Source organism: Streptomyces sp. NRRL S-340 (assembly GCF_000720185.1).
Taxonomy (GTDB): Bacteria; Actinomycetota; Actinomycetes; order Streptomycetales; family Streptomycetaceae; genus Streptomyces.
The window spans coordinates 56,447-105,413 of the sequence record NZ_JOIY01000029.1 but is presented as its reverse complement, the minus strand read 5'-3'; the positions used below and the strand labels follow the sequence as shown (position 1 = coordinate 105,413).

The following is a 48,967-nucleotide window of genomic DNA, read 5'->3' as shown; positions in this document are numbered from 1 at the left end:
CCGGACACTGCCGGTGGGGCCGCCGGAGACGGTGACCCACTCCTCGTCCACCGCCGGCTTGGCGATCTCACCCGACTGCACGTCGTCCACGGCCTTGCGGCCCTCCGCCGGAGGCAGGTCGAAGAGATAGGGCGGGTTGGCGGTCGCCTCCGCGAACGCGGCCGCCGCGGGTTCCAGTACGGGCTGCACGGGCTCTGCGGCCTGCGGGACGTCGGACATGTGCTTCTCCTGGCTTGCTCGTGTTTCCGGTACGTGTTTCCGGTACGCCGTGAGCCACGTTAGGAACACGGGGAGCAGGAGGGTTGCCGAAGCGTGCACGGCCACTGTCCCGACAGCGCACGCACACCGCGCGGACGGCGCGCACCGCCGGGACCAGCCCGCTTTCCCCTCCCGATTGACTTCCTGCATATAGATTGCAATAGCATGCAGTAGGCGTTAAGTGGGCCGGGGAGAACGGGGAAGGACGGGGATGGACTCACCGATCGTGCTGGGCATCGAGTCGTCCTGCGACGAGACCGGCGCGGGCCTCGTCCGGGACGGCCGGCTGCTGGGCCACGCGGTGGCGTCGAGCATGGACGAGCACGCCCGCTACGGCGGTGTCGTCCCGGAGATCGCCGCCCGCGCCCACGTCCACGCCCTGCGACCGGTGATCCGGCGGGCACTGGAGCAGGCGGGGCTGGGCCTCGCCGACCTCGGTGCCGTCGCCGTCACCACCGGCCCCGGCCTCTCCGGCGCCCTTCAGGTCGGCCTCGCGGGCGCGAAGAGCCTCGCCTACGCGCTGGGCCTGCCGCTGTACGGCGTTCACCATCTGGCCGGGCACGTCGCCGCGGACACCCTCGCACACGGCCCGCTGCCCGATCCCTGCGTGGTGCTGATCGTCTCCGGGGGCCACACCTCGCTCCTGCTCGTCCGTGACCTGGCCCGCGACCCGATCAGGCATCTGGGCGACACCCTCGACGACGCCGCGGGCGAGTGCTTCGACAAGGTCGCGCGGGTTCTCGGGCTGCCGTATCCGGGCGGTCCGGCCATCGACCGGGCAGCGCGCGCGGGGGATCCGCGCGCTGTCCCCCTTCCCCGCCCGCTGCCCGGCTCGTACGACTTCTCCTTCTCGGGGCTGAAGTCGGCGGCGGCCCGCTGGGCCGAAGGGCACGCCGGGCGCGAACTGCCCGTGCACGACGGGGCCGCCTCGCTCCAGGAGGCGGTGGCCGACGTCCTGACACGCAAGGCGGTGACGGCGTGCACCGAGCACGGTGTGGGCACGCTGGTCGTGGTCGGCGGGGTCGCCGCGAACTCGCGGGTGCGGTCGCTGGCCGAGGAACGCTGCCGGGCCGCCGGTGTCACGCTGCGGGTGCCGCCGCCGAAGCTGTGCACCGACAACGGCGCGATGATCGCCGCCGTCGGTGACCTCCTCGTACGGGCGGGAGCCCGGCCGGCGCCGCTGGACGTGTCGGCCGACCCGTCCGCCCCGCTGGAGCACGCGGCCCTGCACCCGGTGGCGCCGGCCCGCGCCCGCGCCGCTCGCCCTCTGTGACCGCGGGTCGCCTCGGCGGGCCGCCGGGGCCCGCCGCCCCTTCCCCGGCCTCAGTCCCGTGCCACCACGCGCAGCGTACGGACCGAGGGGTCGGCCGCGTCCGGGATCAGGACGCCGTGTTCGGCCCCGCTGCGCAGGTAGTCCAGCACCTCGTCGGTGATGACCTCACCCGGGGCCACGACCGGCACGCCCGGCGGGTACGGGCTGATCGTCTCCGCGGAGACGCGTCCCGCGGCACGCTCGGCGGGGACGTGCTCCACCGGGGCGAAGAACGCCTCACGCGGCAGCAGCGCCTGCTCCAGTTCGAGGGCCGAGGGGGCGGGCAGGCGGACCGGCGGCTGCTTCTCGATGGACTCGGCGCCCCGGGTGAGCGCGCTCAGGGCGTCCAGCAGCACCTTCTCGGTCTCGTCGTCGTCGGCGTGCGTGATCGAGGCGCTGATCCGGCAGCTGTCGGAACCGCCGACGTCCACCTGGCAGTTGGCGCGCAGCCACTCGGCGGCCTGCATGCCGGTGATGCCGAGTTCCCGTACGTCGATGACGAGCTTGAGCGGGTCCAGGTCGGCCGCACAGCCTTCCTTGACGACCTCCCGGCCCATCGGCCGCAGGCCGGGCAGGTCACCGACCGCCGCCCGGACGCGTTCCGCACGGTGCTGCGCGGCCTCCAGGAGAGCATGCCCCTGTTCGACCATCTGGCGGCGCCAGCCGTCCAGGGTGGCATAGACCAGGGACGAGGCACTGGTGGTGCCCAGCAGGTCCTCGCGCTGCTTGAGCGCCTCCGGCGACACCCGGTCGCCCTGGAGGTGGAAGACGGAACTCTGCTCGATCGCACCGCCCATCTTGTGGACGCTGGTGACCACCAGGTCGGCCTCGGCGTCCATGCCCCAGGACGGCAGCTCGGGGTGGAACGGCAGATGGGCTCCCCACGCCTCGTCCACGATCAGCGGGACGCCGAACTCGTGGCACACCCGGGCCACGCCCGCGATGTCCGCGCAGGTCCCCCACTCGGTGGGCGTGATCAGCAACATGCCCTTGGCGTCCGGGTGTTCCTCAAGGCGGCGGCGCACGTCGTCGGGCTCCGGCGGGTGCGCGAGGTGCCGTTCCGTGTCGAACTTCGGGTGCACCCAGATCGGTTCGACCCCGTTGACGACGACGGCCGCGATCACGGACTTGTGCGCGTTGCGGGACAGCAGCAGCTTCTCCCCCGGTCCGGCCACCGCCAGCATGGCGGTCTTCACGGACAGGGAGCTGCCGCACGTGGAGAAGAACGTCTGTTCGGCGCCGACCGCGTCGGCCATCAGGTCCTGCGCCTGGCTGAGCACGCCCTGGGACTGACGGCGGTCGTCGAGACCGTTGAGCGACAGGACGTCGGAGCGGAACACGTCGATCCCGACGATCTCCGCCACCCGCGGGTCCACTCCGCGCCCCTGCTTGTGCCCCGGTGGGCCGAAGACCACGTCTCCACGGCGCCGGAACTCCTCCAGCGCCTCCAGCACGGGCACCCGCGAGTGATCCATCGTTCCTCCCAGCCGGTTGCGGTTCGCGCTCCCGCGTCGCCGTGCGGTCGCCTCCGCGTCCACCGACGTACGGGAGACACCGAGTCCGACGTACGGAGAAACACCGAGTCCGCCGCCGTGCGGGAACACCGATCGTGTTGCACCGCTGCCGCGATCGAAACCCACGGGTGGACCGAAACCCACGGGTGTCGCCGCGCCGGAAGGTGGCACCCGTTCCCCGCCACGCGGTGCGGGTGTGCAGGCCCGCCGGTGGCACGCGCGGGCGCGGACGGCGGGGCCACGCCCGCGGTGACGTCCGCTGACCCCGCACGAGGAGGCCAGGTGGCACGTACGTCCGACCATGCCGGCGTCGACGCCCGCGACGGGCTCGGCGTCGTCCACGACGGGTCCGGTGCCGCGCACGACGGGTCCCACGCCGTCCACGACCGGCTGCGCGCGGCGGTCGCCGAGCGGGCGGAGCTTTTGTGGGAGACCGCCCGCGCGCTGCACGCCGACCCGGAGAACGCCTTCGCCGAGCACCGGGCCGCGGCCCTGCTCACGGCCCGGCTGGAGGAGGCCGGTTTCGCGGTGGAGCGCGGCACGGCGGGGCTGCCCACCGCGTTCACGGCCCGTTCCGGTCAGGGGCGCCCGGCCGTGGCCCTGCTGCTGGAGTACGACGCCCTGCCCGGCCTCGGTCACGCCTGCGGGCACAACCTCATCGCCGCCGCCGGACTGGGAGCGGCACTCGCGGTCGACGCGGTGCTCGGCGGTTCGGCGGGCTGCGTGATGGCGGTGGGCACCCCGGCCGAGGAGGGCGGCGGCGGCAAGGCCACCGAGACGGAGGCCGGGGTGTTCGACGGTGTCGACGCCGCGCTGATGTTCCACCCCGGCGTGCACAGCTGGTCGCGGGCGCCGCTGACGGCGCAGGTGCAGTACCGGGTGGCCTTCCACGGGCGCGCGGCGCACCCCACCGGCAACCCGACCGAGGGCGTCGACGCGCTCGCCGCCCTGATCGAGCTGTTCAACGTCCTGGCCGGGCTGGGCCGGCGTCTGCCGCCGGCCTCCCACGTCCAGGGCATCATCACGCACGGGGGCACGGCCACCAACATCGTGCCGGAGTACGCGGAGGGCCGGTTCGGCCTGCGCGCGGCCACGACCGGCGCGCTGGAGGAACTGACCGGCCGGCTGCGCGACTGCGCCGAGGGGGTCGCGCTGGCCACGGGGACCAGGGCGGAGACGGTGCGTGCCACGCCCCGCTACGAGCACTTCCGGGACAGCGGTGTCCTGTCCGACCGGTTCGCCGGGCACCTGGCCGGTGCCGGCATCACGCTGACCCCGCCGGTGCCGGGGGTCCAACTGGGCTCGTCGGACATCGGCAACGTGAGCACGCGGGTGCCCGCCATCCACCCGTTCGTCGCGATCATGGACGACGGGTCCGACCACACCCCCGAGTTCGCCGCGGCCGCCGCCTCCCCGCGCGCCCGTGACGTGCTCGTCGCCGTCACCGGCGCACTGGCCTGCACCGCTGCGGACGTGCTGCTGAGCGCGGACCTGCGCGAGGAGGCGTGGGAACGGCACAGGCGGGGCGAGGACTGAGGACGCGTCGCCCGCGACGGCGGGCAGCCCGTCGCGGGCGACGCGACAGGGTGTGGCCCATCACGGGCGGAACGGCGGGGGGCAGCCCTTCGTCTCGGGCGACACGGGAGTGGGCGGCCGGCGGCGCGCGCGGCGGACGGTGCGGGGCGGGGCAGCGCGCCGCGGGCGACGGGCGGCTGACTGCGGGAGGCCGGCGCCGGGTCACCGCGCGGCCGGCGGGCGGCGGTCCGCGCCGGTCACCAGGCCCGCGCCGCCGGCAGTCACCTCAGCGCGGATCCGAACCGGCGGCCGCGTCGAGCAGCAGGCGCGCCGCCACCGCCGCCCCGTCGGTGCGGATGGTGCCGGCCACGGCGCCGGCCCGTGTCCGGGTGGCGGGCGTCAGGGCCGTGCCGAGCGCGGCGGCCAGGGAGGCGGCGGTGGGCGTCCGGCTGTAGTGGGCCGCGCCGATGCCCAGTTCGGCCACCCGCTCCGCCCAGTACGGCTGGTCCGCGATCCGCGGGACCACCACCTGCGGCGCCCCGGCGCGGGCCGCGGCCGTCGTGGTGCCGGCGCCGCCGTGGTGCACGGCGGCGGCCACCCGGCGGAACAGCGCCTGCTGGTTGACCTCGCCGACGACGAAGCAGTCGCCGCCGTCGTCGACCGGGGCGAGGCCGGCCCATCCCCGGGCGAGGACCAGGCGGCGGCCGTGCGCGCGGCTCGCCTCGACGGCCACCCGGGCGATGTCCTCGGGGGCGTGCGCGGCCATGCTGCCGAAGCCCACGTACACCGGCGGTTCACCGGCGTCCAGGAACCGCTCCAGCTCTGCCGGCAGCGGGCGTTCGTCGGGCAGCAACCATGCGCCGGTCTGCTCCAGGGCGAGGTCCGTCATGCCCTGCGACGGGCACAGCACCGGGTCCGCCGCCAGCCACGGCCGGTCGCCGAAGACGTGGTCGCGGACGTTGTCCACCGGCGGCAGGCCGATCGCGGCCCGGCCCTCTCCGAGCGCCCGGCCGTACAGCGCGTCCACCCGCTGGGCGTCCTGCTCCCACAGTTTCCGGTGGTCGGTCTCCTCCGGCGAGGACGGCGTGCCCGGCCGCGAGCCGGGACGGAAGTGCGGCGAGGGCAGCCCGAAGACGTGGAAGCACGCGTACACGTAGGGGATGCCGCGCTTCTCGGCCACGTCCCGCGCGCCGGCCGGCATCAGCCCGGCCGCCAGCAGCGCGTCGCATTCCCGCGCCGCAGCGGCGAGCGTGCGGAACCGCGCGGCGACCAGCTCGGGGGCGAGCCGGAAGGCGTCCTGCGCCGTCGGCGGCCTGGGTCCCGAGACCACCGAGCGCACCGCCGGGCCGAGCGGCACCAGCGGCACGCCCGTACGCGCAAGCAGCGCCGCGAACTCCTCGTCGGGCGGCGCGCACACCGTCACACCCGCGCCGAGTCCGTTCAGTTCCTTCGCCAGTCCCGCCAGTGGTTCGACATCTCCGCGTGACCCCCATGACGTCAGCAATACCCGCACTCGGCGACTCCCGTTTCCGCAGGTTCCGGCTCTCGGCCGCCGATTGTGCGGTACGGACGGGGCCTTGCCGCAAGCCCCCCGGTGCGCTATAAGTTGAGAGTGGCAAGGAGTGGTTTCCTCCTTGCCCTCAGTTTTTTCCGCCGTCGGCCGGCCCTCCGCCGCGCCGGGAGCCCCGCACCGGCCGAGCGGCCGCCCGCCCCGCACCCGACGCGCCGCCGGTCTCACGGCGTGCGGCGCCGGGACGGTGTGAAGGCGTACAGGTCGAGGATGCCGGGCCGGGGAGCCACCCCGGGGCCGCCGGCACGCACCCACGCGACGATGTCCTCCGTGGCGTCGGAGTCGTTGACGAGCCCGAGCCAGACCGGTCGTCCTCCGGCGGCCCGGCCCGCGGCCGACGGCTGGACGACGACCACGTTGGCCTGGTCGCACACGTCGAGGCAGTCGGAGATCCGCACCGGCACCGTCTCCCGCAGCCGCGCGGTCTGCGCGGCGTGATCGACGCCGGTCACCTTGGGACTGCCGCAGCAGCAGTCCCGGCACACGACGACGCGGCACCCCGCCGCACCGCCCCGCGCCCCGGCACCGGCCGATGTGTCCCGCGTCGACGGCTCGGGCACGTCGCACCACTCCCCTCCCGGGGAGATCCGCCCCGGTGTTCGTCGAGGGGGCGACCGCGTGAGTCCTGGCACCCGGGGCCTCGCTCGCCCCGCCTTCCCGCCCGCCGGGGCAGCGGCCTGCCGGAACTCGCCCACCGGTCACAGCGGCGGGACCTCGCCGGATGCACACCGGCTACCTCTCACCGCCGTCGCCCGATGTCGCCGGTCATCATCCCATCAGGCGTTTGAGTGTTCAATCCAGAACTGTTACGTTCGGGGCCTCCCGGGACACAGGCACAGCTCGCGCACTGGACGCCGGCCAGGGCACAGCGGGGTGAAGATGGACAAGAGAACGTTCGGCCGGCTGCTGCGCGAGGCGCGGCAGCGGTCCCTGCTGACGCTGGAAGGTCTCGCCGAGGCCTCCGGGGTGAGCGTCCGGGCCATCAGCGACATCGAGCGCGGCCACAGCCTGCCCCGGCAGTCGACGCTGAACGAACTGATGGACGCGCTCGAACTGGACGAGGACGGGCGGCGCCGGCTGCGCCAGGCGGTCAGCCGCCGCACGGAGCCCGTCGCCGTCCCGAGGCAGCTTCCTCCCGACCTCGGGGTGTTCCGCAGTCGTGAGGCGGCACTGACGGCGGCCCACGGCATCACCGACCGCGTCACGGCGCGGGGCGGGCACGTCCTCGTCTGCGCCGTGGGCGGCATGGCCGGTGTGGGCAAGACGGCGCTCGCGGTGCACTGGGCGCATCAGGTCGCCGACCGCTTCCCGGACGGTCAGCTCTATGTGGACCTGCGCGGGTTCGAGGCGGCACGGCAGCCCGTGGACCCCGGGGAGGCGCTGGGCGGATTCCTGCGCGCGCTCGGGGTCCCCAGCGGTGACATCCCCTCCGGCACCGGGCAGCGCAGTGCTCTGTTCCGGGAGAAGACCGCGTCGCGGAAGCTGATCGCCGTCCTGGACAACGCCAGGGACGCCGAGCAGGTCAGGCCGCTGCTGCCCGCGTCGTCGGGCTGCCTGACCATCGTCACCTCCCGCAATCAGCTGTCCGGGCTGGTCGCCGGCGAGGGGGCCGGCGTGATCACCCTGGACGTGTGGACGCCGCAGGAGGCACTTGCGGCGCTCGCGGCCAGGATCGGACCCGAACGGTGCCGGGCGGAGCCGGAGGCCGCGGCCGAGCTGGTCGAGCTGTGCGGGTTCCTGCCGCTCGCCGTCGCCGTGGTCGGCGCCCAGCTCAGCGCGGTGCCCCGGATGGGGCTGCGGCGGGCGGCGCGCGAGCTGCGGGAGGCCAGGCCGCGCCTGGACGCCTTCACCGCCGACGACCGGCGGGCCGACGTCCGCGCCGTCTTCTCCTGGTCCTACCAGGCGCTCACGCCCGGGGCGGCCCGGTTCTTCCGTCACCTGTCCCTGCACCCCGGGCCGTCGGTGACCGCCGCCGCCGCTGCCTCGCTCGCCGCCGTGGAGGTGCCGGTGGCCCGGCGGCACCTGCGGGAGCTGACCGCGGCCAGCCTGCTCTCCCGCGACTCCGAGGGGCGTTACGTCCTGCACGACCTGGTACGGGCCTACGGCGGCGAACTGGCCGACGAGCAGCAGGACGACCGCCTCGGCGCCCAGGCGCGCCTGCTCGACTACCTCCGCCACCACGCCCACACCGCCAACCGCCACGTGTCGCAACTGGAGCCCGAGCCGGCGTACCCGCCGGCGGAGGGCGTCGCGCACGTCGCGATCACCAGCCGTGAGGACGCGCTGGACTGGTACCAGCAGGAGGAACCGGCCGCGGGACCCGCCGTACGGTTCCTGGAGGACCCGCGGCTGCTGCGGCTGCGCGGCGACTGCGCGCGCGAGTGGATCGGCTACAACGTGATCGCGGGGCGCTGGGCCGAGGAGATCCCCGCCGCGCGGGTCGGGCTGGAGGCCGGTCTCGCGCTCGGCGACCCGGTCGCCACCGTGCGCAGCCGCTCGAACCTGACGCGGGCGCTGCTGGAGACCGGGCACACCGCGGAGGTCGACGAGTCGATCGAGGTGATCCTCGGCGAACTGGATGGGCTGCCCGCCGGGTTCCGGGCGCGCGTCGAGTGCGAGATCGGGTTCTTCCGCATCCGGCAGGGCCGGTTCGCCGAGGCCCTGGAGCATCCTCGCAGAGCGCTGGAGCTGTACCGCGCGGCCGGGCGGAGGGACGGGGTCGCGAGCACGCTCAGCAATGTCGGCTGGGTGCTGGCCCACACCGGTGCCTACGAGGAGGCCATCGCCACCTGCGAGCAGGCGCTCCCGCTGCTGCGGGAGACCGGGAACCTCCTGTTCGAGGCCGGCGCGTGGGACGCGATCGGCTTCGCCCAGCAGGGGCTGGGCCGTCTCGACGCGGCGATCGAGGGGTACGAGAGGGCGCTCGCGCTGTTCGCGGACCTCCACGACGACTACAACCGGGCCGACGTCCTGGACCACCTCGCCTCGGCCCAGCTGGAGCGCGGGCAGCACGAGCAGGCGCGGGCCAACTGGATCCGCGCGGCGGAGCTGTTGAGCGCCCTGCGGGTGCGCCGCGCCGCGGACATGCGGGCCAAGGCCGAGACTCTGGCGCTGCCGAAGGTCCGTCCGGCCCGCTGACGCGCGGGCGCACGGCCGGTCGCACCGCCTTCCCCACACCGGCGCACGGCCGGTCGCACCGCCTTCCCCACACCGGCGCACAGCCGGCCGCACCACCTTCCCCACACCGGCGCACAGCCGGTCGCGCCGTCCTTCCGACGCGGGTGGCGGCCGCCTGCTGCGCCCACCTGCCCGCCCCCCCTCGGCCTCTTCTCCTGACGGGCCCTCACTCAGCCCAACCTGCGCATTTGACAGCTCACTTGACTTGATATGACACACGCTGTTGAATCTCTCACATCGACAAGTCGGCTCGGAGGGCGGGACAGGCGATGGGGGACGACAGCACAGTCGGCATCATCCTGGCCGGCGGGCGGGGCGAGCGGGCGAAGCCCATCACCCTGCAGTCCGCCGACTACATCCGCAGCAAGGCGCTCATTCCGTTCGCCGGCAGGCCGCTCATCGAATGGATCGTCGAGGCCTGCCGTGACCAGGGCATACGCCGTTTCCACGTAGTGGCGCAGGGGGTGGAGAACCGCAGCCAGATCAAACTCGTGCTCGGCCACGGCGAGCGCTACGGAGTGGAGATCGACTACTCACGGGCCCGCTTCGACCCGTACAACGTGGGATCCGGCGCGGCCACCCTGCACAACCTGGAGCAGTGGAACCTGACGGGCACCGCACTGGTCCTGCCCGTGGACTCGCTGTTCGAGTTCTCGCTGGACAGGCTGCTCGCCGCCCAGCGCGACACCGGCGCGGTGGTCACCGTGGCCGCCGTCTCCCGTACCCCCGAGGAGATCGCCGGAAAGTACGGCGTCATGCGCACCACCGCGGCGGGCCTGGTGTGCGGCTTCCTGGAGAAGCCCCGACTGCCCGTCATCGAGCGGGAGTTCCCCGAGATCACGCAGCCGCAGGGGCCGCGCACCCTGGCCACCAACGCCGGGATGTACCTGATCGACTGCGCCCGGCTCCGGCTCGCCGCGCGCACCCCCGAACTCATCCGCCTCGCCCAGCAGCGCCTCGACTGGGGCAACGACCTGCTCCCCCGCCTCGTCGGCCTCGGTCACCCGGTGGCCGTCGAACCCATCGCACGCCTGGGCGACCTCGGCAACATCCACGACTACCTGGGCACGCTCGGCGACGCGCTCAGCGGCCTGTACCCGCAGATGGATCGGGCCCTCGGCACCCCGCTCAGCGCGGACCCGCGGTACTGGATCCACGAGAGCAGCCTGCGCGCCAAGGACCACATCACCGGGACCACCCTCGCCCAGAAGATCGCCGAGGGCAGCGTCGTCATCGGTCCGGGCGTCCGCATCGGCCGGCACGTGGAGATCGGCGCGGGCGTGCGGCTGCGTGCCACGGACGTCGGGGACGGCGTCGACCTGCACGAGGGCGCCCAGGTGGAGGGCAGTGTGCTCGGCGACTCCGCCGTCATCGGAGCGTACGCGCACATCAGCGACTCCTACGTGGGCCCGATGGTGCAGGTGCGCTCCGACGCCCGCGCCCCGGTACGGCTCGAAGCGCTCTCGGCCGTCGGCGACGGCGCCCAGCTGTGGTCGGGGACACGGCTCTCGGGCGTCAGCGTCTATCCGCGGCTGCGGGTGCCGGCCGTCTCCGGAGTGCCCAGCGGCACCCAGCTCACCAGCTCGGACGACATCCTGCAGTGGGTGTGACCCGCCCCCTGCACCCCTTGAGGAGAGGTTCCAGTGAACACTGCCATCGCCGTGATCGGCGGCACGGGCCGGGTCGGACGGATCGTCACCCGCAAGCTCCTCGACCGCGGTGAGTCCGTCCGCGTCATCGGTCGCAGCACACAGCGCGCCCGCCGCCATCTGCCGCCCCGCGCGCAGTTCTTCCTCGGCGACGTCCGCGACCCCGAGTCCCTGTCCGCCCCGCTGGACGGCTGCTCCGCCGTCGTCTACACCGTGGAACCCGGCACCGACCCCGCGGGCCCCGACAGTCCGCGAAGCACCCTGCACGCGGGGGTGCTCAACACCCTGGACGCGCTCCAGCGCCACAACGCTCTCGGACGCGCGCAGTTCGTCCTCGTCAGCCAGCGGCACGTGACCCGTCCCGAACATCCGATGAACGCCTACGGGCGCATGCTCGACTGGCGGCTGGCCGGTGAGAACGCCGTCCGCGCCTCCGGCCTCGACTACACGATCATCCGCCCGGGCTGGCTGACCGACCGCACCGAACTGGCCGACGACGGCCGCGTCCACCTGGAGCAGGGCGACCGCAGGGACGGTTACGTCGCCCTCCAGGACGTGGCCGAGGCCTGCGTCCAGGCCCTGTACTGCCCGTCCGCCAAGGGACTGACCTTCGAGATGCGCAACGGCGCGGGCAGCCCTCCCGGCGACTGGGAGGACCTGTTCGCGGGGCTCAGCGCGGACGAGTCCGTCCCGCTGCACGCCCCGGCCTGAACACCCCGGCCCGGACACCTCGGCCCCTCGTCACCACGGCACGTGCACGCCCCCCTTTGACGCGAAACCGGAGACCACCATGACCGAGACGCCGCAGATCTCGGCGGGACGCCCCCAGCCTCTGGGTTCCACCGTCGTCGACGGCGGAGTCAACTTCTCCGTCTTCTCGGAGCACGCCACCCGTGTCGACCTGCTGCTCTTCGACAAGTGCGATGACCCGCGGCCCTCGCGGACCATCCACCTCCACCCCGACAAGCACCGCAGCTTCCACTTCTGGCACTGCCACGTCGCCGGCATCGGTGCCGGACAGGTCTACGCGTACCGGATGGACGGACCGCGCGACCCCAAGCGGTCGGGCACCCGCTTCGACCACCGCAAGGTGCTGCTCGACCCGTACGCCCGCGCCAACATCAACTCCCGCTGGAACCGCACGCTGGCGATCGGGCTGCAGGACAACGTCGAGACGTGCATGCGCAGCCTCGTCGTCGACCTCGACGACTACGACTGGGAGGGCGACCAGCCGCTGCGCACGCCGATGGAGGACACGGTCATCTACGAGATGCACGTGCGCGGTCTGACGGCGTCGCCCACGTCGCGGGCGGCGAGCCCGGGGACGTTCTCCGCGGTGATCGAGAAGATCCCGCACCTCAAGCGGCTCGGCGTCACCGCCGTCGAACTGCTGCCCGTCTTCGACTTCGACGAGACGCACGTCCTGCGCAACGGCCCGGACGGGACCCCGCTGCACAACTACTGGGGCTACGACCCGTACGGATTCTTCGCGCCGCACACCGGCTACTGCACCTCGCCCCATCTGAACACGCACATCGCGGAGTTCAGGGACATGGTCAAGGCGCTGCACCGGGCCGGCATCGAGGTGATCCTCGACGTCGTCTTCAACCACACCAGCGAGGGCAACGAGTTCGGCCCGACCATCAGCTTCCGCGGCCAGGCCAACGAGGCGTACTACCACCTGTGGCCGCAGGACCGCAGCCACTACATGGACTTCACCGGCTGCGGCAACGCGGTCAACGCCAACCACCCCTTCGTCGCCAAGTTCATCGTCGAGTCCCTGGAGTACTGGGTCACCGAGCACCACGTCGACGGCTTCCGCTTCGACCTGGCCTCCGAGCTGTCGCGCGGCGACCAGGGCTACGAGATGCCGGTGCCGCCGGTCCTGTGGGCGATCGAGCTGTCCAAGGTGCTCGCCGAGACGAAGATCATCGCCGAACCGTGGGACGGGGGCGGCCTCTACCAGGTGGGCCGCTTCCCCGGCAAGCGCTGGGCTCAGTGGAACGGGCCGTTCCGAGACGACGTGAGGCGCTTCGTGCGCGGGGACGCCGGAGTGGTCGGTGACCTCGCCAAGCGGCTCGGCGGCTCCGAGGACCTCTTCGGCCCGCAGAAGGAACTGCCGACCAACAGCATCAACTTCATCACCTGTCACGACGGCTTCACCCTCAACGACCTGGTGAGCTACGACCACAAGCACAACTACGCCAACGGCGAGGCCGACACCGACGGGGCGGCCGAGAACTTCAGCTGGAACTGCGGGGCCGAGGGCCCCAGCGACGACCCGGAGGTGGAGCGCCTGCGCGTCCGGCAGATCAAGAACCTGCTGTCGGTGCTGATGCTCAGCAGGGGCGTGCCGATGCTGCTGGCGGGTGACGAGTTCCGCAACAGCCAGAACGGCAACAACAACGCGTACTGCCAGGACAACCCGACGTCCTGGCTGGACTGGGACCAGGCCGACAAGGAGGAGGAGACCTTCGAGTTCGTCCGGCGCCTGATCGGGCTGCGGCGCCGCTTCCGCACCTTCCGCGCACCCCACTTCTACACCGGGCACCTCAACTCACGGCAGCTGCCGGACGTCACCTGGCACGGCACGCGCCTGGAGCAGCCCGGCTGGGAGGACACCAACGCACGCGTCCTGGCCTGCACGCTCGGCGGGTTCGACGGCGATCCCGACCTCCACCTGATCCTCAACATGTACCACTTGGGCCTCGACTTCGAGCTGCCGCACATCCGCGGCCACCGCTGGCACCGCATCCTGGACACCGCCCAGGCGGGCCCGCGCGACCTCCTTCCGGCCGGCCAAGAGGAGCCGCACGACGACCACACCTTCCACGCCCACGGCCGCAGCGTCGTGCTGCTGGCGGCCCTGTCTGACGCGAAGGACAACCCCCGATGAGTGGATCCGCAGCACGTCGCCGCACGTTCTCCGACACGCTCGCCGGTTACGTCACCTACTTCAGCCCCACCGGTCGCCGCTTCGGTCTGCGCACCTCGGACGACCGTGAGTTCACCGTTCACCTGCCCCGCAACGTCGCCTCGCGCATCGTGCGCAACCTCGGCGACGACTACCGCGACACCACCGACGCCACCGTGGACATGCTCGCCGAGGGCCGCTACCTGTTCGCGTACGGCATCTGCTACGAGTGGGAGGACGGCGAGCGGTTCGAGGCGAAGGAGATCACCTTCCCCGAGGAGCACCGCGGCGCCTACGTCTTCGAGCACCCCTCCTGGTGGGTCCAGCAGGCCACCGCCGTCGCCGACTTCTACCTGCGCGGTCACTTCCCCGACGGCAAGTACGACTGGCGCAACTTCCGCACGCACCTGACCCTGCACGGCACGCACCTGCCGGACTTCGACGGCACGGACGTGCGCCAGGAGACCGACACCATCTCCCGGCTCGTCTACGGTCTGGCCACCGCCTACCTGCTGACCGGCGAGGACCGCTTCCTGGACGCGGCCGAGTCGGGCACGGAGTACCTGCGCGAGCACATGCGGGTCACCGACGAGCAGGACGGGTTCGTCTACTGGTACCACGGCATCGACGTCACCCCGACCGGCCAGCGCAAGGTGTACGCCTCGGAGTTCGGCGACGACGTCGACGCCATCCCGATGTACGAGCAGATCTACGCGCTCGCCGGCCCCACCCAGACGTACCGGATCACCGGTGACCCGCGGATCCTGGAGGACATCGACCGCACGGTGACCCTGTTCGAGCGGTTCTTCAGGGACCCGGAGCACGGCGGGTTCTTCTCGCACATCGACCCGATCACGCTCGACCCGCACGCCGACTCGCTCGGCCCCAACCGGTCGCGCAAGAACTGGAACTCGGTCGGCGACCACGCCCCCGCGTACCTGATCAACGCCTACCTGGCCACCGGACGCCAGGACTTCGCGGCGCTCCTGGAGGAGACCGCGGACACCATCGTCGAGCGCTTCCCCGACGAACCGGACAGCCCGTTCGTGCAGGAGCGGTTCCACGCCGACTGGTCGCCCGACCGCACCTGGGGCTGGCAGCAGGACCGGGCCGTCGTCGGCCACAACCTGAAGATCGCCTGGAACCTGACCCGTATCAAGTCCCTGATCGACAAGGACGGCTACGGGGCGCTCGCCGAACGCATCGGCGAGATCATGCCGGCCGTGGGCAGCGACCAGCTGCGCGGCGGCTGGTACGACGTGGTGGAGCGCAAGGCCGACCCGGACAGCGGCATGCACCGCATGGTGTGGCACGACCGCAAGGCCTGGTGGCAGCAGGAACAGGCGATCCTCGCCTACCTGATCCTCGCCGGCACCACCAACGACCCCGAGCACCTGCGCCTGGCCCGCGAGGCGGCCTCGTTCCACAACGCGTTCTTCCTCGACTACGACGACGGCGGCGTGTACTTCAACGTGCAGGCCAACGGCATCCCGTACCTGCTCGGCACCGAACGGCTCAAGGGCAGCCACTCCATGGCCGGCTACCACTCCCTGGAGCTGTGCTACCTGGCCGCCGCCTACACCGGCCTGCTCATCAGCAACGACACCCTCACCCTGCACTTCCGTCCGCGTCCGGACGACCTGCCCGACCGCGTGCTGCGCGTCGCGCCCGATCTGCTGCCCGCCGGTTCGGTGGAGCTGACCGGGGTGTGGGTGGACGGCGCCCCGTACCACAACTTCGACGCCAAGGAGCTGACCGTCCGGCTGCCCCACGGCGACGCCCCGGTGCGGGTGCGTGTCGAGCTGGAGGCCGCGCAGATGCGGCTGCGGATGCGCACCGAGTTCGACGGCGACACCGCGCACGTGCGCTGCGCCGGCGTCATCGACACCGCGGAGCTGGAGAAGTTCCGGCGGATCCTGGCCGAGGTGATGGCGGCCGAGCCGCAGCGCGTGGAGTTCCACCTGTGCGAGGTCACCGCGATGAGCCGGCCCGCCATCAACGAACTCCTCTTCCAGCGCACCAAGGCCGGGCTCGACGCCGACTTCGTCATCGTCGGCTGCGCCCTGCCCGACGTCGCCGACGCCCTGCTCGCCACCGATGCCTTCCTCCTCGAGGGCGGGGACGCGTGCGCCCATGACTGAATCCCTGTTCCAGCCGAATGTTCCGCACCGTCCTGGGAGCACTGTGTCCTCTCCGACTCCCCTCTCCGCGTCCCTGCCCCTGTCCTTCCAGGCCTACTGCGGCGACCTGTTCCGTGAACTGGCCCGCTCCGACCAGCGGCGCTGGGGAGAGGTCTATCTGCGGGGCCTGCTGTCGGTGCCGGGCCGCAAGACGCCCACCCGGATCTCCGAGCACGTGCTCGGACGGCCCGCCGTGCAGCAGCTCCAGCAGTTCGTGCACCAGAGCCCGTGGGAGTGCGGGCCGGTGCGGCGGCAGACGGCACTGCGTCTCGCCGGCACCTTCCCGGTCGAGGCCTGGTCGGTGGACGAGGTCGTCTTCGTGAAGAACGGCGACCGTTCGGTGGGTGTGGCCCGCCAGTACGTGCCGTCCCAGGAGCGCACCGTCAACTGCCAGCTCGCCTGCGCGGTCTCCCTGGTGGGCGCCGGAGGGGGCCTGCCGGTGAACTGGCGGCTGCTGCTCCCGCCCCACTGGGACCGGGACGAGGAGTTACGGCGAGCCGCGCACCTGCCCGCGCACGAGCAGTCGCGGCCCCGCTGGCACTACGTCCTGGAGGCGGTCGACGAGATGACGGAGGAGTGGCTGCTCGATCCGCGTCCCGTGCTCGCGGACTGGCGCCACGAGTCCGAGACCGATCCGCTGCTGTGCGGTCTGGAGGCACGGGGCCTCGGTTACCTCGTGCAGGTGTCGCCGCGCACCGCCGTCACCATGCCGCGGCCGCACTCGGCGCTGCCCGCGGTGCGCGGCACGGTCGCCGACCTCGCCGCGCACGTGGCCCGGCGCACCGAGCGCACGCCGGTCAGCTGGCAGGACCCGGTGACCGAGCGCAGGCACCGCTCGCAGTACCTGTCCACGCCCGCGCTGCTGTGCGCGCGGCCGGCGGCCGGCCGGGCCGCGACCGCGCACCGGCCGACCCCGCGGCACCTGGTCGCGGACTGGCCGTTCGGGCGGCCCGAGCCGCGCGCCTACTGGCTGACGAACCTGCCGGCCCGGCGGCTCGCCGAGGCGCTGCCGCTGGCCCAGCTGCGGTCCCTGGCCGGTGCCGGGCTGCAGCGGCTGCACGAGGACTTCGGACTCGGTGACTTCGAGGGCCGCTCCTTCCGCGGCTGGCACCACCACGTCACGCTCGCCTCGGCCGCGCTCGGCTTCGCCGCGCTGCGGGCGGCGGCCGCGCCCCGGCCCGAACGGGTGCTGAGCGGGTCCGCGGTCTGAGCGGGTCCGGTCCGATCCCCTCACGGCACCTGTCCGGTGGCGGTCCGCCCGCCACCGGACAGGTGTGTCCGCCCCTCCGCGTCCGGCCGCGCCCCACCCGGCTCCACCGCCTCCGGCGCTCTCATGTCCGGCACCACCACGTCCGCGCCACCACGTGCGACGCCACCACGTGCGACGCCACCGCGTCCGCGCCACCGCGTCCGCGCCACCGCGTCCGCGCCCTCGCGTCCGACGCCCTCGCATCCGGCTCCACGGTCTTCGGCCCCACGCGCCCCTGGCCCTACCGCGTCCGCTCCGCCTCCTCCGTCTTCTGCCTCCTTCTGGTCCTCGCCTTCGTCTCCGCCTTCGTCCACCCGACCTTCGTCCAGTCGATGTCGCCGAGACCGGGGACCCCGTAGTTCGCGAGCCCGGTCCGGACCGCCATCACCTGCGGGCGCTGGTACAGCTCGATGTCGTGGCCGATGCGCCAGATCTCGGCGTCCGCCTGGTTGTACAGCGCGGCGGCGCGCTTGCTGTCCAGGGTGCCCGCGGCCTGGCGCAGCAGCTTGTCGACGGTGGCGTCACCGACCCTGCCGTAGTTGAGGAACGACTGGGCCCCGCGCGGCCGCTGGTAGATCGACAGGACGCCGCTGGGGTAGGTGAGACCGACGAAGCGGAAGATGGCCAGGTCGAAGTCGCCCTGGTTCAGGTACTTCGCGGTGTAGTCGTTGGTGGGGACCTTCACGATGTCGACCTCGATGCCCGCCCGGGCGAGCATCGACTGGACGAGCTGGGAGAGGTCGAGGCCCAGGCGGTTGGTGGCGGTGCTGATGACGAACCGGAGCCGCAGCTTCTTGCCGTCCTTGGTGCGCGGTCCGCCGTCCCCGTGCCGTTTCCAGCCCGCCCGGTCGAGGATGCGGCACGCCTCCGCGAGGTCGTAGGTGCCCCAGGGGGCGGAGTGGTCGGCGTACCCGGGCTGGTTGGTCATGAAGATGTGGTTGCCGAGCAGGGGCACGCCGACGGGCAGTCCCCGGGCGGCGACGCCGGCCAGCGCCTCCCGGTCGACGGCCCGCTGGACGGCATGCCTGACGTCGACGTCCGCCAGCGGCCCGGCGGCGCCGTTGAGGGCGACGTGCACCTCGTCCCAGGCGGAGCCGGTCCGTATCACGCTGTCCTCGGCGTCCTTCAGCTGGGCGTAGTCCTCGGTGCTGCCGGCGTTGACGGCGTCGATCTCGCCGTTGCGGTAGGCCTGCAGGGCGGCGGCGGGCAGCAGGGTGCGCAGTACGATCTTGTCGAGCCGGGGCCGGGCGCCCCACCAGTGGGGGTCGCGGACGACGGTGGCGGTCTCGGTGGTCCGGTCGAGCGAGCCGATCGTGAACGGCCCCGCGGTGACCGGGACCCGGCCGATCCAGCCCTGGTTGAACTGCGCGGGAGTGGTGATCGCGGAGGCCGGGTACAGCGGCGTGAACAGCCGCTGCCAGTCGGTGTAGGGGGTGCGGAAGACGATCTTCACCTCGTGGGCGCCGGGCCCGTCCGGGCCTTCGCCCACCGATGCGATCTGGTCATAGCCGGTGGGGTCGGCGACGTGGTAGCGGTCGTCACCGCGGCCGACGGCCCGCCACTGCGCGGCGAAGTCGGCCGCCGCGACGGGCCGCCCGTCGGACCAGCGGGCCCTGGGGTTGAGCCGGTAGACGACGGTCTGCGGCGCCGTGTCGGTGACCTTCGCCGACAGGAGGTAGTCGGTGTCGGGGCGGGGGACCCCGGTGGCGTCGCGCCGGAAGAGACTGGGTTCCACCAGCTGCGCGAGCTGCCACACCCCGTCGGTGGCCCCGTCGACCTGGTGGAAGTTGAGCTGGGTGGGCCAGGCGGAGATGCCGAGGGTGAGCGTCCCGCCGTCGCGGAGCCGGGCGGCCGGCGCGGCGCCGATGCTCTGGGAGCCGTACGTCGCCGCCGCGGCGGGCCGACCCGTGTCCGGTGGACCGCCCGGACCGCTGCACCCCACGAGCACCGCCGCCGCCAGCAGTCCGACGATGACGGCTTTGACGCGGCGTAATCGGCTCACAGGGTCCTCCTGGTCAATGCAAAAGATCACCAAAGGATGCGAACTGACCTACGATTTCGGTCAGTTGAATTTATCATCGACGGGTAACGCGCTCACCAACTCAGCCCGCCGCCCGTCCACCGAGGAGGCTCATGGCCGGCCGTGCGCTCGCGCGCATCGCGCGCAGCGGCGCCCTCCTCCTCGTCTCGGTCCTCGTGTCGTACGTGATCGCCTCGGTGGCGCTCAGCCCGCGCGCCCACTTCGAGAACCGCACCCCCCGGCCGCCCGCCTGGGCGGTCGACCACGAGCTGGCCGCGCTCGGCCTGGACGACCGCACTCCGGTCCTCGTCCGGTTCGGGCACTGGTCGTGGCGGGCGCTCCACGGTGACCTCGGACGCACGCTCGACGGCGGCTCGGTGAACGCGGAGTTCGGGCGGCGGGTCGGTGTCTCGGTGCGGCTGCTGCTGGCGGGCACGGTGGTGGGGACGGGCCTCGGGGTGCTCGCGGGCCTGTGGGCGGCCGTGCGCCGGGGCCGCCTGCCGGACCATGCGCTGACGGTCCTCTCCTTCCTGGTGCTGTCCGTCCCCACGTTCGTGCTCGCCCTGCTGCTCAAGGACGGCGCGCTCTCCTTCAACCACGGCGTCGGCCACACGGTCATCCGTTACACGGGCGAGTCGACACCGGGCCGCAGGGGCGGCTGGCTGTCGCAACTCGCCGACCGGGCATCCCACTTGGTGCTGCCGACCGCGACGGTGGCGCTCGGCACGATCGCGTCCTACAGCCGCTACCAGCGCGCCGCGACCCTGGACGTGCTGTCCGCCGACCATCTGCGCGCCGCGCAGGCCAAGGGCCTCACGCCCGGCCGGGCGCTGCTCCGCCACGGTCTGCGGGTCTCGCTCGTGCCGATGACGACGTTCTTCTCCTTCGGCTTCCTCGCCCTGTTCACCGGTTCGGTCTTCGCCGAGCAGATCTTCGGCTGGCCCGGCATGGGGTGCTGGTTCCTGGACGCGGCGCAGGAGGGCGACGTCAACTCGGTCGTCGCGGTCTGTCTCTTCGCGGCCGTGGCGGTGCTCCTGGCGGGGCTGCTCGCCGACGCGCTGCTGCTGGTGCTCGACCCGCGGGTACGCCGGTGACACGGGCCCTGAGGCGGTCCCCGGCCGCACTCATGGGCCTCTTCCTGATCACGTCGCTGTGCCTGTACGCGGCCGTCGGGCCGTACGTCTCCGCGTGGTCCCCCACCGACGTCGACTACGCGGCGCTCAGCGCGCCGCCGGATCCGAGCCACTGGTTCGGCACCAACCGGATCGGGCAGGACGTGTTCGCGCAGACCGCGCGGGGTCTGCAGAAGTCCCTGCTGATCGGCCTGTTCGTGGCGCTGGCGGGTACGGCCTTCGCCGCCCTGGCCGGCACCTGCGCCGGGTACTTCGGCGGCTGGACCGACCGGGCCCTCACGTTCCTGGTGGACGTGTTCCTCGTGGTGCCGGGTTTCCTGGTGCTCGTCGTGGTGGCGCCCGCGCTGCGCCCGGCGGGCTGGGTGGCCTACGCGGGGGCGCTGGCCGCGCTCGGCTGGATGCTCACGGCGCGGGCGGTCCGCGCGATGGCGCTCTCCCTGCGTGAGCGCCCGTACGTGACGGCGGCCCGGCACATGGGCGTACGTCCCCTGGTCATCGTCCGCCGCCACATCCTGCCGCACATGACGTCCTTCCTGATCGCCCACGCGACGGTCTCGACGGCCGGTGCTGTGGTCAGCGAGGCGGGCCTGTCCTACGCCGGTTTCGGTGTGCAGCCGCCCGACGTGTCCCTGGGCACGCTGATCGCGGACAGCACGGAGGCCGCGCTGACCTACCCGTGGATGTTCTTCTTCCCCACCGGCATGCTGCTCTGCTTCGTCCTCGCGGTGAACCTGGTCGGCGACGCGCTGCGCCTGGCGCTCGACCCGTCGGCCGCCCGGGCCGGGGTCCCGGCATGAGCACGGTCCTCGAACTCCGGGACCTGTACGTGGAGTTCGGCCCCGGAATCGTCGCCGTGCGTGGTGTCGACCTCACGCTGCGCCGCGGCGAGGTGCTCGGTCTGGTCGGCGAGTCGGGCGCCGGCAAGTCCCTGACGGCGCTCGCGGCGCTCGGCCTGCTGCCGCGCGGGGCGCGGGTGCGCGGCTCGGTGCGGCTGCTCGGCACCGAGCTGGTCGGCCTTCCCGTACGCGACCTCGCGCGGCTGCGCGGCAGCCGGATCTCCCTGGTGTTCCAGGACCCGCTGGCCGCGTTCACGCCGGTGCACCGCATCGGGGACCAGATCGGCGAGGTGCTGCGCATCCACGAACGGCCGCGCCCCGGCCGCCGTTCGGCGCGGCGCCGTGCGGTCGAGCTGCTGACCGAGCTGGGCGTCCCCGAGCCGGAGCGGGTCTGCCGCGCCTACCCGCACGAACTCTCCGGCGGTCTGCGCCAGCGCGCCATGATCGCCATGGCTGTCGCGGGCCGCCCCGATGTCATCGTCGCCGACGAACCCACCAGTTCCCTCGACGTCAGCGCGCAGGCCGAGATCCTCGCGGCCCTGCGGCAGGCGCGGGCGGCCACGGGGGCGGCACTGCTGCTCGTCAGCCACGACCTCGGCGCGGTCGCGGGCACGGCCGACCGGGTGGCGGTGATGTACGCGGGCCGGGTGGTGGAGTCCGCCCCGGCGGACACCCTGTTCGCCGGCCCCCGGATGCCGTACACGGTGGGACTGCTCGCCGCGGCCCCGCGCCTGGACGCGGCCCACGCGCTGACCCAGATACCGGGCAGGCCGCCGGCGCCGGGCGAAGGGAACGGGGGCTGCGGGTTCGCCCCGCGCTGCCCGGTGGCGGGCCCGGGGTGCGCGAGTACCGTGCCCGAGCTGGAACTCGTGCCCGCCGGCGCGCCGCCGGCCGCGGGAGCCACGGCCCCGGTACCCCGTCCGCCGGCGCACACCCGGCCGCCCGCGGGGGGCGGCCACCTGGTGGCCTGCCTGGACCCCGGGGCCACGGCCACCCGCACGGCGGCGGACCTCTACCCCACCTCTCCCCCGCCCAGGCCACGTCCCCGCACCCCGGTGCCGGCCTCGGCCCTGAGCGGCAACCCGCCCCTGGACGCGCCGGCCCTGCGGGTCACGGCCTTGGGGGCCTCCTACGGCACCCACCGTGCCGTGCACCACGCAGACCTCCAGGTCCGCGGCGGCGAGACCGTCGCACTGGTCGGCGAGTCCGGCGCCGGGAAGTCGACGACGCTGGCCCGGATCATCGCCCTCACCGCACCGGAGTCCGGGCGCGTCGAGGTCCTGGGACAGGACACGGCCCGGCTCACCCGGTCCGGGGCGCGGCGCCTGCGCGGACGGGTGCAGATGGTGCTCCAGGACCCCGCGGCGAGCCTGGACCCCCGGATGACGATCGCCCGGATCATCGCCGAGCCGCTGGAGGCCCAGGGCGCACCCGCCGCCCACGTGGCTTCCCGGACGGCCGAGTTGCTCGCCCAGGTGGAGCTGGACCCGCGGACCGCCGGACGGCTCCCGCACCAGCTCTCCGGCGGCCAGGTGCAGCGCGTGGCCCTGGCCCGCGCCCTCGCCGTCCGTCCCGAACTGCTCCTGCTGGACGAGCCCGTCTCGGCGCTCGACGTCTGTGTGCAGGCGGGCATCATCGCCCTGCTGCGCCGTCTGACCTCCGCGCCCGGCAGTCCGGCCTGTCTGCTCGTCTCGCACGACCTCGCGGTGGTGCGGCAGCTCGCGGACCGGGTCGTGGTCATGCACGGAGGCCGGACCGTGGAGTCGGGCACCGTCGACGCGGTGTTCGACCGTCCCCGGCACCCGTACACACGCGCGCTGCTGTCCGCCGTGCCCGTCCTCGGGCCGCGCGCGCGGCGGCCCCGGCCGGTCCGGCCGCTCACCCCCTGGGAGGACGTCGACACGTCCACCGGCTGCGCCTACCGGGGGAGCTGCCCCGTCTACCGCCGGCTCCCGGCGGAGCACCGTCTGCTGTGCGAGCGCGACCTCCCCTCGCCCCCGGCGGCGGACGGCGCTGCCTGCCATTTCCCCTGGACGGACGAGGGGATGTCCCTCCACAACCGGCCGGCCCCGGAGGAACACCCCCCTGCTGCCCAGTGATCCGGCAGGGCGTCCGGTGCGCCGGGGCCGGGCCCCGGTTCCCCCCGGGCGGCTCACCGGGACGCCGGTGAGCCGCCCCGGGACGCCGGTCAGCAGCAGGCCCCGCCGATCGACGCCTCCTTGCTGACCGGGACCGGCCGGCCGGCTCCGGCGGCATCGATGCGCCAGCCGAGGACCGCGCCTCCCCCCACGCACAGAACCAGCAGGAGTACCAGCAGACTGTTCCTCATCGTCGAGCCCCCCAATCGTCACGCTCTCCTGTGAGTTGACAAGCTGAGTCAAGTATCAGTCACTTCTTTAGTCAAGTAATAGCACGGCAAAGCCCGCTGGCCGATTCGCCCGCTCTCCCTACTCCCCCCGGGCAGAGGAGACTTGGCCCACACCCCTAGGCTTCACAGAGTCACGCTGGTAACTTTGAGTTGTCACACAACTAGTCATGAACTCCGGAAGGAGTCCCCATGGATCACGCCAAGGTGGAACAGGCAGAGGGCCTTGGGGGCCGCATAAGGACCCTTCGGACACGGCGCGGACTGAAGCAGCAGGACCTGGCCTCGGCCGACGCCTCGACGAGTTACATCTCCCTGATCGAGTCCGGCAAGCGCGTACCGTCACCCGCGGTGCTGGCCGCCATCGCCGAGAAGCTCGGCACCTCCACCGACTACCTGCTGACCGGGGTCGACGACCGCCGCGCCGAGGAGAACCGGCTGAAGCTGGCCTTCGCCGAGATGGCGCTGCGCAACGGGGACAACGGCGAGGCCCTGCAGTCCTTCGGTGAACTCCTCTCCCACCGCTCGACCCTGGACGGTGCCATGATCCGGCGCGCTCTCATCGGCCAGGCCGCCGCGCTCGAGAAGACCGGCCGCCTCGAAGCCGCGCTCTCCGTCCTCGACGGCCTGCACCGCGACCCCTCCATCGCCGTCGGCTCCGACGAATGGTGCCGCATCGCCGTCGCGCTGTGCCGCTGCTACCGCGACGCCGGGGACGTCGCGCTCAGCATCGACATCGGTGAACGGGCGGTGGCACAGCTCGACGGACTCGGCCTCGAGACGACGATGGACCACATCCAGCTCGGCGTCACCCTCATGGGCTCCTACCACATGCGCGGCGACCTGACCCGCGCCCAGCTCCTCGGGGAGCGCCTGCTGCCCGCCGCCGAGACCCAGGGCTCCCACGGGGCGCGCGGCGCCGTCTACTGGAACGCGGGACTCGTCGCGGGCTCCCAGGGGCGGCTGAGCGAGGCGATCGCCCTGACCGAGCGGGCCCTGGCGATGATGGCCGAGGGCGACAACGCGCGCCATGCGGCCATGCTCAGGATGAACTACGGCTCGATGCTCCTCCAGCTGGACCCGCCCCGCCCCGAACGAGCCCTGGAACTGCTGGAGTCCGCGCAGGAGACGCTGGCCGAGGTCGGCAGCGCCAGCGAGCTGTCCCGTTGCGAGCTGAACCTGGCCAACGCGGAGAAGCAGCTCGGCCACTGGGACACGGCCGCCGCCCACGCGGAGCGGGCGCTCGGGCTGCTCGGCTCCGACTCCCGGGTGCTGTCCGCGCTCGCACGGACGTACCTCGCCGAGATCTGTCTGCTGCGCAGCGCCCCGGAAGAGGCCGTCCAGCACCTCCAGTCGGCCGCACGCCAGTTGCGGCAGCTGCCGGCCTCCCAGGACTCCGCGCAGACCTGGCGCCACATCGGCGACCTGTGGCGCCACCACGGCAACACCGACGAGGCGCTCAAGGCCTACGACATGGCGCTCACCACCGCCGGCCTGGCCCGCACCCGTGCCCCGGAGGCCGCCCTCACCGACCGGCGCTGACCACCACCTCCACCACCCGGTCCCGCAGCCGTTCCATCGCCGCGACCGTTCCCGCCTCCACGTTCACCCGGACGACGGGGCCGGTCCCCGGCACGCGCACGTTGAACCAGGCGCCGTCGGCCAGCTCGCCGGTCACCCCGTCGAGGTGGTCGAGCGCCGTGCCCTCGGCGGCGAAGTGACGCACCACGCGCTGCAGGGCGGCCAGCGGGTCCGGCACCCGCACGTCGAGCGTGCCGGAGCAGGCGTACCGGTCGTGCCGGGCGGCCAGTTCCGACAGCTCCCGGCCCGACGCGCCGAGTTCCGCCAGCAGGTGCAGCGCGGCCAGCATGCCGGTGTCGGCGTACCAGAAGTCACGGAAGTAGTAGTGGCCGCTGTGCGCGCCGCCGAACGCCGCGTCCTGTTCGGCCATCAGCGCCTTGACGGCGGCCGGCCCGGTGCGGGAGCGCACCGGGATGCCGCCCGCCTCCTTGATGGCGTCGATGGCGGAGGTGGCGGTCAGCAGGTCGTGGACCACCGCGGCGCCCGGCCGGCGGGCCAGCTCCCGCCCGGCCACCAGCGCGATCACCGTGGCGGGCGGCACCGGCGCGCCGCGCTCGTCGACGGCCACCATCCGGTCCCCGTCCCCGTCGAAGGCCAGCCCGGCGTCGGCCCCCGACTCGCGCACCTTCTCCCCCAGCGCGTCCACGTCGGCCAGGTACGGCGCCCAGTGCGGGAACGGGCCCGTCAACTCGAAGTGCAGCGGGACCAGTTCGATCGACGGGTGACCGAGGACGAGCGGCGCGGTGCGGGCCGCCGCCCCGTTGCCGGCGTCGACGACGACCTTCAGCGGGCGGATGTCCGAGAGGTCGACGAGCGCCCGCAGGTGCCCGGCGTAGTCGGGCAGGAGGCGGGCGGGCAGCACCGAGCCGGGGCGGTCGGCCAGCGGCGGGCGCGGTCCGCGCAGGCGGCGGCGGAGCAGTTCCATGCCGGTGCCCTCGTCGACGTCGACGGCGCCCGCGTGGCACAGCCGGATCCCGTTGTACGCGGCCGGTGCCCGGTCGGCCGTGATCATGGCGCCGGGGACGTCCAGGCGGCCCGAGACGTACGACAGGTAGTCGGTGGAGCCCAGGCCCGCGTCGACGACGTCGGCGCCTTGGTCGAGGACGCCCTGGCCGAACGCGTCGGCGAGGCAGGGCGAGGACGCCCGCGCGTCGTGGGCCACGGCGACCGTGCCCGCGCCGGTCAGCTCGGTGAAGGCGGCTCCGGCGCGGTAGGCGAGGCCGGGGTCGACCTCGGCGCGGAACAGGCCCCGGATGTCGTACGGGGTCACGATCCGGTCGTACAGGTCGTCCTCGGGTTCAGTGGTCATCGAGGCAGTTCTCCTCAAGGTCGGGGACGGGGCCGCCGGCCGGCTCCGGCCGGCGGCCCGACGCCGTCGTCGCGCGGGTTCCCGGCGGGCGCGGCCGGGTGCGGCGTCCCGTCACGTACGGGCCAGCCGGTGCACCGCCTCCAGCGGGATCGGCAGCCAGTCCGGGCGGTGCCGGTGCTCGTAGACGGCCTCGTAGACCGCCTTGTCCGCTTCGAACGCCCTGAGCGGGAGGGGGTGGCAGTGCGGGTCCGTGCCGCCGGCGTCCGCGTAACCGGCCAGGAACGCGCGGCGGTTGCGCAGCGCCCAGGCCCGCGCGCGGCGGGCACGGCGCAGACGGGACCTGGGGGCGTCGTCCGGATCGCGTGCGCGCAGGGCACGCAGGCCCGCCTGGGCGGCGTAGTCGAAGGAGCGGAGCATGCCCGCCAGGTCCCTCAGCACCGGCTGCGGGGCGGCGCGTTCGGCGGCGGGACGCGCCGGTTCGCCCTCGAAGTCGATCAGCCGCCAGCCGGACGGCGTGGGCAGCGCCTGGCCCAGGTGCAGGTCGCCGTGGACCCGCTGGGCGAGGACCGGGCAGCCGCGCGCGCCGGCCCGTGCGTAGTCGTCGTAGAGCCGGGTGATCGGGGCCCGGTGGCGGGCCAGCGCCGGTACCTCCCGCATCGCCCGGTCCAGGCGCGCGGTCATCTCGGCCGCCTGGCGTGCGATGTCGTCCGGGGTGAGCAGCACCCGCGGGAAGACGTCGGCCAGCGCCGTGTGCACCTCGGCGACGGCCGCGCCCAGGGCCCGGGCGTGCGCGGTGAAGCCGCCGGTCGCCGGGACGGTGGGGCAGGTGCCGTCCACGCAGTCGGTGACCTGGCGCACCGCGGCCTGCCATCCGTCGCCCTCGGCGGGCAGGAGGTCCTCCATGAGCCCGAGGACCAGGCCGGTGGGTCCGCCGAGCAGGGTGCCGTGCAGCCGCGGGGTGCGGACGCAGTTCGCCTCGGTGAGCGCGCGCAGCGTCTCGACCTCCAGGTGGGCGCCGGGTTCGGGGCGCCGGTAGATCTTGAGCAGCAGCCGGTCGCCGAAGACGACGGCGCTGTTGCTCTGGTCGGCGGTCAGTGGCCGGGGCACCAGGCCCACGGGCAGGGGCATCCGGGTGGCGCGCTGCAGGCGCAGTCCGCCGTCGGTGCCCCGCGCGAGGTGGCGCAGGAGCACCCCCATGAGCGCGGCGTCCTCCGTGGCCTCGTACAGGGTCCAGCCGCGCCGGTCGCCGTCCGGCACCTGTCCGATGGCCGCGCCCGCGAGCCGCCGGGGCAGGTCGGGGCGCAGCCCGAGCAGGAGCTGGTACAGCTGTCCGTCCTGGGTGCGCAGCACGGTGTGCAGCAGCGCGGGTGCCTGCTCCCTTACGACGTTCAGCACGACCGGGGTGAGGGCCCCGGCGGGGGACGGGCCGGCCGCGTACCAGCGGCGTGTGCGCAGCCAGGGGCCGAGCAGCGGCAGCAGCGGCGCGAGGTCCTGCCGCGGCCCGGCCTCCGCCGGGGCGAGGGTCATGGCGTCTCCCTCACGGGAACCAGCAGGTGGGCGGGGGTGCGGCCGGGTTCCAGGCGGAAGTACGTCTCGCGGCGCCAGGCGTGGATCTCGCCGGTGAGTTCGTCGCGCATCTTCAGCGAGCCGTCGTCGGGCAGGCCGAGTGCGGCCAGGTCGAAGGCGACGGTGCCCTCGGCCGGGTGGTGCGGGTCGAGGTTGACGACGGCGAGGACGGTGTCGAGCGAGCCGTCGGGCAGCCTGACCTGCTTGGAGTAGGCGACGACCTGCGGGTGCGGCACCGGGTGGAAGCGGAGGTTGCGCAGTTCCTGGAGGGCGGGGTGGGCGCGGCGCAGTCCGTTGAGCCGGGTGATCAGCGGGGCGATGGAGCGGCCCTGGGCCTCGGCCGCGGCCCAGTCGCGCGGGCGCAGCTCGTACTTCTCGGAGTTCTTGTAGTCCTCGGTGCCCGGTTCGAGGACCTCGTTCTCGCACAGTTCGTAGCCCGCGTACATCCCCCAGGACGGGGCGAGGGTGGCGGCGAGCACGGCCCGCGTCTCGAAGGCGGGGCGGCCGCCTTCCTGGAGGTAGGCGTGCAGGATGTCGGGGGTGTTCACGAAGAGGTTGGGGCGCAGGAAGTCGGCGCTGTCGTGGGCGAGTTCGTGCGCGTACTCGGTCAGCTCCTCCTTCTCGTTCTTCCAGGTGAAGTAGGTGTACGACTGCTGGAAGCCGGCTTGCGCCAGGGCGTGCACCATGGCGCGCCGGGTGAAGGCCTCGGCGAGGAACACCACGTCGGGGTCGCGGTCGTTGACCTCCGCGATCACCCGCTTCCAGAAGCCGACGGGCTTGGTGTGCGGGTTGTCGACGCGGAAGATCCTGACGCCCTGGTCCGCCCAGAACCGCAGCAGCCGCACGCTCTCGGCGACCAGGCCCTCGAAGTCCCGGTCGAAGGCGAGGGGGTGGATGTCCTCGTACTTCTTGGGCGGGTTCTCGGCGGGGGCGACGGAGCCGTCGATGCGCCGGGTGAACCACTCGGGGTGCTCGGTGAGCCACGGGTGGTCGGGTGAGCACTGCAGGGCGAAGTCGAGCGCCACCTCCAGGCCCAATTCCTGCGCGTCGGCGACGAAACGGCGGAAGTCGTCGAGGGTGCCGAGGTCCGGGTGGACGGCGTCGTGGCCGCCTTCGGCCGAACCGATCGCCCACGGCGAGCCGACGTCGTGCTCGCCGGCGACGAGGGCGTTGTCGGGGCCCTTGCGGTGGGTGCGTCCGATGGGGTGGATCGGCGGGAGGTACACGACGTCGAAGCCCATGGCGGCGATCGCGGGCAGCCGCAGTGCCGCCGTGGCGAACGTGCCGCTGACCGGTGGTGCGCCGTCGGTCAGCCGGGCGCCCTCCGAGCGCGGGAACATCTCGTACCAGGAGCCGGCCAGGGCCCTGCGCCGCTCGACGAGCAGGGGCAACGGCCAGGAGGAGGTGACCAGTTCGCGCAGCGGGTGGCGGCGCAGCGCGGCGACCGCCTCGGGGGCGGCGCTCGCGGCGAGCCGGCGGTCGGCCGGGCTCGCCCCGTCGCGCAGGGCTCGCGCCACCGCGCTCACCGCGTCCCGGTGCCGGGCGTCCGGGATCCCGAAGGCGGCCCGCTCGTACAGCAGCGCGCCCTCGGCGAGCATCAGGTCGACGTCGACGCCGGCCGGGATCTTCACCTCGGCGTCGCGGCGCCAGGTGGCGACGGGGTCGGCCCACGCCTCCACGCTGTACGTCCACCTGCCCGGCGGGCCGGCCACGACGGTGGCCTCCCACCGGTCGGCGTCCGGGTCGGCCAGCCGCATCGGGGTCCAGGCCGCGGGCAGCCCCCGCGCGTCCCGCAGTACGACGTTGGCCCCGATCTCGCCCGAGCCCTCGCGGAACACCGTGGCGCTGACGGTGAGGGTCTCCCCCGTGACGGCCTTCACGGGCGCGGCGCCGCCGCGCACCTGGGGGCGGACGTCGCGGATCGGTATGCGGTCGCCGACGGGGACGCGGGCGCCGGGGTCCATGACGGCGGTCATCGCGCACCTCCCAGGGCCGCGGTCCGTGCCGTGCCCCGCGCCCGCGCCGCCCGTTCCCGGTCACGGGCGGCGATCAGGTCGATGATGGTCCGGGCGAAGAGGTGGCAGTGGGCCCCGGTGCGCCCGGTGACCAGGTCGTCGTCGACGACGACGTCCTGGTCGACGTACCGGCCGCCCATGTTCCGCAGGTCTCCGAGCAGGTTGTTGTGGACGACGGCGCGGCGGCCGCGCACCAGGTGCGGCACCGGTGCCGTCAGCCACATGCCGTGGCAGATGATGCCCTTGACGATGGCCGGGTCCTGGAAGGCGCGGCGCAGGAACCGTGCGGCGGGCGGGAGTTCGTCCGGGTCCTCGGTGTAGCGCAGGCGGTCGGAGACCATTCCGGAGGGGACGATCACCGCCGAGAACTCCTTGAGCGCGAACTCGTCGATGTCCTCGAAGGACTCGCGCACGACGAACGGCATCCGGTGCTCGTGCCCCTGGAAGGTGATCTCGTCCTGGCCCCACATCCGGGACAGGAAGTGCACCTCGGCGCCTTCCTCGGGGAAGCGGTGCTGGTAGTAGAGGATCTCGGGTTCGTAGAAGTCGCTCTCCAGCAGGATCGCGATCTTGTGCCCCTTCAGTCGCACGGCTCACTCCTGCCTTCCGCGTCCGGTGACCAGGTCGACCAGGAAGGGGCCGGGAGTGCCGAGCGCCTGCTCGACGGCCGCGGCGGCCTGACCGGGTTTCTCGACCCGGACGCCGGGGACGCCCAGGGATCGTGCCAGCGCGACGAAGTCGATGGCCGGCGTGGACAGGTCGAACATCTCCGGCTGTTCGTGGGCGGTGACGCCGACGCTCCTCCAGTACTCCTCGATGTTGAGTTCGAGGAGCCTGTAGCTGCTGTTGTTGCAGATCACGAACTTGGCGCCGATGCCGTGGCGGGCCGCGGTCCACAGCGCCTGGATCGTGTACAGGGAGCCGCCGTCACCGGTGAATCCGACCACCGTGCGCTCGGGGTGGGCGAGCCGGGCGGCGATGGCGCCGGGGATGCCGACGCCGAGGGAGCCGCCCCTGGTCTGGTGCCAGTGGCCGGGCCGCGTCGGCGGCAGGTGGCGGCTGAGGTCGGGGGAGGCGGTGAGGGCCTCGTCGAAGACGACGGCGTCCTCGGGGAGCCGGCGGGCCAGCTCCTGGAGGAAGGCCGCCGTGGGCAGGGCGTCCGGGGCGAACGCGGCCTCGTCGCCGCGCCGGCCTTCGGCCAGTTCACGGGCGCGCTGCGCCGACCGCCGGGTGAACCACTCCTCGGCGCGCGCCCGGGCCGGCGGGTCCATCCGCCGTTCCAGCGCGTGGGCGAGGCCGTCGAGCGTGCGCTTCGGGTCGGCGGCGATGCCCAGGTCGACGGGGAAGTTCTTGGCGATGGCGTCGGTGTCCAGGTCGATGTGGACGACCGGGACGCCGTCGGCGAAGACGCCGTCGAGGGCCGGGTAGACCTCGGGCAGCGCATAGGTGCCGACGATCAGGACGGCGTCCGCGGCGGCGGTGACCTTGCGGCTGCTGTCGCCGAACATGTGGCCGAGCTGTCCGGCGTAGGCGGGGTGGGCGGCCGACAGGTTGACCTCCGCCCAGTCCGCTCCCCACACCTCGGCGCCCCAGGTCCTGGCGAGCCGGCCCAGTTCCTCCTGGGCGCCCGCGAAGTGGACGCCGTCGCCGGCGATGACGATCGGCCGCTCGGCCGCCGCCAGGAGCCCGGCCGCCCGCTCCAGCACCTCGGGGGCGGCCGTGGCCGAGACGTCGACGTAGGAGGTGGGCACGGCGGGTTCACCGGTGTGGCGGTCCATGACGTCGGCGGGCAGGACGACCAGGACCGGGCCGTACGGCGGGGTCGCCGCCACCTTGAAGGCGCGGCGCAGCACCCGCAGCGCCGACTCGGGGTCGACCACCCGCGTCGCCCACTTGGTGACGGGCTCGGCCATGGCGACCAGGTCGACGGCCATCTGGGCGTCCATGGCGTCGTAGCGCAGGCCCGCCTCGCCGGCGACGGCCACCAGCGGGGCGTGCCCGCGCCGTGCCTGGTAGAGCATGCCGACCGCGTTGCCGACGCCGACGCCGGTGTGCAGCTGCATCACGGCCGGGGTGCGCGTGGCCCGCGCGTAGCCGTCGGCGAGGCCGACGACGCTGGACTCCTGGAGCGCGAGGATGTACTCGATGTCCGGGAAGTTGCGCAATTCGTCGAGGAAACCCTGCTCGACCGTGCCGGGGTTGCCGAACATGTACCGCACCCCGTCGGCTCGCAGCTGTTCGAGGATCGCGACCCGCGCGGGCCTGCTGACCATGACGTGCACCTTTCTGCGAAGGCTTACGTGGCTGCCGTGCGGTCGGGGTCAGTCGTCGGCCCGGAAGCCCCACTGACGCAGGCCGTCCTCCAGGACCTCGACGAGCTTCTGGCCCGTCAGGTAGGAGTCCGGCGTCGAACGGCCCGTGATGAACGGGTAGTCGACGATGACGGACGTCTCCTTGCCGAAGTTGCCGTGGAAGGCGCCGCCGGGCGCGGTCGCGTCGCGCAGGATGTACTCCAGCGGGTAGGGCGGCGGGCCGATGACGAAGTCGGTGCCCATGAAGCCGGTGCCGTCCTTGTAGTCGTACTCGATGCAGTGCCCGGTGACGTGCTTGCCCCGGATGATGGAGACGCGGTCCTCCTGGTCGCGGGCGAAGGCGAGCGGCGCGACGCCGTAGCACTCGGCGGCGATCGGCATGTCCAGGGCGTGGAAGGCGAGGATCAGGTCGTGCACCCGCCAGTTGTTGGCGAGGTCGACGATGGGTCCGGAGCCGCCGACGATGAGCAGGGCGTCGTAGCGGTCGGCGATCTGGTCGCGGATCTGCTCCAGGCGCGTGTTGTACGCCTCCCAGTCGCGCAGGAAGTACGGCTTGGAGCGGTAGGGCCGGTCGGGCAGCCAGGACGACAGGTCGAGGGGGCCGTCCAGGCGCGGGGAGCTGTCGATCGCGCGGACCTTGGCGGCCATCTCGGGCGTGGTGACGGAGCGGCCGAGCGGCGGGTCCACGTAGTCGGGGTCCATGCTCGGCGGCAGGGCGACCGGACGCTTGCCGGTGGGGGTGGCGAAGGTGACCTGGTAGCCGGCCTTGTCGAAGGTCTCCAGCGGGCCGATCAACTCCTCGCCCCAGTAGCCGTATTCGGACAGGACGACGAGGATGCGCTTGCTCATGGGGTGTCCTCTCGTGCGACGCGGGTCGGATGGGACCGGTCGAACTCATGTCTACGTTCCGCGGGCCGGGCCCGGCACGGGCGGCCGCCCCGGTCGCCCCACATCCCCAAGTGGGTGCGCGTACTACGCCATTTCACCCGCCGACGTCGGCAAGCCCGCCGGCCGACCTCACGCAATGCGCGCGCCGGGCGTCCGGGCCGGGCGGCGGGCCCGGCCGCCGTGGCCCAATCGACCCGGACACCTCCGGATGACACCGGACACTCCTTCAGCGAGAGGGACTTGGCATGACGACCGCACAGAGCCCGCGGACGGAGCCCGGCCAGGACGTCGCCGCGTTCGTCCAGCACTGGTACGACATCCTGAGCAGCCACGAGCCGGTCGAGGACCTGCTGCCGCACGTGATCGACGACGGCCTGGAGATGGCCTTCCCCGAGCGCACCCTGCGCTCTCACGCCGACTTCCGCGACTGGTACGCGGTGGTGGGCGAGAGCTTCGGCCCGCAGAGCCACATCGTGGAGAAGCTGCGCACCCACGAGCACGACGGTCTCGTCGACGTCGAGGTGACCGTCGTGTGGACCGCCAAGAACCTCTCCGACGGCAGTGTGTCGGCCCTGCGCATCGACCAGACCTGGCAGCTCGTGCGCGAGGGTGCGGACGGTGCCCTGCGCATCCGCACCTACCACGTCGGCGCCCTGAACCCGGCCTGAGCCGGCGATGCGGGAGGTTCCCATGTCGTACGACTACGTCGTCGTCGGCGCCGGCAGCGCGGGCTGCGCCGTGGCGAGCCGGCTCAGCGAGGACCCGGACGTGACCGTGCTGCTCCTGGAGGCGGGCGGCTGGGACGAGCGGCCGGAGATCCACCGCACCGACGCCGCTTCCCTGCTCGCCCTGCTGAGCAGCGAGTGGAGCCCCACGATCGACTGGGGGTACGCGACCGAGCCGGAGTCCGCTCTCGGTGGCCGCCGCGTCCCGGTGGCCCGCGGCAAGGTGGCGGGCGGCTGCAGCTCCGTGAACGCCCTGATGTGGGTGCGCGGCAGCCGCCACGACTACGACGGCTGGGCGGCGCTGGGCAATCCCGGCTGGTCGTACGCGGACGTCCTGCCCGCCTTCCGCCGCGCCGAGGACTACGACCGCGGCGGCGACGCGCTGCGCGGCAAGGGCGGCCCGGTGCGGGTGCGCGACCACACCGCTCCCACGCCGGTCGCCGAGGCGTTCGTCGCGGCCGCCCGCGGGCTCGGCTTCGACGCGCCGGGCGACGACTACAACGGCGAACGGCAGGACGGCTACGGCTTCCTCTACCAGACGACCCGCACCGACGACGGCGCCCGCGCCTCGACCGCGACGGCCTACCTGCGTCCCGCGCTCGACCGCCCGAACCTGACCGTGGCCACCGGCGCGCACGCCACCCGGCTGCTGCTGGACGGCACCCGCGCCACCGGTGTCGCCTACGTGCGGGACGGGCAGCGGCAGCAGGCGTGGGCGGACGAGGAGGTCGTGGTCTGCGCGGGCGCCTTCGAGACGCCGAAGCTGCTGATGCTCTCGGGCATCGGGCCGGCCGCGCACCTGCGCGCGCACGGCATCGGTGTCGTCCAGCACCTGCCCGGTGTCGGCGGCAACCTGCAGGACCACCTGTTCGTGCCGGTGTGCTACCGCTCCCGCGAGGAGCACCCCGAAGGGGCGCTGCTGGCCGAGGCGGGCCTGTTCACGCACACCCAGGGGGGCGCGGAGGGCCGGGCGCCCGACCTCCAGTTCACGTTCGGACCGGTCAAGTTCCTCGCCCCCGACGCGCCCGCCGGCCAGCACGCCGGGCCCGGCTTCACGTTCGCGCCGATCGCGCTGCTGCCCGAGAGCCGCGGCCGCCTGCGGCTGCGCTCCACCGACCCCGCGGCCCCCGCAGTCGTCCAGGCGGGCTACCTGACGGCGGCGGCCGACGTGGACGTCCTGGTGCACGGGGTGCTGCTGGCCCAGGAGCTGGCGCACACCGCGGCCTTCGACCGGCTGCGCGGCGAGGAACTGGGGCCCGGCGCGGACGTGCGCGACCCCGGTGAGCTGCGCGCCTACGTCGCCGAGCGGGCGACGACCCTGTGGCACCCGGCCGGCACCTGCCGCATGGGCACGGGGCCGGACGCGGTCACCGACCACGAACTGCGCGTGCACGGCATCACCGGGCTGCGGATCGCCGACGCCTCCGTGATGCCGGTGATCGTCGCGGGCAACACCAACGCGCCCAGCGTGATGATCGGCGAACGCGCCGCCGAGCTGATCAAGGACTCCCACCACCGACGGACCGAGGAGACCCACCATGCCCACCTCTGAGAGCACGAGCACCGCCGAGAACTCCCCGAGCGTCGCGCTGTACCGGCGCTTCCTCGACGCGTTCAACGCCGCCGACTACGACGCCGTGGCCCAGGTCATCGGCGAGGACTTCACCGACCACCACCCCGGCTTCGAGATCAAGGGCCTGGACGACTACCTGGCCGCGCTGCGCGCCGCCCACGCCACCTACGGCCTCCAGGGAGAGCTGCAGGAGGCGCTGCCCGTCGGCGCGGAGGGCGGCGACAAGGTCGTCACCCGGGTCAGGCTGACCGGGACCCACGGGGACACGGTCTTCGGCTTCCCGGCGACCGGACGCCGGGTGGAGTGGACCACCACCGAGATCTGGCGCGTCGAGGACGGCCGGTTCGTGGAACGCTGGGCCCAGGACGACCTCCTCGGCCTGCGCGAGCAGGTCTCCACCGACGCGGCGAACCTGGCGACCGTGCAGGCGGTCAGCGACGCCGTGAACGAGCGCCGCTACGACGACCTGGACGAGCTGTTCGGCCCCACGTTCCGGGACAACAACCCGGCCTGGGACGTGGCGAGCCTGGACGAGCTGAAGGTCATCATCAAGGCCGCGCACGACGCCCTGGACTTCACCGTGCACCTGGACGCCCTGTACCCGGCCGCGCCGGACAAGGTGATCATGCACATCACCTTCCACGGCAAGCACGTCGCGCCCTTCTTCGGCAAGGAACCCGACGGCCGCGAGGTCTCCTGGACCAGCCTGGAGGTCTACCGCCTGGAGGACGCCAAGGTCGTCGAGCGCTGGGTGCAGGCCGACACCGCGGGCCTGATGCGCCAGCTCGGCGTGGAGCTTCCGTGACCCGCGCAACCCGCCGATCCCGTACGCCGAGGAGGCCGCGATGAACACCCGAGAGATCGTCGACACCTACTACCGGCTCGCCAACGCCGGCGACTGGGACCCCTGGTGCGACCTGTTCGCCGTCGACCAGACGATGGACGAGCAGCTCGCCGGGCACGTGGAGGGCCGCGAGACGCTGCGGGACATGATGAAGGGGTTCCCGCAGATGTACGCGTCCTTCTCGAACGTCCCCGTGCACATCGTCGTCGACGGCGACCAGGCCGCCGTCGTCTCGCACATCTCCGCCCGCACCCCGGGCGGCGAGTCCGTCGAGGCGGACGTGTGCAACTACTTCCGGATCGCCGGCGGCGAGATCGTCTACATGACGAACGTGCACGACACGGTCCCCTTCGCCGCCGTCACCGGTGGGGCGTGAGGCCCGTGTCCGCACCTGCCGGCGCCCGCTGGGCGCACGTCGGTCTCAACTGCCGTGACCAGCGGGCCACGGAGGAGTTCTACCGGCGCTGGTTCGGCTTCGAGCGGGCCCGCGTCGTGGAGGCCGACGGCAGCCGGGTCGTCTTCCTCAAGGCCGGCCCCGTCTACCTCGAACTCTTCCCCACCGGCTCCGAGCCCGCCTTCGCCACCGCCAAGGACGGGCCGGACAACCCCGGCGCCGTCCGTCACCTGGCCTTCCAGGTCGACGACGTGGACGCGTTCATGGCGGCGGCCGACGGGGAGCTGGAGGTGCTGCTCGGGCCGCTGGCCTTCGACGCGTTCATCCCCGGCTGGAAGACGGTCTGGGTGGCCGACCCCGACGGCGTCGTCATCGAGGTGAGCCAGGGCTACACCGACCAGAGCCCCGAAGAACTGCGGTCCTACGCGTGAGCGCGTGACCCGCGTACGCCCGCACCGGGCACGGCCGGTCGAGGACGACCGGCCGTGCCTTCCACCATGTTCCGACGCACACGAGGAAACAACCGGGAAAATGGACACCATGAGCCCTGTCAGCGAACAGACCATCCTCATCACCGGCGCGACCGACGGACTCGGCCGCGCCCTCGCCCATGAACTCGCCGACCAGGGCGCCACACTGATCCTGCACGGCCGCAGCGCCCGCAAGGGGCAGGAGCTGCTGGAGGAGCTGCGGGCGAAGACCGGCGCGGACCGGTTCCGTTACGAGCTGGCCGACTTCTCCTCCCTGGAGGAGATCCGCGCCCTGGCCGACCGGATCGTGGCCGGGTACGACCGGCTCGACGTCCTCGTCAACAACGCCGGGATCGGCGTGGAGCTGGCGCGCCAGGAGAGTCAGGACGGCTACGAGCTCACCTTCCAGGTGGACTACCTGGCGGGGTACGTCCTCAGCTGCAAGCTGGCCCCGCTCCTGGTGCGCTCGGCGCCCGCCCGCATCGTCAACGTCACCTCGGCCGGGCAGGCCCCCCTCGACTTCGACGACGTGATGCTGGAACGCGGCTGGGACGGCGGGCAGGCGTACTGCCAGGCCAAGCTCGCCCAGATCAGCCTCACCAAGGACCTGGCCGAGCAGCTCGCCGGCACCGGGGTCACGGTCAACGCCCTGCACCCGGCCTCGTACATGCCGACGAAGATCGTGGTGAACCTCTTCACCCCGCAGAGCACCCTGGAGGAGGGCACGCGCAACACCGCCCGCCTCGTCACCGACCCGGCGCTCGCCGAGGTCAGCGGCGAGTACTTCAACCGGGCCACCCCCTCGCGGGCCGGCGCCCAGGCGTACGACCCGGCGGCCCGGGCGCGGCTGCGGGAGCTGAGCGAGTCGCTGACCGGCGTCGTCCTCCCGCCGCTCGGCTGACGCCTCCCGCAACGCGCGGCCCCGCCGCCCCGTCCGGGGCGGCGGGGCCGCGGTGTCTCACCGGCAGGCCGTGACGGACAGCGCGTGGTGGAAGACGTCGCGCGGGTCCCACTTCTTCTTCACCGCTTGCAGGCGCGGGTGGTTGCCCTTCCAGTACAGGGTCTGCCAGGGCACCCCGGAGGTGTTCCAGCGCGGGTCGGTCAGGTCCGGGTCGGGGTAGTTGATGTACGACCCGTCGGCGTCGCCGTCGGGCAGCGGCACACCCCCGGTGGCGGCGTAGAAGTCCCGGTACAGGGCGCGCAGCCAGGCGACGTGCCGGTCGTCCTCGGCCGGGTCGGTCCAGTAGGTCAGGAAGTTGGCCTTCAGCATCGAGTCGCGCTGGGCCAGGGCGGTGGCGTCGGGTGCGACCTTGGTGACCTGGGCCCCGTAGGAGAAGAGGATCGCGCCGCCGTGTCCCGTGTACGCGGGGTCGCTGAGGTTGCGGTACAGGACCGCGAGCTGCGCCTCGGACCAGCCCTTGCGCAGGTAGGCGCCCTTGAACTTGCCGCGGTTGTACAGCCCGGTGTCGTAGTGGTCCTTGAGGGACTCCTTCAGCCAGGGGGTGCTGTGCGCGGTGGTGGTGTGCGGGGCGCTCACCCCGTCCGCGACCGCGGCGATGTAACTGTCCAGCAGCTGACGGGAGTTCGGCAGGGATCCGTCGAGCTGGGCGGTGAGGGAGACGGCACCCTGGACGTAGTTGTAGAGCAGCAGGGCGCTGTTGAGGGTGTCGTAGTCGGTGCCCGGTTCGTTGTGGGCGGCGTGCCAGGCGTTGTGGTTGCGGACGATGCGGGTGAAGTCCGCCTCGGTCAGGTCCGTCCACTTCCAGCTGGTGGAGGTCTTGAGCAGGCTGTGCGGCGGCTTGGGCAGCAGGCCCGCCGGGTCGGTGCCGGTGGCGCCCGGGGAGCGGAACCAGAAACGGGTGACGATCCCGAACTGGCCGCCGCCACCGCCGGTGTGGGCCCACCACAGCTCCCGGTTGGGGTCGTCGGCCTCGCGGGTGGCGATCACGGAACGGGCGGTGCCCGCGGAGTCGACGTACACCACCTCCACGGCGTACAGGTGGTCGACGACCGCGCCGTACTTGCGGTTGAGGGGGCCGTAGCCGCCGCCGGTGACATGGCCGCCCACACCGACGGTGGGGCAGTCGCCGGCCGGTATGGTCACGCCCCACTCCAGGTAGAGGGTGCGGTAGACCTGGCCGAGGGTGGCGCCGCCCTGGACGCTGAAGGCCCGCCGGGAGGCGTCGTAGCCGACGGCGTTCATCTCCGACAGGTCGACGAGGATCCGTACCTCCGGGTCGTCGACGAGGCCGTCGAGGCAGTGTCCGCCGCTGCGCACCGTGATCCGGGCGCCGGCCGTGACCGCTTCCTGGACGGCGGCGACGACCTGCTCGGTGGAGTGCACGAGCCGTATCGCGTCGGGTCTGGCGGCGAACCGGGCGTTGTACCCGCGCTGGGTGAGGTCCAGGTAGCGCGGGTCCGAGGCGGTCACGGTGACGGTGTCGACGACGGCGGGGACCGTCGGGCCGGCGGCGGCCTGCCCGGCCCGCGCGGGCTGGGCCGCCTGTGCGGCCGGGGTGCCGAGGACGGCGGCGCCGCCGACGCCGGTGGCGGTGCCGAGGAAACCACGGCGGGTCAGTCGAGCCATGTCCGCTCCTTCGGGGAAGCTCTTCGGTGAGCTGGGTGGGTGACTGCTCTAGGCGGACCGCGTCAGGTGAGCTGCGAGCGGCGCCGCCCGGGCGGCCGGGCCAAAAAGGGCTGCCGCCCCTGGAGCGGACTCCGGGAACGGCAGCGGGGGTTGGGGGCGGGCGTCAGCCGGTGGCGCGGGCCGGGTTCTCCGCCGTGACGGCCGCGCGGGCGCCGCCCGCCACGGGGGCCTGCCCCGGCGTCCGCCGCGCTACGAGCAGTCCCGCGGCCACGGCGGCCGCCAGCCCGATCAGCGGTACCACGGCGAGCACCCCGATCGCGGTGGACAGGCTCATCGCGCCGACCATGCCGCCGACGGCGGCGGAGCCGAGCGAGCCGCCGGTGATGAACACGAGCTGGAACACACCGGCGGCCACCCCGTGCACGGAGCTGTCGACCAGGTGCGGCACCGCGGCCATCAGGGCGACCTGGCCGGCGCTGAACCCGGACACGCAGGCGGCGACCGCGACGACCAGCGCGACGGGCTGGCGCCCGGCGAACGCGGCGAGCAGCAGCCCGGCGGCGCTGAGCACGGTGAGCGCGGTGACCAGGCGCAGCGGGCCCACTTTGTGGGCCAGGCCGCCGGCCGTCCGCGAGAGGACGGCGCTGACCACACCGGTGGGCAGCAGGATCAGGCCGATCTGGGTGACGCTCAGGTCGTGGTCCATGAGGATCAGCCGGGGCGCCGCGAACTGGATGATGAGGTAACCGGCGAAGAGGGTGAACCCGGCCGCGGCGGCCAGCACGAAGCGGGCGTTGCTCACCACCAGGCGCGGCAGGAACCCGTCGGGCACCCGGCGCACGTGCCACACGGTGGCCGCGGCCAGCGCGACGGCGAGCACCGCGAGCGCCAGGACGAGGGTCTCCTTCAGGTGGGTGGTGCGGGCCTGGAGGAGGACCGCCAGGGCCGCGGCGAGGGCGAGGCAGAGCACGGCGCCGCGTGCGTCCAGGCGTTCGGGGCGGGGCTGGGTGGCGGGGGCGATGCGCAGCACCCGGACCGCGGCGATCGCCGAGAGACCGGGCAGCGCGAGCGCCGCCTGCCAGCCGATGAGGTCGGTGAGGGCGCCCCCGAGCAGCGCGCCGCCACCGGAGACGATGCCGACGACGGCGCCCATCGTGCCGATGGTGCGTCCGCGTTCGCCCGGTTCGGTGAAGAGCCGGTTGGCGACGCCGAAGGAGAGCACGGCGGCGACGCCTCCGCCGATGCCCTGGAGCATGCGGCCCGCGATGACGGCCGGGAACCAGGGGACGGCGACGACGAGGACGGTGCCGGCGAGCAGCAGCACCATGCCCGTGATGATGGGCATGCGCAGACCGCGGATGTCGGCGAGACGGCCGGCGAGGGCGGAGGCGACGGAGAGGGTCAGCGTGTAGCCTGCCAGCACCCAGGCCGTCGCCCCGGAGGCCACCGAGAGGCTGTCGCCGAGCGCGGGCAGCGCGATGGGCGTCGCGGACATTCCGAGCGCGCTGGGCGCCAGGAACGCGCCCAGCACGAGCCCGGCGGAGAGGGCGCCGGGGCGGGTTTGGTCGGACATCTCTACCTCAATCGACATTGACGTACACGGTCTTGTACTGCAGGTACTCCTCGATCCCCTCGGGGCCCAGCTCGCGGCCGTAGCCGGAGGACTTGTAGCCGCCGAAGGACGTGGAGTTCTCGAACGCCGCCCAGGTGTTGACCCAGACGATCCCCGCCTGCAGCCGGGCGGCCACGGTGTGGGCGCGGCGCACGTCGCGGGTGTGCAGGCCCGCGGCGAGCCCGTACGGCGTGCCGTTGGCGATCTCGACGGCCTCCTCGTCGGTGTCGAACGGCAGGACCGTCACGACCGGGCCGAAGATCTCCTCCTGGGCGATGCGCATCTGGGGGTGGGCGCCGGTGAAGAGCGTGGGCTGGTGGAAGTAGCCGGGCCCCTCGTGGCCGCGCTCACCGCCGTAGGCGACGGTGGCGCCCTCCTCGCGGCCGATGCCGACGTACTCGACGACCTTGTCCAGTTGCTGCCGGTGCGCCAGCGGGCCGAGCACGGTGGTCTCGTCCAGCGGGTCGCCGACCGGTATCGCGCCCAGGACGCCGGTCAGCGCCTCCACCACCTGGTCGTGCACGGAGCGGTGCACCAGCAGCCGCGAGCCGCTCATGCAGAACTGGCCGGTGTTGAAGAACCCGGCCTGGAACGCGGCCTGTACGGCGGCCTCGATGTCCGCGTCGCCGAAGACGATGTTGGCGCCCTTGCCGCCGAGTTCCACGGTGACCTTCTTCAGGGTCGCGGCCGCGGCGGCGATCAGGCGCTTGCCGGTGGCCGTGGAGCCGGTGAAGGAGATCTTGTCGACGCCGGGGTGTTCGACGAGCGCGCCACCGACCTCGGCGCCGCCGCCGGTGACGACGTTGTGGACGCCCTCGGGCAGCCCGGCCTCGGCCATGATCCGGGCGAGCGCGAGGGCCGTCAGCGGGGTCTGCTCGGCGGGCTTGTGGACGATCGTGTTGCCCGCGGCGAGCGCCGGGGCGATCTTGTTGACCGCGAGGTTCAGCGGGAAGTTGAACGGGGTGATCGCGCCGACCACGCCGAGGGGCTCGCGCCGCGTGTACTGCAGCGAGCGGGCGCCCGCCGGGCGGGCGGCGCCCTCCAGCTGCTCGACCATCCCGGCGTAGTAGCGGAAGATCTCGGCGGCGGCCCGGACGTCGAAGCCGCGCGTGAACGTGATCGGCTTGCCGACGTCGAGCGTCTCCAGCCGGGCCAGTTCCTCTCCCGCGGCCTCGATGCCGTCGGCCACGCGCAGCATCAGGCGGGCGCGCTCCTTGGCGGGCATCGCGGGCCAGGGCCCCACGTCGAAGGCGCGCCGCGCCGCCTGCACGGCCCGGTCGAGGTCACTCGTCCCGGCCCAGGCCACCTCGCATATCGGCTGCTCCGTCGCCGGGTTGATGTCCTGGACGGTCTCCCCGGAGTCCGCGGGCTGGAACTTTCCGTCGATGAACAGGGAGCCGTCGCCGACGGCCTGGGTCGTTGGGATCGTCATCGGACCACTCCTTCGCGAACGGATGCAGGACTGCCGCGCACCGCGCGCCGCGGCCGGTACGCAAGAAAGCTAGGGGCGGCCGCGAGACGGCCGCCGGACGGCGGGGCGGGGCCGGCACATTGCGTCAAGTCGCCGTGCGGACCTGGCCACTTGGCGGTGGCTTGTGCCCGCCCCCCCGCCGGCCTCAGTGCTTGACGAAGATCAGCGGGACGTGCCGGCCGCCGGTCAGCAGCCAGTGTTCGAGGCCGTTGACGGCGACGAGCACGAACGCCACGGCGCCCAGCGTGGCCAGGCCCGGCACCAGGGGTGCGGCGACCGCCACGCCGAGCAGCGCGAGCCCGCCCGCGAAGCGGGTCACGGAGGCGGCGCCGAACATCCGGCGGCGCGTGTAGCAGAAGGTCAGCGTGAACAGGGCGGCGCCGACGGGCAGCAGCCCCGCGGCCAGCCGGTACGGCGTCACGGTCGGCGCAGCGACGATCCGCTCGGCGCCGACGGCCACCAGCAACAGCCCGCAGACCAGGACGAGATGGCCGTAGCTGAGGACGTCGCGCACGACGACGGCGGGCGTCGGATGGGAGCGCAGAGCGTAGGCGACGGCGGACGCGGCGAGGTGGAAGTAGAGCCACCACAGTCCGCAGCCGGTGAGGAACGCGAGGGCCACGGCCGCCAGTTCCGTGGACCCGAGGTGGCGTCCGCCCACCCAGGCGCCGACGGAGACGACGTTCTCGCCCAGGGCGATGATGATGAACAGGCCGAAGCGTTCCGGGAGATGGTTGACGCCGAAGGCGAGTTGCCGCAGATGGCCGCTCAGGACGAGCGGGGCGAGGATCTCGGCGACCACGGCGACCGTCCACCCGGCGGTGCGCATCTGGTCCGGCAGCGCGGTCACCCCGAACAGGGCCAGCGCGAAGGCGAGCCCGGCCCGGTAGGGGTGGATGGTGTAGACGGCGCACTCACGCCGTATCGCCTCGCCTATCAGCAGCCGCAGGGCGAGGTAGCTTCCGGCGTACAGCAGCGCCTCCGGCCTGCTCTCCAGCGCGTGCTGGGCGGACATGCCCATCCCGTAGGTGGCGAGGCCGGCCAGGAGCAGGAACACCCGCTGCAGGGTGGTCTCGTGCACGGCGTTCATCGCCATCACGACGTCGACCCACGCCCACCACAGCGGCACCAGGACGAGCAGGCAGCCGCCCAGCCGGGACCAGCCGGGGTGCAGGGCGAGCACGTGGGCGACCTGACCGACCCCGAAGGCGAGCACCAGGTCGTAGAAGAGTTCCGTCCATGTGGCCCGGTCACGCACGTCGACGCGCGTCCGGGCAATGACTTCGGCCACCGCTGCACCAGCTTCCTCTCGGCGTACGGACCTGCGACAGGAATCACGGATTGCAGCACTGACTGTGTACAGCGGCCGGGTGCGCGGCGGACCGGCGCGCGGTGGGCGCGGGGCATTGCGGGAAGTCGGTGGGCCGTCTGTCCCAACTCACCGGGGACGGCAAGGGAGCGCCAAGGGTTCAGCCGGCCCTCGCCCCTGGGTGTCCCTGCCGGACCTTGGCCGGGGAGCGGCCTCCCGTCGGCCGGGCGCCCCGGCAGGGGCCGCGCGCCACCGTCGGCGAGTTCCCGGGTCGCCGGCGGTGGCTGTGCGCGGGGCCGGCTCAGACGATCAGGACCCGGCGTCCGCGCGCGTGGCCGGCCTGGCTGTCGACGTGCGCCGCCGCGGCGTCGGCGAGCGAGTACGTCTTCTCGACGGGGATGTGGAGCCTGTCCCGCTCGATCAGGGCGACGGCCTCGGCGAGCGCGTCCGGCACGCTCCCGGGCGCGCCGGAGAAGCGGACGCCGTAGTGCGGCGCGTCGAGGTCGGCTATGGAGATCACCTTGTTCGGGTCCCCGGTCAGCTCGACGAGTTCGCGGATGACGCCCGAGCCGGCCAGGTCGAGGGCCGCGTCGATCCGGCCGAGCCGCCGCACCCGCTCGGCCCACCCCTCGCCGTACGTCGTGGGGAGGGCGCCCAGGCCGCGCAGGTAGTCCTGGTTGGCGGCCCCGGCCGTGCCGATCACGGTGATGCCGCGGTCGCGGGCGATCTGCAGGACCGCCGATCCCACTCCCCCGGCCGCGCCGCTGACCAGCAGCGTCTGCCCGGGCCGCACACCGACCTCACGCAGGACGCGCAGCGCGGTCTCCACCACGGAGGGGTACCCGGCCGCCTCCTCGAACGTCAGGCCCTCGGGCATCCGGGCCCAGGCCGACAGCACCGCGAACTCGGCGTAGGTGGAGGCACCTTCCCCGAACACGTGGTCGCCCACCTCGACCCCTTCGACCCCCTCGCCGACCTCGTCCACCACACCGGAGGCGTCCAGCCCGACTCCGGAGGGCAGCTCGATCGGATGGGCCTTGAGGACCTGCCCCTCACGGATCCTCCAGTCGACGGGGTTCACACCCGCCGCCCGTACAGCGATGCGCACCTGGCCGGGGCCCGCGTGGGGCTCCTCGGCATCTTCCAGGCGCAGGACTTCCGGACCGCCGAACTCGGCGAAGCTCACTCTCTTCATGCGACCGAACATAGCACTAACGGTTAGCTTTTTAGAACAGCTACGCTTCTGTAGCAGTTATTGTTACGTATCTGCTAGCATCAGCCCATGACCGAGCCGCTCGGACGCCGAGAGCGCAAGAAGGCCGCCACACGCCAGAAGATCGCCGACACGGCCCTGCGGCTCTTCCTGGAACGCGGGTACGACGCGGTGGGCATCCGGGACGTGGCCGCCGAGGCCGACGTCGCCGTGACCACGCTCTTCTCCCACTTCCCCTCGAAAGAGGCCCTGGTGTTCGAGCAGGACCAGGACTTCGAGCGCCGCCTCACCCGGGCGGTCACCGACCGGGCGCCCGGAGAGCCGCTCATGCCCGCGCTCCGCCGCGAGATGCACGCCCTGGTGCGCCATTGCACGGCGGACGGCGCCGCCCCGATCTGGCGCATGATCGACGCGTCGCCGGCCCTGCGGCAGTACGAGCAGTCGATGCGGCTGCGCCACGCGGAGTCGCTGGCGGCGGCCGTCGCCGCCGATCTCGGCCTGCCGGGGACCCCCACGGCGTGCCGGTCGATCGCGAGGTTCGTGATCGACGCCTTCTCGCTGGCGCGTGACGCGGAGGATCCGCAGGCCGCGGTGGACGAGGTCTTCCGGATGATCGAGGCGGCCTGGGAGACCACCGGCCACGCGGTGGCCGGCACCTCGATCGAAGCCTGACGCCCCGGCCTCGGCGTCACCTGCCCGCCCCCGCTCCTGCACACCTCGGACAGGCCTGCCGCCCGCCCCGGCCGTACCTCATGGTCAGCCGTGGTCCGGCGCAGGCGATCCAGGTCCTCAACGACCGCGGGCGGCCGTCCTGGACGACCGCGCCCGGCCCGCTGCCGAAGCGGGCGCGCACCGCCCACCGCACGCCCGCCCGACCACCTTCACGCCGGGGAACATCCACGCGTTCTTCCCGACTCCCCCCGTTCGTCCGTCTCCGCGTCCGACAATGCAGGTACCCGCTCGGCTGGTTCCGGGGCTCGCTCCCGGCCCGGCCCGCTCCTGTCCGTGCCTGTCGAGAAGGGACCGTGCCCGTCGTGTCCACCACGCAGGAGGAAGGGAACACCCATCACGCGGACGGCCGCCGCTGCCGCCCGCTCGGCGCCGGGGAACGCACGCTGCTCTCCGGCCTCGTCCCCGCCCCGCCCGGGGGACGGGCCCTGGACGTCGGGTGCGGCACCGGCGAACTCGCCGCGTACCTGTCCTCGCTCGGCTACCGCGTCGACGCCGTCGACCGGTCCGGCCACGCCCTCGCCGAGGCGGCCGCCGCCCACCCGGCCGCCGCCCGATGGCTGCGCCTGGACATCGAGAACGACGACTGCGACCCACTGCACGCCGACGGCTACGACCTCATCACCCTCCGGTTCGTGCACCCGTTCCTGACCCGCCGGGCGCGCACCCTGCACTCCCTCGGCCGCCGTCTGCGCCCCGGCGGCGCGCTGGTGCTCATCGCCGCGCCGGCTGCCGCCGCCCCGGCGCAGCGGCGGGACACCGCGCTCGGCGAGGACGAACTCGCCCGCCTGCGGGCCGGCTGGTCGGCGGCCGAGCGGTACGACAGCGAGGACCTGGGCGTCGTCGTCCTGCGCGGGCCGCTCGCCCGAAGCACCCCGCGGCCGCGGGACACCGGCCCCTCCCCCGCCACCACGCCACCGTCCGCCACCCCGACACCGTCCGCCACCACCCCGGTGGTGACGGACGGGGCGCGGCACCGGCACATGCGTCTGCTGCCCCGCTTCTACGGCCAGGTGGAGGCCGGACGCAAGACGATCGAGGTCCGCGTGGGCACACCCGCGAAGCGGGCCGTCACCGAAGGCGACACGATCGTCTTCCACGACCGGGGCAGCGACCGGGAACTCGACGTCGTCGTACGGCGGATCACGGAGCACAGCGGCTTCGAGGAACTGCTCGCCGCCCACGACCCCCGGCGCATCGACCCCGACGCGGCACCCGCCGGCCTGCTCGGCACCCTGCGCCGTCTCTACCCGCCCGCCGAGGAACGACTGGGCGTCCTGGCCTTCGAGTTCGACCACCGCCCCGGTCGCCCCGGCCGCCCGCTGCCCATGACACCGGCCGAGTACGTCACCACGGTGCCGCACCACACGGTGTACGCCGGCCTGTACGTCCGCGACGAGCACGAGCGGCCCGTCCAGTTGCGCTCGGTGTACGGCGACCGGCTGTGGCAGTTCCCCGGCGGCACCACCGACGCCGGGGAGGACCCGCTGGAGACCGCACACCGGGAGGCGGCCGAGGAGACCGGCCTCGTCCTCGGTCAGGGCCGGCCCCGCCTCCTGCTGACGCACTACATGCATCCCGGCCCCCACTGGCCGTTGGGCAAGATCGGGTTCATCTTCGACGGAGGCTGCCTCACCGCGGAGCAACTGCGCCGCATCCGCCTCGACCCGAGCGAGCACGACCTGTGGGCCGTCCACGATCTCGGCGCATGGCGGCGCCTGATGGGCGAGGGCCCCTTCGCCCGCCTGGACGCCGTCGAGCGGGCCCGCACCGGCCACGGCCCGCACTACCTCGTCACCGACCCCGTCTGATGCCCGCGCCCCCTCCCGCACCAGGAGTTCCCGTGTCAGCCGAGGACCTCAACGCAGATGCCTGGACCGTCTACGGACAGCGCCAACTGACCCGCGCCTTCGTGCCGCCCGTCCCCCGGCAGATGAACTGGTCCCCCTGGGACGGTGTCGGCCCCGGTGACGAGATCCTGGGGCCGCTCGCCGGCCGGCGGGTCCTGGACATCGGCTCCGGGGCCGGGCACCACGCCGTGCACCTGGCCAGGGACCTCGGCGCACGGGTCACCGGGATCGACCTGTCGCCCACTCAGCACGAGCGGGCCGTCACCGCCCACGCCGACGTGCCGGGCGTGGAGTTCGTACGAGGTGACGTGGTCGAGTACCTGCGGAGCGCCGAGCCCTTCGACGCCGCGTACGCCGTCGGCACCCTCGCCTTCATCGACCCGCACCGCGTCCTGCCCGCACTCCGCGACGGACTGCTGCCCGGAGCACCGCTGATCCTGTCGCTCCTCCACACCGACCTGCACGGCCACGGCCCGTCCACGACGGTCCGGCCGCGCGAGCAGACGGTCCAGCGCGGGGACGACCCGCCCCTGTCCACACTGATGTGGGTCCTGGCACCCGGGCTGTGGGAGGACCTGCTCACCGGACACGGCTTCCGCGTCGACGCCGTCGAACTGCTGCGCCGTCCCGACCGCGGCACGCCGGTCGTGCAGCAGCTGATCCGGGCGCGCCGCCTCCCGGACCGGCCGGCGCGCCTCTCCAGCCGCCCCCGCACCGCCCGTCCGCCCGCGCCGCACGCGGCCATCGGTGTCGGTGCCGTCGTCCTGAGCGAACGCGGCGTGCTCCTGGGCCGGCACCGGCACGGCACGCTCGAACTCCCCGGCGGC

37 protein-coding genes, 1 pseudogene and 1 riboswitch (1 of these 39 only partly in view) are annotated in these 48,967 nt (G+C 73.3%); of the genes and pseudogenes, 21 read left to right on the top strand and 17 right to left on the bottom strand.

The window, feature by feature from the left end:
- A pseudogene (locus IG64_RS23015) lies at positions 1-219 on the bottom strand (esterase); the annotation flags it as partial.
- A 250-nt stretch (positions 220-469) separates the two neighbouring features.
- Between IG64_RS23015 and tsaD the strand changes: the two are divergent.
- A complete protein-coding gene (tsaD, locus tag IG64_RS23010; RefSeq protein WP_037859261.1) occupies positions 470-1,531 on the top strand; it encodes a tRNA (adenosine(37)-N6)-threonylcarbamoyltransferase complex transferase subunit TsaD in 1,062 nt (353 codons plus the stop codon).
- A gap of 50 nt (positions 1,532-1,581) precedes the next feature.
- Here tsaD and IG64_RS23005 read toward each other — a convergent pair whose 3' ends face one another.
- The gene (locus IG64_RS23005) at positions 1,582-3,045 is read right to left on the bottom strand and encodes an aminotransferase class I/II-fold pyridoxal phosphate-dependent enzyme (protein WP_037859260.1); all 1,464 of its coding nucleotides are present in this window, start codon (positions 3,043-3,045) and stop codon (positions 1,582-1,584) included.
- Between the two features lie 429 nt (positions 3,046-3,474).
- Between IG64_RS23005 and IG64_RS23000 the strand changes: the two genes are divergently transcribed.
- The gene (locus tag IG64_RS23000) at positions 3,475-4,620 is read left to right on the top strand and encodes an amidohydrolase (RefSeq protein WP_037859300.1); all 1,146 of its coding nucleotides are present in this window, start codon (positions 3,475-3,477) and stop codon (positions 4,618-4,620) included.
- A gap of 265 nt (positions 4,621-4,885) precedes the next feature.
- Here IG64_RS23000 and IG64_RS22995 read toward each other — a convergent pair whose 3' ends face one another.
- Together IG64_RS22995 and IG64_RS22990 are read right to left on the bottom strand one after the other, a co-directional pair.
- Positions 4,886-6,112: a glycosyltransferase gene (locus IG64_RS22995; RefSeq protein WP_037859259.1), complete on the bottom strand. Its 1,227-nt coding sequence runs from the start codon at positions 6,110-6,112 to the stop codon at positions 4,886-4,888.
- 221 nt (positions 6,113-6,333) lie between these two features.
- Entirely contained in the window at positions 6,334-6,654 is a 321-nt protein-coding gene (locus tag IG64_RS22990; protein ID WP_037859297.1) for a hypothetical protein, read from the bottom strand.
- A gap of 138 nt (positions 6,655-6,792) precedes the next feature.
- A riboswitch (cobalamin riboswitch) is annotated at positions 6,793-6,902 on the bottom strand.
- A 146-nt stretch (positions 6,903-7,048) separates the two neighbouring features.
- Here IG64_RS22990 and IG64_RS22985 point away from each other — a divergent pair.
- The 6 genes from IG64_RS22985 to IG64_RS22960 all read left to right on the top strand — a co-directional run bounded on the left by IG64_RS22985 (position 7,049) and on the right by IG64_RS22960 (position 17,299).
- Positions 7,049-9,307 (top strand): ATP-binding protein, encoded by a 2,259-nt coding sequence (locus tag IG64_RS22985; protein WP_037859295.1) that lies wholly within the window; start codon positions 7,049-7,051, stop codon positions 9,305-9,307.
- Positions 9,308-9,615: 308 nt separating this feature from the next.
- Positions 9,616-10,956 (top strand): sugar phosphate nucleotidyltransferase, encoded by a 1,341-nt coding sequence (locus IG64_RS22980; protein WP_037859256.1) that lies wholly within the window; start codon positions 9,616-9,618, stop codon positions 10,954-10,956.
- A gap of 33 nt (positions 10,957-10,989) precedes the next feature.
- Positions 10,990-11,706 (top strand): SDR family oxidoreductase, encoded by a 717-nt coding sequence (locus tag IG64_RS22975; RefSeq protein WP_037859254.1) that lies wholly within the window; start codon positions 10,990-10,992, stop codon positions 11,704-11,706.
- Positions 11,707-11,785: 79 nt separating this feature from the next.
- Entirely contained in the window at positions 11,786-13,891 is a 2,106-nt protein-coding gene (glgX, locus tag IG64_RS22970) for a glycogen debranching protein GlgX (RefSeq protein WP_037859251.1), read from the top strand.
- Complete coding sequence (locus tag IG64_RS22965; RefSeq protein ID WP_037859248.1) at positions 13,888-16,050, top strand: AGE family epimerase/isomerase; 2,163 nt, start codon at positions 13,888-13,890, stop codon at positions 16,048-16,050. The genes glgX and IG64_RS22965 overlap by 4 nt, the downstream gene beginning before the upstream one ends.
- A 43-nt stretch (positions 16,051-16,093) precedes the next feature.
- Positions 16,094-17,299: a transposase gene (locus IG64_RS22960; protein ID WP_037859245.1), complete on the top strand. Its 1,206-nt coding sequence runs from the start codon at positions 16,094-16,096 to the stop codon at positions 17,297-17,299.
- A gap of 280 nt (positions 17,300-17,579) precedes the next feature.
- Here IG64_RS22960 and IG64_RS22955 read toward each other — a convergent pair whose 3' ends face one another.
- Complete coding sequence (locus IG64_RS22955; RefSeq protein WP_051813251.1) at positions 17,580-19,340, bottom strand: ABC transporter family substrate-binding protein; 1,761 nt, start codon at positions 19,338-19,340, stop codon at positions 17,580-17,582.
- Between the two features lie 131 nt (positions 19,341-19,471).
- Here IG64_RS22955 and IG64_RS22950 point away from each other — a divergent pair, with 131 nt between their 5' ends.
- Genes IG64_RS22950 through IG64_RS22940 form a run of 3 tightly spaced genes read left to right on the top strand, consistent with a single transcriptional unit; the run spans position 19,472 to position 23,426 of the window.
- A complete protein-coding gene (locus IG64_RS22950) occupies positions 19,472-20,452 on the top strand; it encodes an ABC transporter permease (RefSeq protein WP_037859243.1) in 981 nt (326 codons plus the stop codon).
- Entirely contained in the window at positions 20,449-21,288 is an 840-nt protein-coding gene (locus tag IG64_RS22945) for an ABC transporter permease (RefSeq protein ID WP_420709963.1), read from the top strand. Before IG64_RS22950 ends, IG64_RS22945 begins: the two co-directional genes overlap by 4 nt.
- The gene (locus IG64_RS22940; protein ID WP_037859239.1) at positions 21,285-23,426 is read left to right on the top strand and encodes a dipeptide ABC transporter ATP-binding protein; all 2,142 of its coding nucleotides are present in this window, start codon (positions 21,285-21,287) and stop codon (positions 23,424-23,426) included. Before IG64_RS22945 ends, IG64_RS22940 begins: the two co-directional genes overlap by 4 nt.
- 89 nt (positions 23,427-23,515) lie before the next feature.
- On the opposite strand, the gene IG64_RS41240 is transcribed toward IG64_RS22940, so the two are convergent.
- Positions 23,516-23,656: a hypothetical protein gene (locus IG64_RS41240; protein WP_158771625.1), complete on the bottom strand. Its 141-nt coding sequence runs from the start codon at positions 23,654-23,656 to the stop codon at positions 23,516-23,518.
- 228 nt (positions 23,657-23,884) lie between these two features.
- Between IG64_RS41240 and IG64_RS22935 the strand changes: the two genes are divergently transcribed.
- On the top strand, positions 23,885-25,234 hold the full coding sequence (locus IG64_RS22935) for a helix-turn-helix domain-containing protein (protein WP_037859236.1): 1,350 nt from the start codon (positions 23,885-23,887) through the stop codon (positions 25,232-25,234).
- Here IG64_RS22935 and manB read toward each other — a convergent pair.
- The 6 genes from manB to IG64_RS22905 form a co-directional block, all read right to left on the bottom strand.
- On the bottom strand, positions 25,218-26,582 hold the full coding sequence (gene manB, locus IG64_RS22930; protein WP_037859234.1) for a phosphomannomutase: 1,365 nt from the start codon (positions 26,580-26,582) through the stop codon (positions 25,218-25,220). The genes IG64_RS22935 and manB overlap by 17 nt on opposite strands.
- A 111-nt stretch (positions 26,583-26,693) precedes the next feature.
- On the bottom strand, positions 26,694-28,109 hold the full coding sequence (locus tag IG64_RS22925; protein WP_037859232.1) for a maltokinase N-terminal cap-like domain-containing protein: 1,416 nt from the start codon (positions 28,107-28,109) through the stop codon (positions 26,694-26,696).
- Positions 28,106-30,124, bottom strand: a complete 2,019-nt coding sequence (locus IG64_RS22920) for an alpha-1,4-glucan--maltose-1-phosphate maltosyltransferase (protein WP_107474329.1) — start codon at positions 30,122-30,124, stop codon at positions 28,106-28,108. Before IG64_RS22920 ends, IG64_RS22925 begins: the two co-directional genes overlap by 4 nt.
- Positions 30,121-30,753: a DJ-1/PfpI family protein gene (locus tag IG64_RS22915; RefSeq protein WP_037859231.1), complete on the bottom strand. Its 633-nt coding sequence runs from the start codon at positions 30,751-30,753 to the stop codon at positions 30,121-30,123. The genes IG64_RS22920 and IG64_RS22915 overlap by 4 nt, the downstream gene beginning before the upstream one ends.
- A gap of 3 nt (positions 30,754-30,756) precedes the next feature.
- Positions 30,757-32,436: a thiamine pyrophosphate-binding protein gene (locus tag IG64_RS22910; protein WP_037859228.1), complete on the bottom strand. Its 1,680-nt coding sequence runs from the start codon at positions 32,434-32,436 to the stop codon at positions 30,757-30,759.
- Positions 32,437-32,484: 48 nt separating this feature from the next.
- Complete coding sequence (locus IG64_RS22905) at positions 32,485-33,324, bottom strand: type 1 glutamine amidotransferase domain-containing protein (protein WP_037859226.1); 840 nt, start codon at positions 33,322-33,324, stop codon at positions 32,485-32,487.
- Between the two features lie 284 nt (positions 33,325-33,608).
- Here IG64_RS22905 and IG64_RS22900 point away from each other — a divergent pair, with 284 nt between their 5' ends.
- From IG64_RS22900 to IG64_RS22875, 6 genes are all read left to right on the top strand, one after another.
- On the top strand, positions 33,609-34,031 hold the full coding sequence (locus tag IG64_RS22900) for a nuclear transport factor 2 family protein (protein ID WP_037859223.1): 423 nt from the start codon (positions 33,609-33,611) through the stop codon (positions 34,029-34,031).
- Between the two features lie 22 nt (positions 34,032-34,053).
- Positions 34,054-35,640, top strand: a complete 1,587-nt coding sequence (locus IG64_RS22895; protein ID WP_234438593.1) for a GMC family oxidoreductase — start codon at positions 34,054-34,056, stop codon at positions 35,638-35,640.
- The gene (locus IG64_RS22890; RefSeq protein WP_037859220.1) at positions 35,627-36,466 is read left to right on the top strand and encodes an ester cyclase; all 840 of its coding nucleotides are present in this window, start codon (positions 35,627-35,629) and stop codon (positions 36,464-36,466) included. Before IG64_RS22895 ends, IG64_RS22890 begins: the two co-directional genes overlap by 14 nt.
- A gap of 40 nt (positions 36,467-36,506) precedes the next feature.
- Positions 36,507-36,881, top strand: coding sequence for a nuclear transport factor 2 family protein (locus IG64_RS22885; RefSeq protein ID WP_037859218.1), 375 nt, complete (start codon positions 36,507-36,509; stop codon positions 36,879-36,881).
- A 5-nt stretch (positions 36,882-36,886) separates the two neighbouring features.
- Complete coding sequence (locus IG64_RS22880) at positions 36,887-37,330, top strand: VOC family protein (RefSeq protein ID WP_037859217.1); 444 nt, start codon at positions 36,887-36,889, stop codon at positions 37,328-37,330.
- A 109-nt stretch (positions 37,331-37,439) separates the two neighbouring features.
- On the top strand, positions 37,440-38,270 hold the full coding sequence (locus IG64_RS22875; RefSeq protein ID WP_037859286.1) for an SDR family NAD(P)-dependent oxidoreductase: 831 nt from the start codon (positions 37,440-37,442) through the stop codon (positions 38,268-38,270).
- A gap of 57 nt (positions 38,271-38,327) precedes the next feature.
- Here the strand turns inward: IG64_RS22875 and IG64_RS22870 are convergent, their stop codons facing one another.
- The 5 genes from IG64_RS22870 to IG64_RS22850 form a co-directional block, all read right to left on the bottom strand.
- Positions 38,328-39,956, bottom strand: coding sequence for an FAD-binding oxidoreductase (locus tag IG64_RS22870; RefSeq protein WP_078884161.1), 1,629 nt, complete (start codon positions 39,954-39,956; stop codon positions 38,328-38,330).
- Positions 39,957-40,119: 163 nt separating this feature from the next.
- On the bottom strand, positions 40,120-41,529 hold the full coding sequence (locus IG64_RS22865) for an MFS transporter (protein WP_037859215.1): 1,410 nt from the start codon (positions 41,527-41,529) through the stop codon (positions 40,120-40,122).
- A 7-nt stretch (positions 41,530-41,536) separates the two neighbouring features.
- Complete coding sequence (locus IG64_RS22860; protein WP_037859212.1) at positions 41,537-43,000, bottom strand: aldehyde dehydrogenase family protein; 1,464 nt, start codon at positions 42,998-43,000, stop codon at positions 41,537-41,539.
- A 184-nt stretch (positions 43,001-43,184) separates the two neighbouring features.
- The gene (locus IG64_RS22855; RefSeq protein ID WP_037859209.1) at positions 43,185-44,330 is read right to left on the bottom strand and encodes a low temperature requirement protein A; all 1,146 of its coding nucleotides are present in this window, start codon (positions 44,328-44,330) and stop codon (positions 43,185-43,187) included.
- A gap of 319 nt (positions 44,331-44,649) precedes the next feature.
- Positions 44,650-45,543 carry an NADP-dependent oxidoreductase gene (locus tag IG64_RS22850; protein ID WP_037859284.1) on the bottom strand — a complete coding sequence of 298 codons (894 nt, stop codon included), beginning with the start codon at positions 45,541-45,543 and terminating at the stop codon, positions 44,650-44,652.
- Between the two features lie 87 nt (positions 45,544-45,630).
- Here IG64_RS22850 and IG64_RS22845 point away from each other — a divergent pair, with 87 nt between their 5' ends.
- The 3 genes from IG64_RS22845 to IG64_RS22830 all read left to right on the top strand — a co-directional run.
- Complete coding sequence (locus tag IG64_RS22845) at positions 45,631-46,233, top strand: TetR/AcrR family transcriptional regulator (RefSeq protein ID WP_037859207.1); 603 nt, start codon at positions 45,631-45,633, stop codon at positions 46,231-46,233.
- A 362-nt stretch (positions 46,234-46,595) separates the two neighbouring features.
- Positions 46,596-48,101, top strand: a complete 1,506-nt coding sequence (locus IG64_RS42345; RefSeq protein ID WP_078884164.1) for a methyltransferase domain-containing protein — start codon at positions 46,596-46,598, stop codon at positions 48,099-48,101.
- Between the two features lie 32 nt (positions 48,102-48,133).
- Positions 48,134-48,967, top strand: partial view of a bifunctional class I SAM-dependent methyltransferase/NUDIX hydrolase gene (locus IG64_RS22830; RefSeq protein ID WP_037859204.1) — the 5' portion only. It continues 357 nt past the right edge of the window; 834 of the gene's 1,191 nt are visible here — the first part of the coding sequence; it begins with the start codon at positions 48,134-48,136; its stop codon lies off the right edge, out of view.

Excerpts from the sequence above, each read along its gene's own strand:
- IG64_RS22935 (WP_037859236.1), top strand. The coding sequence starts at position 23,885 with ATGGATCACGCCAAGGTGGAACAGGCAGAGGGCCTTGGGGGCCGCATA.
- IG64_RS23005 (WP_037859260.1), bottom strand. The coding sequence starts at position 3,045 with ATGGATCACTCGCGGGTGCCCGTGCTGGAGGCGCTGGAGGAGTTCCGG.
- IG64_RS22950 (WP_037859243.1), top strand. The coding sequence starts at position 19,472 with ATGGCCGGCCGTGCGCTCGCGCGCATCGCGCGCAGCGGCGCCCTCCTC.
- IG64_RS22925 (WP_037859232.1), bottom strand. The coding sequence starts at position 28,109 with ATGACCCTCGCCCCGGCGGAGGCCGGGCCGCGGCAGGACCTCGCGCCG.
- IG64_RS22910 (WP_037859228.1), bottom strand. The coding sequence starts at position 32,436 with ATGGTCAGCAGGCCCGCGCGGGTCGCGATCCTCGAACAGCTGCGAGCC.
- IG64_RS22850 (WP_037859284.1), bottom strand. The coding sequence starts at position 45,543 with ATGAAGAGAGTGAGCTTCGCCGAGTTCGGCGGTCCGGAAGTCCTGCGC.
- IG64_RS22885 (WP_037859218.1), top strand. The coding sequence starts at position 36,507 with ATGAACACCCGAGAGATCGTCGACACCTACTACCGGCTCGCCAACGCC.
- IG64_RS22875 (WP_037859286.1), top strand. The coding sequence starts at position 37,440 with ATGAGCCCTGTCAGCGAACAGACCATCCTCATCACCGGCGCGACCGAC.
- IG64_RS22890 (WP_037859220.1), top strand. The coding sequence starts at position 35,627 with ATGCCCACCTCTGAGAGCACGAGCACCGCCGAGAACTCCCCGAGCGTC.
- IG64_RS22920 (WP_107474329.1), bottom strand. The coding sequence starts at position 30,124 with ATGACCGCCGTCATGGACCCCGGCGCCCGCGTCCCCGTCGGCGACCGC.
- manB (WP_037859234.1), bottom strand. The coding sequence starts at position 26,582 with ATGACCACTGAACCCGAGGACGACCTGTACGACCGGATCGTGACCCCG.
- IG64_RS22940 (WP_037859239.1), top strand. The coding sequence starts at position 21,285 with ATGAGCACGGTCCTCGAACTCCGGGACCTGTACGTGGAGTTCGGCCCC.
- IG64_RS41240 (WP_158771625.1), bottom strand. The coding sequence starts at position 23,656 with ATGAGGAACAGTCTGCTGGTACTCCTGCTGGTTCTGTGCGTGGGGGGA.
- IG64_RS22865 (WP_037859215.1), bottom strand. The coding sequence starts at position 41,529 with ATGTCCGACCAAACCCGCCCCGGCGCCCTCTCCGCCGGGCTCGTGCTG.
- glgX (WP_037859251.1), top strand. The coding sequence starts at position 11,786 with ATGACCGAGACGCCGCAGATCTCGGCGGGACGCCCCCAGCCTCTGGGT.
- tsaD (WP_037859261.1), top strand. The coding sequence starts at position 470 with ATGGACTCACCGATCGTGCTGGGCATCGAGTCGTCCTGCGACGAGACC.
- IG64_RS22980 (WP_037859256.1), top strand. The coding sequence starts at position 9,616 with ATGGGGGACGACAGCACAGTCGGCATCATCCTGGCCGGCGGGCGGGGC.
- IG64_RS22845 (WP_037859207.1), top strand. The coding sequence starts at position 45,631 with ATGACCGAGCCGCTCGGACGCCGAGAGCGCAAGAAGGCCGCCACACGC.
- IG64_RS22870 (WP_078884161.1), bottom strand. The coding sequence starts at position 39,956 with ATGGCTCGACTGACCCGCCGTGGTTTCCTCGGCACCGCCACCGGCGTC.
- IG64_RS22965 (WP_037859248.1), top strand. The coding sequence starts at position 13,888 with ATGAGTGGATCCGCAGCACGTCGCCGCACGTTCTCCGACACGCTCGCC.
- IG64_RS22985 (WP_037859295.1), top strand. The coding sequence starts at position 7,049 with ATGGACAAGAGAACGTTCGGCCGGCTGCTGCGCGAGGCGCGGCAGCGG.
- IG64_RS22905 (WP_037859226.1), bottom strand. The coding sequence starts at position 33,324 with ATGAGCAAGCGCATCCTCGTCGTCCTGTCCGAATACGGCTACTGGGGC.
- IG64_RS22895 (WP_234438593.1), top strand. The coding sequence starts at position 34,054 with ATGTCGTACGACTACGTCGTCGTCGGCGCCGGCAGCGCGGGCTGCGCC.
- IG64_RS22860 (WP_037859212.1), bottom strand. The coding sequence starts at position 43,000 with ATGACGATCCCAACGACCCAGGCCGTCGGCGACGGCTCCCTGTTCATC.
- IG64_RS22900 (WP_037859223.1), top strand. The coding sequence starts at position 33,609 with ATGACGACCGCACAGAGCCCGCGGACGGAGCCCGGCCAGGACGTCGCC.